Annotated in this window: 41 protein-coding genes, 2 tRNA genes, 1 pseudogene and 1 riboswitch (1 of these 45 running past the window's edge); of the genes and pseudogenes, 21 read left to right on the top strand and 23 right to left on the bottom strand. The window is 65.7% G+C overall.

Annotated features, from left to right (window positions below):
• Window positions 1-107: 107 nt before the first annotated feature.
• The 5 genes from Q8R75_RS03010 to Q8R75_RS03030 all read left to right on the top strand — a co-directional run bounded on the left by Q8R75_RS03010 (window position 108) and on the right by Q8R75_RS03030 (window position 6725).
• Window positions 108-181, top strand: a tRNA-Cys gene (locus tag Q8R75_RS03010).
• 39 nt (window positions 182-220) lie between these two features.
• Window positions 221-296, top strand: a tRNA-Gly gene (locus tag Q8R75_RS03015).
• A 555-nt stretch (window positions 297-851) separates the two neighbouring features.
• On the top strand, window positions 852-2525 hold the full coding sequence (locus tag Q8R75_RS03020) for an AMP-binding protein (protein ID WP_305614578.1): 1674 nt from the start codon (window positions 852-854) through the stop codon (window positions 2523-2525).
• A 355-nt stretch (window positions 2526-2880) separates the two neighbouring features.
• Entirely contained in the window at window positions 2881-3648 is a 768-nt protein-coding gene (locus Q8R75_RS03025) for an alkaline phytoceramidase (RefSeq protein WP_305614579.1), read from the top strand.
• A gap of 290 nt (window positions 3649-3938) precedes the next feature.
• Complete coding sequence (locus tag Q8R75_RS03030; protein WP_305614580.1) at window positions 3939-6725, top strand: AMP-binding protein; 2787 nt, start codon at window positions 3939-3941, stop codon at window positions 6723-6725.
• Window positions 6726-7028: 303 nt separating this feature from the next.
• On the opposite strand, the gene Q8R75_RS03035 is transcribed toward Q8R75_RS03030, so the two are convergent.
• Genes Q8R75_RS03035 through Q8R75_RS03045 form a run of 3 tightly spaced genes read right to left on the bottom strand, consistent with a single transcriptional unit; the run spans window position 7029 to window position 9539 of the window.
• Complete coding sequence (locus tag Q8R75_RS03035) at window positions 7029-8105, bottom strand: calcium/sodium antiporter (RefSeq protein WP_305614581.1); 1077 nt, start codon at window positions 8103-8105, stop codon at window positions 7029-7031.
• Window positions 8106-8133: 28 nt separating this feature from the next.
• Window positions 8134-8658, bottom strand: coding sequence for a DNA-deoxyinosine glycosylase (locus Q8R75_RS03040; RefSeq protein WP_305614582.1), 525 nt, complete (start codon window positions 8656-8658; stop codon window positions 8134-8136).
• Window positions 8658-9539 carry a tetratricopeptide repeat protein gene (locus Q8R75_RS03045; protein ID WP_305614583.1) on the bottom strand — a complete coding sequence of 294 codons (882 nt, stop codon included), beginning with the start codon at window positions 9537-9539 and terminating at the stop codon, window positions 8658-8660. The genes Q8R75_RS03040 and Q8R75_RS03045 overlap by 1 nt, the downstream gene beginning before the upstream one ends.
• Window positions 9540-10049: 510 nt before the next feature.
• On the opposite strand from Q8R75_RS03045, the gene purL reads away from it, so the two are divergent.
• Complete coding sequence (gene purL / locus Q8R75_RS03050) at window positions 10050-14048, top strand: phosphoribosylformylglycinamidine synthase (RefSeq protein WP_305626133.1); 3999 nt, start codon at window positions 10050-10052, stop codon at window positions 14046-14048.
• Window positions 14049-14284: 236 nt separating this feature from the next.
• Here purL and Q8R75_RS03055 read toward each other — a convergent pair whose 3' ends face one another.
• The 6 genes from Q8R75_RS03055 to Q8R75_RS03080 form a co-directional block, all read right to left on the bottom strand.
• Complete coding sequence (locus tag Q8R75_RS03055; RefSeq protein ID WP_305614420.1) at window positions 14285-15322, bottom strand: ADP-ribosylglycohydrolase family protein; 1038 nt, start codon at window positions 15320-15322, stop codon at window positions 14285-14287.
• Window positions 15319-16170 (bottom strand): phosphatase PAP2 family protein, encoded by an 852-nt coding sequence (locus tag Q8R75_RS03060; protein WP_305614421.1) that lies wholly within the window; start codon window positions 16168-16170, stop codon window positions 15319-15321. Before Q8R75_RS03060 ends, Q8R75_RS03055 begins: the two co-directional genes overlap by 4 nt.
• A 7-nt stretch (window positions 16171-16177) precedes the next feature.
• The gene (locus tag Q8R75_RS03065; protein ID WP_305626132.1) at window positions 16178-16987 is read right to left on the bottom strand and encodes a metallophosphoesterase; all 810 of its coding nucleotides are present in this window, start codon (window positions 16985-16987) and stop codon (window positions 16178-16180) included.
• Window positions 16984-17922 carry a diacylglycerol kinase family protein gene (locus tag Q8R75_RS03070; protein ID WP_305613800.1) on the bottom strand — a complete coding sequence of 313 codons (939 nt, stop codon included), beginning with the start codon at window positions 17920-17922 and terminating at the stop codon, window positions 16984-16986. The genes Q8R75_RS03065 and Q8R75_RS03070 overlap by 4 nt, the downstream gene beginning before the upstream one ends.
• Window positions 17923-18639: 717 nt before the next feature.
• Complete coding sequence (mfd, locus tag Q8R75_RS03075; RefSeq protein ID WP_305613799.1) at window positions 18640-22089, bottom strand: transcription-repair coupling factor; 3450 nt, start codon at window positions 22087-22089, stop codon at window positions 18640-18642.
• A gap of 106 nt (window positions 22090-22195) precedes the next feature.
• Window positions 22196-22549, bottom strand: coding sequence for a nucleotide pyrophosphohydrolase (locus Q8R75_RS03080; protein ID WP_305613798.1), 354 nt, complete (start codon window positions 22547-22549; stop codon window positions 22196-22198).
• 138 nt (window positions 22550-22687) lie between these two features.
• Here Q8R75_RS03080 and Q8R75_RS03085 point away from each other — a divergent pair, with 138 nt between their 5' ends.
• A complete protein-coding gene (locus Q8R75_RS03085; protein WP_305626131.1) occupies window positions 22688-24565 on the top strand; it encodes a potassium transporter Kup in 1878 nt (625 codons plus the stop codon).
• A gap of 140 nt (window positions 24566-24705) precedes the next feature.
• Window positions 24706-25230, top strand: a complete 525-nt coding sequence (locus Q8R75_RS03090) for a cytochrome b (protein WP_305613446.1) — start codon at window positions 24706-24708, stop codon at window positions 25228-25230.
• Here the strand turns inward: Q8R75_RS03090 and Q8R75_RS03095 are convergent, their stop codons facing one another.
• From Q8R75_RS03095 to mtnA, 4 genes are all read right to left on the bottom strand, one after another.
• Entirely contained in the window at window positions 25231-25815 is a 585-nt protein-coding gene (locus Q8R75_RS03095) for a rhodanese-like domain-containing protein (RefSeq protein WP_305613445.1), read from the bottom strand.
• A 47-nt stretch (window positions 25816-25862) separates the two neighbouring features.
• Complete coding sequence (locus Q8R75_RS03100) at window positions 25863-28478, bottom strand: response regulator (protein WP_305613444.1); 2616 nt, start codon at window positions 28476-28478, stop codon at window positions 25863-25865.
• Between the two features lie 115 nt (window positions 28479-28593).
• On the bottom strand, window positions 28594-29223 hold the full coding sequence (locus Q8R75_RS03105; protein WP_305613443.1) for a class II aldolase/adducin family protein: 630 nt from the start codon (window positions 29221-29223) through the stop codon (window positions 28594-28596).
• A gap of 175 nt (window positions 29224-29398) precedes the next feature.
• On the bottom strand, window positions 29399-30481 hold the full coding sequence (mtnA, locus tag Q8R75_RS03110; RefSeq protein WP_305613442.1) for an S-methyl-5-thioribose-1-phosphate isomerase: 1083 nt from the start codon (window positions 30479-30481) through the stop codon (window positions 29399-29401).
• Between the two features lie 62 nt (window positions 30482-30543).
• Between mtnA and Q8R75_RS03115 the strand changes: the two genes are divergently transcribed.
• The 3 genes from Q8R75_RS03115 to Q8R75_RS03125 all read left to right on the top strand — a co-directional run bounded on the left by Q8R75_RS03115 (window position 30544) and on the right by Q8R75_RS03125 (window position 32680).
• The gene (locus Q8R75_RS03115; protein WP_305626130.1) at window positions 30544-31701 is read left to right on the top strand and encodes a methionine aminotransferase; all 1158 of its coding nucleotides are present in this window, start codon (window positions 30544-30546) and stop codon (window positions 31699-31701) included.
• Window positions 31702-31710: 9 nt separating this feature from the next.
• Window positions 31711-31923 (top strand): RNA-binding S4 domain-containing protein, encoded by a 213-nt coding sequence (locus Q8R75_RS03120; RefSeq protein ID WP_305614704.1) that lies wholly within the window; start codon window positions 31711-31713, stop codon window positions 31921-31923.
• Window positions 31924-32146: 223 nt separating this feature from the next.
• The gene (locus Q8R75_RS03125; RefSeq protein ID WP_305614703.1) at window positions 32147-32680 is read left to right on the top strand and encodes a PEP-CTERM sorting domain-containing protein; all 534 of its coding nucleotides are present in this window, start codon (window positions 32147-32149) and stop codon (window positions 32678-32680) included.
• A 2-nt stretch (window positions 32681-32682) separates the two neighbouring features.
• Here Q8R75_RS03125 and Q8R75_RS03130 read toward each other — a convergent pair whose 3' ends face one another.
• From Q8R75_RS03130 to Q8R75_RS03140, 3 genes are all read right to left on the bottom strand, one after another.
• Complete coding sequence (locus tag Q8R75_RS03130; RefSeq protein ID WP_305614702.1) at window positions 32683-35829, bottom strand: efflux RND transporter permease subunit; 3147 nt, start codon at window positions 35827-35829, stop codon at window positions 32683-32685.
• A 222-nt stretch (window positions 35830-36051) separates the two neighbouring features.
• On the bottom strand, window positions 36052-37098 hold the full coding sequence (locus tag Q8R75_RS03135) for a hypothetical protein (protein ID WP_305613557.1): 1047 nt from the start codon (window positions 37096-37098) through the stop codon (window positions 36052-36054).
• On the bottom strand, window positions 37095-38414 hold the full coding sequence (locus tag Q8R75_RS03140) for a TolC family protein (RefSeq protein ID WP_305613558.1): 1320 nt from the start codon (window positions 38412-38414) through the stop codon (window positions 37095-37097). The genes Q8R75_RS03135 and Q8R75_RS03140 overlap by 4 nt, the downstream gene beginning before the upstream one ends.
• Window positions 38415-38591: 177 nt before the next feature.
• On the opposite strand from Q8R75_RS03140, the gene Q8R75_RS03145 reads away from it, so the two are divergent.
• Window positions 38592-39494 carry a quinoprotein relay system zinc metallohydrolase 2 gene (locus Q8R75_RS03145; RefSeq protein WP_305613559.1) on the top strand — a complete coding sequence of 301 codons (903 nt, stop codon included), beginning with the start codon at window positions 38592-38594 and terminating at the stop codon, window positions 39492-39494.
• Between the two features lie 10 nt (window positions 39495-39504).
• Window positions 39505-40386 (top strand): quinoprotein dehydrogenase-associated SoxYZ-like carrier, encoded by an 882-nt coding sequence (locus Q8R75_RS03150; RefSeq protein ID WP_305613560.1) that lies wholly within the window; start codon window positions 39505-39507, stop codon window positions 40384-40386.
• A gap of 42 nt (window positions 40387-40428) precedes the next feature.
• Here the strand turns inward: Q8R75_RS03150 and Q8R75_RS03155 are convergent, their stop codons facing one another.
• Window positions 40429-40782 carry a hypothetical protein gene (locus Q8R75_RS03155; protein WP_305613561.1) on the bottom strand — a complete coding sequence of 118 codons (354 nt, stop codon included), beginning with the start codon at window positions 40780-40782 and terminating at the stop codon, window positions 40429-40431.
• A gap of 141 nt (window positions 40783-40923) precedes the next feature.
• On the opposite strand from Q8R75_RS03155, the gene Q8R75_RS03160 reads away from it, so the two are divergent.
• The 6 genes from Q8R75_RS03160 to Q8R75_RS03185 all read left to right on the top strand — a co-directional run bounded on the left by Q8R75_RS03160 (window position 40924) and on the right by Q8R75_RS03185 (window position 50639).
• Entirely contained in the window at window positions 40924-41847 is a 924-nt protein-coding gene (locus Q8R75_RS03160) for an MBL fold metallo-hydrolase (protein WP_305613562.1), read from the top strand.
• A 74-nt stretch (window positions 41848-41921) separates the two neighbouring features.
• A complete protein-coding gene (locus Q8R75_RS03165; RefSeq protein ID WP_305626128.1) occupies window positions 41922-43610 on the top strand; it encodes an NAD(P)H-dependent oxidoreductase subunit E in 1689 nt (562 codons plus the stop codon).
• 16 nt (window positions 43611-43626) lie between these two features.
• Window positions 43627-46431, top strand: a complete 2805-nt coding sequence (gene fdhF, locus Q8R75_RS03170) for a formate dehydrogenase subunit alpha (protein WP_305626127.1) — start codon at window positions 43627-43629, stop codon at window positions 46429-46431.
• Between the two features lie 95 nt (window positions 46432-46526).
• A riboswitch (cobalamin riboswitch) is annotated at window positions 46527-46745 on the top strand.
• Between the two features lie 141 nt (window positions 46746-46886).
• Window positions 46887-47684 (top strand): PEP-CTERM sorting domain-containing protein, encoded by a 798-nt coding sequence (locus tag Q8R75_RS03175; RefSeq protein WP_305612020.1) that lies wholly within the window; start codon window positions 46887-46889, stop codon window positions 47682-47684.
• Window positions 47685-47717: 33 nt separating this feature from the next.
• Window positions 47718-48506: a DUF4465 domain-containing protein gene (locus Q8R75_RS03180; protein ID WP_305612022.1), complete on the top strand. Its 789-nt coding sequence runs from the start codon at window positions 47718-47720 to the stop codon at window positions 48504-48506.
• Between the two features lie 54 nt (window positions 48507-48560).
• The gene (locus tag Q8R75_RS03185) at window positions 48561-50639 is read left to right on the top strand and encodes a TonB-dependent receptor (RefSeq protein WP_305626126.1); all 2079 of its coding nucleotides are present in this window, start codon (window positions 48561-48563) and stop codon (window positions 50637-50639) included.
• A gap of 2 nt (window positions 50640-50641) precedes the next feature.
• On the opposite strand, the pseudogene Q8R75_RS03190 reads toward Q8R75_RS03185, so the two are convergent.
• From Q8R75_RS03190 to Q8R75_RS03205, 4 genes and pseudogenes are all read right to left on the bottom strand, one after another.
• A pseudogene (locus tag Q8R75_RS03190) lies at window positions 50642-51622 on the bottom strand (succinylglutamate desuccinylase/aspartoacylase family protein); the annotation flags it as partial.
• 16 nt (window positions 51623-51638) lie between these two features.
• Window positions 51639-53225: a YdiU family protein gene (locus Q8R75_RS03195; RefSeq protein WP_305614566.1), complete on the bottom strand. Its 1587-nt coding sequence runs from the start codon at window positions 53223-53225 to the stop codon at window positions 51639-51641.
• Window positions 53226-53293: 68 nt separating this feature from the next.
• The gene (locus Q8R75_RS03200) at window positions 53294-54259 is read right to left on the bottom strand and encodes a GTP-binding protein (RefSeq protein ID WP_305614565.1); all 966 of its coding nucleotides are present in this window, start codon (window positions 54257-54259) and stop codon (window positions 53294-53296) included.
• Window positions 54256-55200, bottom strand: a complete 945-nt coding sequence (locus Q8R75_RS03205; RefSeq protein ID WP_305614564.1) for a LysR family transcriptional regulator — start codon at window positions 55198-55200, stop codon at window positions 54256-54258. The genes Q8R75_RS03200 and Q8R75_RS03205 overlap by 4 nt, the downstream gene beginning before the upstream one ends.
• 158 nt (window positions 55201-55358) lie before the next feature.
• On the opposite strand from Q8R75_RS03205, the gene Q8R75_RS03210 reads away from it, so the two are divergent.
• Window positions 55359-56072: a pirin family protein gene (locus Q8R75_RS03210; protein ID WP_305614563.1), complete on the top strand. Its 714-nt coding sequence runs from the start codon at window positions 55359-55361 to the stop codon at window positions 56070-56072.
• Between the two features lie 14 nt (window positions 56073-56086).
• Window positions 56087-56656, top strand: a complete 570-nt coding sequence (locus Q8R75_RS03215; protein WP_305614562.1) for a flavodoxin family protein — start codon at window positions 56087-56089, stop codon at window positions 56654-56656.
• A gap of 41 nt (window positions 56657-56697) precedes the next feature.
• On the opposite strand, the gene Q8R75_RS03220 is transcribed toward Q8R75_RS03215, so the two are convergent.
• On the bottom strand, window positions 56698-57072 hold the full coding sequence (locus Q8R75_RS03220; protein WP_305614561.1) for a hypothetical protein: 375 nt from the start codon (window positions 57070-57072) through the stop codon (window positions 56698-56700).
• A gap of 91 nt (window positions 57073-57163) precedes the next feature.
• A protein-coding gene (locus Q8R75_RS03225) for a peptidylprolyl isomerase (RefSeq protein WP_305614560.1) crosses the window boundary here: on the bottom strand, window positions 57164-57671 show its 3' portion. Its footprint extends 311 nt past the window's final position; only the last 508 of its 819 coding nucleotides appear in the window; its start codon lies beyond the right edge, outside the window; it ends in the stop codon at window positions 57164-57166.

Below are 57671 nucleotides of genomic sequence, written 5' to 3' on the forward strand. Positions count from 1 at the left end.
AAGGTTGAGGTCGCGAGTTCGAGTCTAGTTACCCGATCCAAGATTAGAAAAAGGGGAAGATCGTCTTCCCCAATTTGATTGTAGCCCACCGAACGGGCTGCACCACCGGCGAGGTGGCAGAGTGGTCATGCAGCGGCCTGCAAAGCCGTGTACGCCGGTTCGATTCCGACCCTCGCCTCCAGTTGCACCTTCCGGGTGATCGGCTCCGATCACCCGCATCGCGGGAATAGCTCAGGTGGTAGAGCGCAACCTTGCCAAGGTTGAGGTCGCGAGTTCGAGTCTCGTTTCCCGCTCCAACACTCAAATGGCGGCCCTCAGGCGGTACCTCCCGGATCGCGATTTCCCGTACCCGCTGCCGGTTGTGCATGCCCGCTGAAGCCGGAACCACAGTTCGCGTGGCGGGCTGCCGGGGTCAGGTCGTACGCGGGCGGTCCGTCGCGGCCGGAACCAGTCCTTTGGTCAAACCCCGGGAATTCTCGCGCTGTCTGCCGATCGACCGTTTCGGCTAGCGGTAACGACGCCGCCCTGATCAGCAAGGCTTCTGCAGCGCCTCGTTCCGGTCAAGGCGCTGCCGCGCCGGTTCGCAAGTGCGAGGCCGCAGTCGCGCCTGGCGGGTGGGCGATGGCGAACGGAAGGCGGCCGGCCCGCATGAATCTGGACCAGCGGACGCGCTGCCCGGACGGCTGCTCACCACCCGATCCGCCGTGCTAGATTGGTGATGATCCCGGCCCGATCTGACCGGCAGGATCAGATGATGCGTCTGCGAGGCTGGCAAGGGGCCTTCGCGGACAGTGAGCGTAGACCCGGCGCCCGCATCTCGCCCCATGCAACATGACCAAGGGAGGCGCCGCATGAAACCTGTCTGGTTGGCCCGCTACCCCGCCGGCGTTCCAGCCGAGGTCGACGTCCGCCGCTACGCCTCGCTGGTCGATCTGTTCAAGCAAAGCTGCCGCAAGTTCCACGACCGGCCGGCCTTCACGAGCATGGGCACAACGCTGAGCTATGCCGAAACGGACAGGCTGGCGCGCGATTTTGCCGCGTATCTGCAAAGCCTCGGTCTCGAACCCGGGGCACGCGTAGCCATCATGCTGCCCAACCTGCTTCAATATCCGGTGGCACTGTTCGGCTGCCTGCGCGCCGGACTGGTCGTGGTCAATGTCAACCCTCTTTATACGGCGCGCGAACTCGCGCACCAGCTGGTCGATTCCGGGGCCGTCGCCATCGTGGTAATCGAGAACTTCGCCCATGTGTTGCAGGAGGTTGTCGCCGAGACAGCAGTACGCCACATCGTCACGACCCAGATCGGTGACCTGTTCGCGCCAGTGAAACGCTGCCTACTGAACCTTGCCGTCAAGCATGTCAGGCGTATGGTGCCGTTCTGGCGTCTGCCCGGGTCCGTGCCATTTCGCAGCGCGCTGAAACTCGGTGCCGGCGTTACGGAGCGTGCGCCAGTTGTCAGCGCCGAGGACATCGCCTTCCTGCAATACACGGGTGGCACCACCGGTGTGGCAAAGGGCGCCGTCCTCACCCATGGCAACCTGGTGGCCAATGTCGAGCAGACTTCGGCCTGGATCGGCATAACGCTCAGGGAAGGCGAGGAGGTCATCATCACGCCGTTGCCCCTCTATCACATCTTCGCACTCACCGCGAACTTGCTCACCTTTGTACGATGGGGCGCAAACAATGTGCTGATAGCCAACCCACGTGACCTTCCCGGCTTCATCAAGACGCTGTGCGAGACCCGCTTTACCGCCATTACCGGCGTCACCACGCTCTACCGCATGCTGCTTGACGCGCCGGGCTTTGTAAAAGTGAAGCAGGCCAATGGTGATGCGTTGAAGGTGGCCGTGGCGGGCGGCATGGCACTCCATCCCGTGGTGGCAGAGCGCTGGCAGAAGTTGATGGGTGTGCCGCTGATCGAGGGCTACGGGCTGACCGAAGCCTCGCCCATCGTTTGCGCCAACCCGATGAATATCGACGGCTACACCGGTTCGATCGGCCTGCCGCTGCCGTCTACCGAAGTGATGATGCGTGGCGAGGACGGCCGTGAGTCGACGCCCGGCGAGCCGGGCGAACTTTTCGTGCGCGGTCCGCAGGTCATGCGAGGCTACTGGAACATGCCGGAGGAGACTGCACGGGTTCGGGACGCCGATGGCTGGCTGGCCACTGGCGACGTGGTGACCCTCGACGACACGGGCTTTCTGCATTTTGTCGATCGCCGCAAGGAAATGATTGTGGTGTCTGGCTTCAAGGTTTGGCCCAGCGAAGTTGAGGAAGTGCTGCTCGGCTTGCCGGGTATCCGGGAAGCGTGCGTGACCAGTGTGCCCGACGAAAAAAGCGGCGAGTCGGTATGCGCCTGGGTGGTGAGCAGCGACACCACGCTCACCGAGCGGCGGATCATCGATGCATGCCACACGCAACTCACGCATTACAAGGTGCCACGCCGCATCGTTTTTCGCGATTCGTTGCCCAAGTCACCGATCGGCAAGATCCTGCGCCGCAAGCTGACGGAAAACGGCGTCTGAGACCGATGCAGTCGGCCATCGTCATCCCCGCCATGTCCCCCGCGGTTGCAGGATCGAGGCGTGAAGACCGTACCCGGCCGCGGCAGCGCGATGCTGCACTCGCGCTGCGGGAGGGTGCGGCAGGCCGCGGCGCCTTGCCGCCGGAGTTTTCAACACCTGCGCCTCGGTGCGATTCGGCGCTTCACGTCAGGCACGCGCGAACCTGCCTGGGCGGCCCCGGTCATGGCAGATCGTCGAAGGAGGACAGGGCGGCGATTGCCCGATGCACCATCGCCTGCCTGCGCGCCAATCGGGCTCCGTGCCACGTCGATCACCCCGCGCGGGCCGCAATGGTGGCGCCGACGGCGCACCTGTCGTGAATCGTCATACCGCGTTTGCCGCGTTGGCCGCCGTACTGACCGCGCTGGTCTTTCTGATGCCGCCCGTCGCTCAGCCGGTGAGTTACCACGATTTTGCCGATCGGCGCGGCTGCTTCGGAATGCCCAACTGCCTGGATACCGCCAGCAATGTCCTGTTCCTGCTTGCCGGCGCCTACGGGCTGCATGGCCTGCGCCGTCTGTCTGCCAGGGCAGGGCAGCGTGCCTTCATCGATTCGCGCGAGTCACGGGCCTATGCGGTGTTCTTCTTCGGCATTGTGCTGATCGGTTTCGCTTCGGCCTGGTACCACCTCGCACCGGACAACCAGCGGCTTGCCTGGGACCGGGCTGCGATGGCGCTGGCCTTCATGGCCTGGTTCGCCACCCAGCTTGCCGAGCGAGTGAGCGTGAGGGCCGGCCTGGCGCTGTTGCCCATACTGGTGGTCGCGGGGTTGTGCGGCGTCCTCTACTGGGCCTGGAGCGAGACGCAGGGCACCGGTGACCTGCGGCCCTGGCTGCTGGTGCAGCTCGCCCCGATGGTGCTCGTACCACTGCTGCTTCGGCTCCATCCAGCGCGTTACAGCCATCAGCGCGATGTATTCGCAGTCCTCGGCCTGTATGGACTCGCACTCCTGTTTGATCTGGGCGACCGCGCTGTGTTCGCGGTGACCGGCGGTGTGGTCGGTGGCCATACGCTGAAACATGTCGTTGCGGCCCTTGCTGCGTACTGGGTCGCGCGCCACTTGCGCCGGCGCAAGCCGGCGTGAGGAGGGGCTGTGCGCCAAGGTGCTCCGAACGATGGCCGGCTGCGCCCTTGCCGGCCGCATGACCCGGACAGTCATGGTGCCGCTCGCACGTCCGCTTGCCGGCCATTGCGGCGGTCGCCGACGTTGCGCCACTGCGCATGCTTCGGCGCCCGGCGAGTGGTCATGACGTTTTCCGCCTTCGCCCACCCGTTCGGCGAGAGCCACTTGACCCGGTCGGCCAGCAATGATGACCGGCGGCCACTGCGCGCGCGTTGCTTTGTGGTCGCACACGCATCTGCAAAGGACCCACCATGAATCTCGACCATCGGCTGCTGGCGATCCTGCGTGTCCTGGCGGTCGAGCTCAAGCCCGGCGCGGGCGACCTTTCGACTTTCGGCATTGATCATCGCCTGGAGCGCGATTTCGGTCTGGACAGTCTCGCGCGCGTGGAACTGCTGGCACGCATCGAGCGCGAGATGGGTGTACGGCTGGGCGAGGCGGCGCTTGCCGCCGAAACGCCACGCGACCTGCTACGTTTGATCGACGATGCGCCACAGACGAGCACGCCGGTTCCCGGTACCTTCGCCCCGGGCCCGGCTTCCGGCCACTTCATAGCGCCGCCGGCCGAACTCGCCACGCTGACCGCAGTGCTTGACTGGCATGTCCGCCACCAGGGAGAGCGCATCCATATCATTCTGCTCGGTGGGGATGGTCGGGAGGAGGCGATCAGCTACGCGCAGCTGGCCGCGGCTGCGCGCGATCTGTCGGCCGGCCTGCTGGCGCGCGGCGTGCTGCCGGGCAGCCGCATCGCCCTCATGCTGCCCACCGGGCTGGATTTTTTTGCCGCATTCTATGGCGTGCTTCAGGCCGGCTGTGTGCCGGTGCCGCTCTACCCGCCGGCCCGGCCCGCGCAACTGGAAGAGCACCTTCGCCGCATCGCCGGCATCCTCGCCAATGCGGGCGCCCGCTGGTTCATCGCCGATCCGCGCGCACGTGCCTTTGCCCACGCGCTTTCCGGCAAATGTCCGACGCTGGCCGGCATCGTCACCGTTGCCGAACTGAGCGTTCCGGTCGCGGTGGCGCCAATTCCCCCACTGCCTGTGCCCGCCTCGCTTGATCTCGCTTTCATCCAGTACACTTCCGGCAGTACCGGCGAACCGAAAGGCGTCGCGCTTACCCATGCCAACCTGCTCGCCAATATCCGCGCCATGCGCCAGGCGGCGCGGGCGACCTCCGCGGACGTCTTTGTGTCGTGGCTGCCGCTCTATCATGACATGGGGCTGATCGGTGCCGGCATGGGAAGCATGGTCGTTGGCTTTCCGCTGGTGCTGTTGTCGCCGCTTGCCTTTCTCGCCCGCCCAGCGTGCTGGCTGGAGGCCATTTCCCGGCATCGTGGCACGCTCTCGGCAGCGCCCAACTTTGCATACGAAATCTGTGCGAACAGGCTCGCGGACAGCGAACTCAACGGGCTCGATCTATCCTGCTGGCGCATGGCCTGCAACGGTGCCGAAGCCGTCAGCCCGGTCACGCTGGATCGATTTGCGGCACGCCTGGCGCCCTATGGCCTGACGCGCGAGGCACTGGCGCCTGTTTACGGTCTGGCGGAATGTTCGGTCGGACTGACCTTCCCGCCGCCCGGGCGCGGCCCGCGGATCGACCACGTGGCGCGCAGGGCACTGGCGGACGAGCGACTTGCGCTGCCGGTCGGCGACGATGGGGCTGACGAGCAGGCCGTACCCGGCTGCGGACACGCCTTGCCGGGGCACGAGATCCGCATCGTCGATCCCGCCGGCCGCGTCCTTGCCGAGCGGCGCGTCGGACGCATCCAGTTCCGCGGGCCGTCGGCGACAGCCGGATACTTCGAAAATCCCGCGGCGACGGCTACGCTGTTCGACGGCGACTGGCTCAACACAGGCGATCTGGGCTACCTCGCCGATGGCGAACTGTTCGTTACCGGTCGCGAGAAGGATCTCATCATCCGCGCCGGCCACAACATCCATCCGCAGGAACTGGAAGAGGCTGTCGGCCGCATCGCTGGCGTCCGCGCCGGCAATGTGGCGGTGTTTCCCGCGACGGACGCACACGCCGGCACCGAGCGGCTGGTGGTACTCGCCGAAGTACGCGCGGCGATCGATGCACATACGCGTATCCGCGCCGAAATCGAGCGACTTGCCATCGAACTTACCGGTCTGCCGGCCGACGAAGTCGTGCTCGCCCCGCCAGGTACCGTGTTGAAAACGTCCAGCGGCAAGCTGCGCCGCGCGGCCTGCCGTGCCGCCCATGAGCACGGCACGCTGCTGCGCGGTGTGCGTTCTCCACGACTGCAGGCGCTCGGGCTGTTGCTGGACGCCGCGAGCGCCCGCCTGCGTGCCCTGCTGCGGACGGTCGCTGGCAAACTGTGGTCAGCCTTTGCCTGGCTGGTGTTCGCGCTTCTGGCGCCGCCATTCTGGTTGCTGATCGCACTGGCGCCGACGCTGGCGCAGCGCCGCGCGGCCGCCCGCACCGGGGCACGCCTGGCACTGGCGGCCGGTGGCATCCTGCCGCGCGTGACCGGTCTGGAAAATCTGCCGGACAACGCCCCTGTGGTGGTGGTCGCCAATCACGCCAGCTATCTCGACGGTTTGGCGCTGACCGCCGCACTGCCTGCGCGCTTTGCCTATGTCGCCAAGCGGGAACTGCTCGACCATCCGCTGTCGGCGACGCCTCTGCGACGGCTCGACGCAGCTTTCGTCGAACGCATCGAGACCGCTCGCGGCGCGGAGGAGACCCGGACGCTGGAGGCGCGGGTCAGGGCCGGCGATTCAATCGTTTTCTTTGCCGAGGGCACTTTCCGCGAAGCTCCAGGGCTGTTGCCTTTCCGCATGGGCGCCTTCCTGGTGGCGGCGCGTACCGGTGTGCCGGTTGTTCCGGTCAGCCTCGGCGGAACCCGTGTCCTGCTGCCCGGATTGCGGCGCTGGCCGCGCTACAGCCCGCTGGTCGTGACGATCCACGCGCCGCTCGTTCCCGCGGGCGCCGACTGGCACGCAGCGCTGGCTCTGCGCGATGCCTCACGGGCCGCAATCCTCGCGCAACTGGGTGAACCGGATCGCGCGGCGTGAGGACGACCGGTTCCGGCGCAGCAGGAGCGCTCGCCCGACCCCTCTCGCGCAGGTCGCAGACTGCTTCCGCGGTCGGGATCCTGTGCAAGCGGGCTCGCCTCGGCATGAGGTCAGCGGTGCGATTGTTGATAGGCCCGCCAGAGATACCCGCGACAACCTGGTTTCGCCCGGGATGCCTCGCGCACGGGACGAACGGAGCGGTCGAATGCCGGCGGGTCATCCTGGTTAAACGCGGCCGTCCTTGCAGCGCAGAATCCGTTGCGGCACCCGTGCGCCAGCTTCGGCAAGTGGCCCGCGCGGGGGTCAGCCGGAGCGCTGGCGCATGTGGCGCACCACGATGACGGCCAGCGTTATCGCGGTAAGCGGCAGGGCGATGGTCTGCATCACGAAGGCGTAGTCGCCGAGCGCGTCGTGCTCCTTGGCGGCCATGATGAGGTAGAGCGTATACGCGATGTAGTAGGCGAAGAACAACGCGCCTTCCCAGCGGGCGATCAGGTTGCCGGTCATGAAGATGGGCAGGCAGGCGATGGCGACGGCGGTCATCACAGGGATGTCGAAAGCCAGCATTGAAGGCGGCAGCGTAAGCGCAGTCGGTGCCACCATCGAGGACACGCCGAGTGCGCCCAGGATGTTGAAGGTATTGCTGCCGACAACATTGCCCACCGCGATGTCGCGCTGTCCGCGCAGCGCCGCGGTGACCGACGCGGCGACCTCGGGCAGCGAGGTGCCGGCGGCGACAATGGTCAGTCCGATCACCGCTTCGCTCAAGCCGAGGTAACGCGCGAACACGATGGCTGCTTCGACCAGCAGGTTCGAGCCGAGTACCAGCATGCCCAGGCCAGCCACGATAAGCGCCAGCTGCACCGGTAGCGTCGCATCCCAGCCGGTACTTTTCTCTCCGACGCTGTCCGCGTATTCGTCATTGAGCGCCTTGGTCTGACGGCGGCTCTGCACGATGAGGAAGGTGGTGTAGATGATCATCAGCGCGACGAAGATCGCGCCGTCGGTCACCGATATGCCGCCATCAAGCGTGAGTGCGGCGAACAGCAGCGACACGCCGATCATGATCGGCACTTCTTGACGGATGAGCTGCTTGTCGACCAGCAGCGGTGTGATCATCGCCGACAGGCCGAGGATGAACAGCACGTTGAAGATGTTGCTGCCGACGACGTTGGCGACCGCCATGTCGGTCTTGCCGTTCCAGGCCGACTGCACCGATACCGCCAGTTCCGGCGAGCTGGTGCCGAATGCAACAATGGTGAGCCCGACCACCAGTGGCGAAATGCCGAACGACAACGCAAGTTTCGAGGCGCCGCGTACCAGCAACTCGGCCCCCGCGATCAGTGCAACAAGGCCGAGGCCGAACAGCAGGAAAGTCATGAAATCGTATCCATATTATCAAGCGCCGTCAGACAGCGACGACCTGTGAGGGTTGCAGGGAGGCCCGCCATACCTGCAGCTTGTCGGTCGCCGAAAGTCCGGCGTGGGCCGGGCTGGTCGACGGCAGTCGGAGCATGTCCAGCGGGCGGACGTACGGCATTACGTCGCGCCGGAAACAGGTTTCAGCCAGCGCGCCATTGAACAGCACGCGCTGGATGCCGGCGTGGCGCTGAAGAAACACAACGAAGTCGTTCGCCTGGGCCGAGCGCAGGTCGATCGCCGAATCCAGACTGCCGAGTCGTTCACAGCTTGCCAACACGTCCCACAGCGCGAGGCCGGCGCGCGTCAGCACGGCCAGTCGTTCCGCGTACGGCAGTGCGGGATGGGCACCGACGAGGGTGCCCATGATGGACCAGAACTGGTTTCGCGGATGGGCATAGTACTGGTTGGCGCCAAGCGACGCTGCTCCGGGCATCGAGCCCAGGATGAGCACGCGCGCCGTGGCCGGGTCGGCCACCGGGGCGAAGCAGCGGATGCGCGTGCCGTCCGGCATCACTTGTTCAGCACGGCCGCCAGTTCGCGGCGATAGTGGCGCACCAGCGGGTGGTCGCTGCCGAGCAGGTCGAACAGATCGATCAGCGTGCGCCGGCCCGCATCGTTGCCGAAATCGCGGTCGCGTCTGACCACTTCGAGCGCCTGTTTCATCGCGCCCTCCCAGTCTTCTTCCGCTGCGTGCAGTGCCGACCATTCGAGGCGTGCAGCCAGATCGTCCGGATTGCGCGCGATGCGCGCCGCGTAGTCGTGGTCGGCATCTCCCGGCTGGCGTCGGGCGACGGCGATGCGCGCGTACAGCGTGCCGATGCGCGCGCGGTCGTTCATGTCTTCCGGCAGCGCGTCGAGGGCGGCCTGGGCTTCGTCGAGCCTGGCCTGCGCAATCAGCGCCTCGACCCGGCCGAGCATGGCCGGTTCGAACAGCGGATCGAGGCCGAGTGCGGCCTCGTTCAGCGCCAGCGCGGCGTCGGCATCACCGCGCAGCAGCGCAGCGCGCGCCTCGTCACAGGTCGGTTCCGCTGGCGACGGCAGCAGGGCGTCGACGAATTCGCGCAGTTCGCGATCCGGCAGCACGCCGGTGAATTCATCCACCATCACGCCGCCGACGAAGGCCTTCACGTTCGGAATGCCACGGACGCCGAAGCGGCGCGCCAGTTCCGGGTTGTCGTCCGAATTGATCCTGGCCAGCCGGACCCGGCCGGCATAGCTGGCGGCCAGCTCTTCGAGCCGTGGCGTCAGCGCCTGGCAGGGCTGACACCAGGGGGCCCAGAAATCGACGAGTACCGGCATGCGCTGCGACGTGTCGATCACATCGCGCTGGAAGTTGGTCAGTGTCACTTCGATGACGTCGCCGCCGGTCGCGTCGGGGGCGTCGGGATGCATGTTCATTCCTCATGTAAGTCGTCGATCCGGGCTGCAGTCTGCGCCCGCACCTCCGGATGCAGTGGAGCATACAAACATCAAGCCCGGGCGGGGGACAGATGTTGCACCGGCGCCCTGAGAGAACGGCGGTCGCCCCGCGATCTGCACCGGCCCGCTGTTGGAGCGGCGTCCTCGCCGCGATGAGTGCCGCGATGGTCCCTGATCAGAGTGCAAGTGTGGGAGCGGCGTCCCCGCCGCGATCAGTGCCGCGATGGTCGCTGATCAGAGTGCGCATCGCGGCGAGGACGCCGCTCCCACAGGAACAGCTCCCACGCGTTTCGCCCCAACCCTGCGCCCGGAGTAGCGGCGGCCAGCGGGCCGTCCGCAAGGGCATGCTGAATGCGCCCCGAGCGAACTGCGAACAAAACGCCATCTCAACGATCCGACTGCGGTGATCGGTGCCCCCTATATATAATTGCGCATTCGGATCCGCGTGGCGGAGTTCGGCGTCCTTTCCTCCAGTTTCCCCTCATGACCCTCATTCTGAAGCTCCGCGGTACCCCTGCCTTTTCCGAAGCGCGTCTGGCGCGTCTGGCCGACGATTGTCGTGCGACGGTCGGCAAGGTGCGCGACGTGCGCGCGACGCAGCACTTTTTCGTCGAATGCGGCGCGTCACCCGGCGCCGACGAACTGGCGCGACTGCACGCGCTGCTGGCGGCCGAACCGGCGGTCACGCCGGCTGCGGTTGCGCTGCTGGTGACGCCACGGCTGGGCACCATTTCGCCCTGGTCGTCGAAGGCAACCGACATCGCGCGCAATTGCGGGCTGACCAGCGTGCTGCGCATCGAGCGCGGTGTGCTGTACGAAATCGAGCTGTCACGCGGCCTGCTGGGCGCGGCGTCGCTCGACGCGACCGAGCGCGCGGCGCTGTCGGCGAAGCTGCACGACCGCATGACCGAATCGGTGCTGGGCAGTCTTGACGACGCCGATGCGCTGTTCAGCCATGTGCCGCCGCGTCCGCTGGTCAGCGTGTCGCTCGGAAGCGGTGGCAAGGAGCAGGGCCGCGCCGCGCTGGTGCACGCCAACAGCGCGCTCGGCCTCGCGCTGTCCGACGACGAGATCGACTATCTTTTCGCGGCGTATTCGAAGCTTGGCCGCGATCCTACCGACGTCGAACTGATGATGTTCGCGCAGGCCAATTCGGAGCACTGCCGGCACAAGATATTCAACGCGAGCTGGAACATCGACTACGCGACGCAGGAACTGAGCCTGTTCGGCATGATCCGCGAAACCCATCGCGCGACCCCTCAGCACACCGTGGTGGCGTATTCGGATAATGCGGCGGTGATCGAAGGCGCGACGACTGCGCCGGTCGACCGTTTCTACCCGGACCGCGAGGGCCGCTGGAGCTGGCACGCCGAGCCGATGCACTTCGTGGCCAAGGTCGAGACGCACAATCACCCGACCGCGATTTCGCCATTCGCCGGCGCCGCGACCGGCGCCGGCGGCGAAATCCGCGACGAGGGTGCGACCGGCCGGGGTGCAAAGCCCAAGGCGGGTCTGGCCGGATTTTCCGTGTCCAACCTCAACATTCCGGGCTTCGAGCAGCCGTGGGAGCGGGTCGACGGCGAACTGTACGGCAAGCCCGAGCGCATCGCCTCCGCGCTGCAGATCATGATCGACGGCCCGCTCGGTGCGGCCGCATTCAACAACGAATTCGGCCGTCCGAACCTTGCCGGCTACTTCCGCACTTTCGAACTGCCCTTCATGGGCGAAATGCGGGGTTATCACAAGCCGATCATGATCGCCGGCGGCATCGGCAACATCAGCGCGCGCGACGCGCTGAAGATCGTGTTCCCGGCCGGCACGAAACTGGTCGTGCTGGGCGGCCCGGCCATGCTGATCGGACTGGGTGGCGGCGCGGCATCGAGCATGACTACCGGCACCAACACCGCCGACCTCGACTTTGCGTCGGTGCAACGCGGCAACCCGGAAATCGAGCGGCGCGCGCAGGAAGTGATCGACCGCTGCTGGCAGATGCAGGACGACAACCCCATTCTCGCAGTGCACGACGTCGGCGCCGGCGGCCTGTCGAACGCGCTGCCCGAGCTGGCGCATGGTGCCGGCCACGGCGCGTGGTTCGATCTGCGCGCCATCCTGAGCGAAGAGTCGGGCATGAGTCCGGCCGAGTTGTGGTGCAACGAATCGCAGGAGCGCTACGTGCTGGCGATTGCGCCCGAGCGGGTCGAAGACTTTCGCGCGCTGTGCGAGCGCGAGCGCTGCCCGTATGCCGTGCTTGGCGAGGCAACGCCGGATGGCCAGCTGACGGTCGAAGATCCGCACTTCGGTACCAGGCCGGTCGACATGTCGATGGACGTGCTGCTCGGCAAGCCGCCGAAGATGCACCGCACCGTGCAGCGCCGCCCGGCCTTCGCGCCGCCGATGGACGTCGCCGCCTATGACCTGAAGGACACGGCCTACCGCGTGCTCAGCATGCCCTCGGTCGCCAGCAAATCTTTCCTGATCACCATCGGTGACCGCTCGGTCGGCGGCCTGACTGCGCGCGACCAGTTCGTCGGCCCCTGGCAGATGCCGGTGGCCGATGTGGCCGTGACCAGCGCCGGGTTCAGCGGCTACCAGGGCGAAGCATTCGCGATGGGCGAACGCACGCCGGTGGCGCTGCTGAGCGGCCCGGCATCCGGCCGCATGGCGATCGGCGAGGCAATCACCAATCTTGTCGCCGCAGACGTGCGCAGCTTCGATCGCATCAAGCTGTCGGCCAACTGGATGGCCGCCGCCGGGCACAAGGGCGAAGACGCCGCGCTGTTCGACACGGTGAAGGCCGTGGCGATGGATTTCTGCCCCGGACTCGGCCTGTCGATTCCGGTCGGCAAGGACAGCCTGTCGATGAAGACGCGCTGGACCTCGGGTGAGGGGGATGAGGCGAAGCAGAAGGAAGTGGTGTCACCGCTGTCGCTGGTCATCACGGCGTTCGCGCCGGTCGGCGACGTACGCAAGACAGTCACGCCGCAGTTGCTGATCGACCCCGAAGTCGACACCGAACTGTTGCTGCTCGATCTCGGCCAGATGAAGAACCGCCTTGGCGGCTCGGCGTTTGCACAGGCATACGGCGTGGTGGGCGAACATGCACCGGACGCCGACGCGGTGCTGCTGGGCCGCTTCCTGCCGGCGATCAACCGCCTGCGCGACGAAGGCTATCTGCTGGCGTATCACGACCGCTCGGACGGCGGCCTGTTCGCCACCCTGTGCGAAATGGCCTTTGCATCTCGGGTCGGTCTGTCGATCAACCTCGATACGCTTGCTTACGACCCGCTGCTGGTCGACGTCGATTCGCTGGCCAAGAAGCCGGACGCGGTGCGCGGCCGCTTCAACGACCGCACCTTCTCGGCGCTGTTCGCCGAAGAACTCGGCGCAGTGATCCAGATCCGCGTCGCCGAGCGTTCGAAGGTGATGGATGTGCTGCGCGAAGGCGGGCTTTCCGGCGTCACGCACGGCATCGGCAGCCCGAATGACCGCGACGAAATCCGTCTGTGGCACAACGCCAAGGTCATCTTCAGCGAAGCGCGCAGCGATCTGTTGAAGGCCTGGAGCGAAGTCAGCCACCGCATCGCCGCGCTGCGCGATGATGCGAGCTGCGCCGAAGAGGCGTTCGCGCTGCTCGACGACACGGATGACACCGGCCTGTTCGCGGCCCTCACCTTCGAGCCGCAGGAAGATGTTGCGGCGCCCTTCGTGAGCAGCGGCAGGCGGCCGAAGATCGCCATCCTGCGCGAGCAGGGCGTGAACGGCCAGGTCGAGATGGCCGCCGCCTTCGACCGCGCCGGCTTCGAAGCGCACGACGTGCACATGTCCGACCTGATGGCCGGGCGCGTGAAACTGGCCGACTTCAAGGGTCTGGCGGCCTGCGGCGGCTTTTCTTACGGCGACGTGCTGGGCGCCGGCGCCGGCTGGGCCAAGTCCATCCTGTTCAATGCACAGCTGCGCGACGCCTTCGCCGAATATTTCAACCGCGAAGACACGTTTGCACTGGGCGTGTGCAACGGCTGCCAGATGATGAGCCAGTTGCGCGACATCATTCCGGGCGCGGCACACTGGCCGCGCTTCGAGCGCAACCGCTCGGAGCAGTTCGAAGCGCGCTTCACGATGGTCGAACTGGTCGAGTCGCCGTCGATTTTCTTCCGCGGCATGTCCGGGTCGAAACTGCCCATCGTGGTGTCGCACGGCGAAGGGCGCGCAGTGTTCGACGACCTGCAGGCGCAGTCGCTTGCCCGGGTCGCGATGCGCTACATCGATCACGATGGCAAGGTCGCCGCGCGCTATCCGCGCAATCCGAACGGCTCGCCCGACGGCATCACGTCGGTCACCACGGATGACGGCCGAGCAACCATCCTGATGCCGCACCCCGAGCGCGTATTCCGCAGCGTGCAAATGAGCTGGCACCCGGAACACTGGGGCGAAGACAGCCCGTGGATGCGCATGTTCAGGAATGCGCGGGTGTGGGTGGGGTGATCTGACGGTGGCTTGTGCTGCAAAGCGGCTGCAGGGGTGATCCCTGTTCGGTGACGGAGCGGCCCCTTTCCTCTGAGGGTACGGACCCTGTGGGAGCAGCGGCCCCGCCGCGATAGGCACTCTGCACGATGGCCATTGCTGCACGATCGCGGCGAGGCCGCCGCTCCCACAAGGCCACCGTTCCCGCAGGGCCGGCATGCCAGGCATCGACGCGTGCGACGCGGCCGGGTTTGTCGTCAGCCGCCCTTCAGCGCCAGCGCAGACAGTTTTCCGAGCAGGTCCTGCAGGCGGTCATGCTCATGCAGCCCGTTGATCCACGCCTGCGGCACCGCATGCATGCCGCCCTGCGCACCCAGCAACGCACCGAGCACGACGCCGCGGTGGCAATTGTCGCCGCCGAGCCGTGCGTTCGAGATCAATCCGGTGCGTAGGTCGGGGCCATACTTCACGGCCAGGAACAGCGTCGCCGGCAGTGAATCTTCCAGATAACAGGCAGGGCTGAACTGAGCGCCGACGACTTCTTCGTCCGGGCGCGTGCGCACCCACGAGCGGTAGGGCCAGGTCAGCGCGGTGTGCGCGGCGCCGCCTGCTCGCTCGATGGCGTCATCGATCGGCACGCCCTGCAGCAGGAAGTACATCAGGTCGGCGAACACTTTCGCCGCCTCGGCTGCGACCGGGCCCTTGTGCGTCAGATCGATGTGCGACGCCACCGCTTCGTGCATCGCGTGGCGGTCGGTCGCGTGAAACAGGATGAGCGGTGTCAGTGTGGCCAGGCCGCCGATGTGGATGTCTTCGATGCCGCAATGGTCCAGTTCGCGGCCTTCGGCATAGTGCCTGAAGAAGGCGCGGTGGTATTCCTCGACGTAGGTATCGCCGTGCGTGCCGGGCGTCAGCATGAAGTCCAGGTAGCGGCGCGCGAAATCGTCGCGGTCGTACTGGCCGCACTCGACCAGTGACTCGGCGAGCAGTGCTGCGAGCCGGATGTTCAGCGTGTTTTCGCCGGCGTGCAGGAACTGGTGGTAATGGATGCCGCGCGGCCCGCCCCAGAAGCGCGCCTGGTCATGCAGGATGTCGTCGGTCGCGTCGGTGTGCTGGTACGTGCTGCGCCACAGGATGCTGTCCGGATGCGGATTGTGCGGCGCCATGTAGTGGTCGATCTCGCCATAATCGACTGCGATGCGGCTGCGCGTGTAATACCAGTGCACCGGCATGGCCAGTGCGTCGCCGATGAAGCTGGCCCACCAGGCCGCTTCGAGGCGCGAGTGATCGATCATGATTGCTGCTCCTTGTGGACCGCAGTGCCTTCAGGCATTTCGCTGGCCGGATGGTTGCATGTGCGAGTCGAACGTCGACGAAACAGCGCGGCGATGGTGATGCACAGCGCGAGCCACGCGGAGCCGGATGCGAATCCGGCCATCACATCGCTCGCGTAATGCACGTGCAGCACGATGCGGCTCAGTGCGGTCACGAGCGCGATCGCGACAGCGCTCAGCAGTACTGGCAGATGCCAGCGAGCCGGCAGCAACTGCATCAATATCCAAGCGGCCATGCCGTAAGCCACCAGCGTGCCTGAGCTGTGGCCGCTCGGGAAGCTCCAGCTGGTTTCCCAGCTCTGGCCATGTTCGTGCAGCGGGCGCACGCGTTCGAACATCGCCTTCAGTGAATGATTCAGCAGCGAATTTCCGCCGATGGCGGCCACCAGGGCAGCGGCGAGCAGACGCTCCCTGCCCGCCAGCAGCGCTGCTGCACCCGCGATGCACAGCGCAGTCAGCACGACGGTGTCGCCAAAGTGCGTGAGGCGCGCGAACACACCCAGCGTACCGGCAGACTGATGCGCTGCCATGGCAGCGGCCAGCGCATGGTCGAGGCGCACCAGTCGGCCGTCGGCAGACACCGCGCTGGCGATGGCGGAAAATAGTAGCAGCGCGCACAGCAGGCAGATGGCGCCGGTGGTTGCGATCTGTACGCGGGTGCGGGCGCCCGCCGGCCACAGTCGCCGGGCGGTGGTGTGGCCTGCGGTGGCCAGTGCGAAGGCGACACCGAGCGTGCCCAGACAGAGCGGTACCGCATGCTGCGCGATGAAGTCGGCCAGCAGCTGCGGGTGGGCAAGAAGGGCGTTCATTGATGGCTCAGTGATGCGCATCCAGCGCCAGCGCACTCAGTGCGCCCGGCTCGAAGCGATCGCTTTCCGCGCAGTAGTCCCAGCGCTCGACAACGGCGGCGCGCGCGCCATGCAGCGTGATGGCGCGGATCAGATTGATCGAGTTGCCGGCCTCCGGTCGCGTGCGCTCCGACACCGCCGTGCCGGCCTGCACGGCCCACGCGGTGCGCAGGCCGTCGCCGTCGAGCCGGCGCACGAAGGGCAGGTGGATGTGGCCGCCCAGAATGAGGTCGGCGCCCGCGGCCCGCCAGCGGATGACCGCCTCGTGATGACCATGCACACGGTTGTGCTTTTCGCCGGGTCGGCTCACCGCCACCGGGTGATGCAGCATGACAATGCGCAGTGCGTCGGCCGGTGCGCCATCGAGCGAGCGCGCAACCGCTTCGATCTGATCGGCCGACAGTTCGCCATCGACATGGCGGTAGGCGCGGGTCGAATCGACGCTGACGATGCGCACGCCTTCGGCATCGAACACCGCATCGTGCGCAGCGCCGAAGGCGCGCCGGTAGCTGCGGTAGGGCACCAGCAGACGCTCGAAGACGTTGAACAGTGCGATGTCGTGATTGCCGGGCAGGGTGACCTGCGCCGCAATGCCCAGGCTGTCGACGAAGGTGCGCGCAGCGGCGAACTGGCTGGCGCGCGCGCGCTGCGTGATGTCGCCCGACAGCAGCAGCACGCCGGGCCGCTGCGCCTGCGCCAGCCGACGCAGGGCGTCGCACACCGCCGGCCGTTCGACGCCGAAATGGGTGTCGGAAATCTGCATCAGCAGTGCACTCATGCCGTCGGGCCCTGCGGCACGATGAGATTCAGCGCGTCCGGCAGCGCCTCGAAATGCAGTGGCGTATTCATCCAGGCAACTTCGCCGTCGGTGGCCACCTTGATGTGCCGGCGCCGGCGCGAACTCAGGTTGATCGATCGGAAACTGAAATTGACCACGCGGTCTGCGTCGCCCAGTCGACCCAGCGCGCCGCGCACCAGCAGCCACAGCATGGCCAGCTTGCCGGTCGGGCGCAGCGTGATGCCGGCCAGCCTGCCGCGTGCGAGCTCAGCCGCTTCGGGCAGGCCAAGTTGTTCCAGCTGCAGGCGGTTGTTGCCGACAAACAGTGTCACCGTCCGGATCGTGCGCCGCTCGCCGCCGTGTTCAATGTCCAGCGTCAGTCGGCGATGTTCGCGCAGCAGCGTCAGCAGACCAGCCCAGAAAGCGACGAGGCGGCTGCGGCCAAGCTGTCGTTTCCACTCCTCGCGGTTTTCCAGCAGCGCCGGATACAGGCCAAGACTGGCGTTCACCAGGAACACCCGGTCATTCACCCGGCCCACCTGCACCGGCCGCACCTCGCCGTCGAGCAGCAGGCGTACGGCGGCTTCGGTGTCGGCTGGAATGCCGTGTTCGCGGCTGAAGTAGTTGAACGTGCCCTGCGGCAGCACGCCGAAGGTCAGCCCGCTGCCCAGCATCGCCTGGGCGACGGCATTGATCGTGCCATCGCCGCCCGCCGCAACGACGATGCCCTGTTCGGCGCCCGCCCGTTCCACGGCGTCGCGCGCCAGTTCGGGCAGCGTCTGTCCTGATTCGACCATCAGGATGTGGTGCGTACGACCGGCGGCAGTCAGCACCGCAGCGATGGTGGCGCAGGTCTGCGCGGCATCGCTGCTGCCGGAGGCGGCGTTGAGTACGATGAAAAGCGGCGCGGCCTGCGACGAAAGCGGGGGGGGCATCGGATGTACCGGGTGCGGGTTGGAACCCGGGAATCTCACATGATAGGCAAGCCGATGAGCTTAATCAGCCGGACGATGCTGACAATTGCCGCCTGGCTGCTGCGCAAACCTGCAGCGCGCACAGGGCAAGGTCGAGCCGGCGTCGGTCATGGGCACAATTGTCGGTGAGACGGCTGGCCGACGGCGTGGCGCCACAGGCGGTAGCGATGGCCGCGCTTCCTTCAAGCATGCTTCGATCAGGCCGCGCCCTGCGCGTGCCGTCAGCCTGGTCGTTCCCGGACTTGAAAATGCAGGCGCAGGCCAGGGTCATGTTCCATTAAGTGCAAGCGCCGGACCAGGACAACGCAGACCAGACCTTGCCGTGATCAGCGCTTTCCATTCGGACGTGGCGAGCGATCGACGTGTGGTTGTTGGGCATCGCCTGCGGCTCACCCCAACCTACCTGTGCTGACCATGGGGATTGGGTGGTTCAGCACGCCGTAGGTTGGGGCGAGCCGCAGGCGATGCCCAACACAGTCCGCGGCCCTCGCGCAGTCAGGTAAATCAGCACGTCGTAGGTTGGGCTGAGCCGCAGGCGATGCCCAACGCCGTCCTTCGGCCGGCGCTGGTGCGTGATCGACGGGGGCTCGTTGGGCATCGCCGTTGGCTCAGCCCAACCTGCAAGGTCCTGGCGGCTGTGCGATCGGGTGAATCAGTCGAAACGCCTGGACGATGGCCTCAGCCCGAAAGCTTCTTCATCAACTCGCGCACGCCCGCCACGCGGGCGTCCAGATCGACGCTGGAGCGCTTCCACGACAGCCGGTCCTGACCGGCTAGCTTGAAGTTCCGGTCCTTCTGCACCAGCTGGATGATGCGGATCGGCTCGATCGGCGGGTTGGGCACGAAGGTGACCAGGATCATCGTGTCGTGCGCGTCGATCTTGGTGATGCCGAGCGGTTTGGCGGCGATGCGCAGCCGGTGCGTTTCGAGCAGGGCGCGCGTCTGGTCGGGCATCTGGCCGAAGCGGTCGACCAGCTCTTCGCGCAGTGCCGACACGTCGTCGGCCGTTTCGCAGTTGGCCAGGCGTTTGTACAGCGTCAGGCGTTCGTGCACGTCCGGACAGTAGGCGGTCGGCAGCAGCGCCGGCGTGTGAAGATTGATTTCGGACACGATCTCGAGCGGCTGCGTGAGGTCGGCGTCCTTGCCCTGCTGCAGCGACTTGACCGCGCTTTTCAGCATGTCGGTATACAGATTGAAGCCGATTTCCTGCATTTCGCCGGATTGCGATTCGCCCAGCACCTCGCCGGCGCCGCGGATTTCCAGATCGTGCATCGCCAGATAGAAGCCGGAACCCAGCTCTTCCATCATCGTGATGGCTTCGAGCCGGCGCCGGCCTTGTTCGGTCGGCTTGGCGTGCGCGTCGGTCAGCATGTAGGCGTAGGCCTGGTGATGGCTGCGCCCGACCCGGCCGCGCAACTGGTGCAGTTGGGCCAGACCGAAGCGGTCGGCGCGGTTGATGATGATGGTGTTGGCATTCGGGTTGTCGATGCCGGTTTCGATGATGGTCGTACACAGCAGCAGGTTATGCCGGCGCTGCGTGAATTCGCGCATCACGCGCTCCAGCTCTCGCTCCGGCAACTGGCCGTGACCGATGACGATGCGCGCCTCGGGCAGCAGGTCGGCGAGTCTTGAACCCATCTCTTCGATGGTGTCGACCTCGTTGTGCAGGAAATACACCTGGCCGCCGCGCTTGAATTCGCGCAACACCGCTTCGCGGATGAGCCCGCGCGACCACGGGCTGACGAAGGTCTTGATGGCGAGCCGCTTCTGCGGCGCGGTGGCGATGACGGAGAAGTCGCGGATGCCTTCGAGCGACATGGCCAGCGTGCGCGGGATCGGCGTCGCGGTCAGCGTGAGCACGTCGACCTCGGCGCGCAGCGACTTCAGCGCCTCCTTCTGGCGCACGCCGAAGCGGTGCTCTTCGTCGATGATGACCAGTCCGAGGCGGGCGAAGCTCACGTCCTTCTGCAACAGGCGGTGCGTGCCGATGAGCACATCGATCTTGCCTTCGGCCGCTTCTTTAAGCGCCTGCGTCTGTTCCTTGGCACTCTTGAAACGCGAAATTTCGGCAATGCGCGCCGGCCATTCGTGCGCCACCTGGGCGAAGCGGTCGCTGAAGGTCTGGTAGTGCTGTTCGGCCAGCAGCGTGGTCGGCGCCAGCACGGCCACCTGCTTGCCGTCGGCCACCGCGACAAAGGCGGCGCGCAGCGCGACTTCGGTCTTGCCGAAACCGACGTCGCCGCACACCAGGCGGTCCATCGGCCGGCCGGACGTCATGTCGCCGACCACCGCGGTGATCGCACCCATCTGGTCCGGCGTTTCCTCGAAGCCGAAACCTTCGGCGAAGGCGTCCATGTCGTGCTGCTTGAAACCGAAGATGTGGCCCTTGCGCGCCGAGCGCTGCGCATACAGCGCCAGCAATTCGGCGGCCGTGTCGCGCACTTGCGCGGCGGCGCGTTTCTTGGCCTTGTCCCACTGGCCGGAACCAAGCTTGTGCAGATGCACCTGGTCGCCGGGCGCACCGCTGTAGCGGCTGATCTGGTGCAACTGCGACACCGGCACGTACAGCTTGTCGCCGTCGGCGTATTCCAGATGCAGGAATTCGGTTTCGCCTTCGCCCAGATCCATGTGGGTCAGGCCGATGTAGCGACCGATGCCGTGTTGAAGATGCACCACCGGATCGCCGATCTTCAGTTCGGTCAGGTCGCGCAGGAAGTTTTCCGCCGTGACCTTGCGCCCGTCGCGCTTGCCGCGCGAACGCGCCTGCGTCGGATACAGCTCGGTTTCGGTCACCAGCGCGATCAAGGGCGAAGACAGCGCGAAGCCCTCGACCAGCGGACCGATGGCGACGGTCAGGGCGGCGTCTGCCGCGATGGCGGCGTCGAAGCCGTCGACCGGCGCGCTCGCCAGCCCGTATTCGGCGAAGTAGTCGATCAGCGTTTCGCGGCGCCCGGCTGACTCGGCGATCACCACGACGCGCTGTGCCGCGACCTGCGCGCGCAGCCGGTGCAGCGGGTCGGCCGCCTTGCGTTCGATGCCGAGCTCCGGCAATGCCGACGCACCCGCCGATTCGTCCGGTGCGCCGCGCCCCAGTCGCACGATGGCGCGGTTGGCCAGCGATACGTGGAACTGTTCTTCCGACAGGAACAGCTCGGCCGGCGGCAGGATGGGGCGCGCGCGTTCGCCCTTCATCAGGTCGAAGCGGCTTTTCGTGTCGCGCCAGAAATCGGCGATGGCGTCGTTCACCTCGGCATCGAGCGCCACCAGCGCGTTGGCCGGCAGGTAGTCGAACAGCGTGTCGGTGTGTTCGAAGAACAGCGGAATGTAGTACTCGATGCCGGCGGTCGGTACGCCGTTCGACACATCCTTGTAGATGACGGACTTCGACGGATCGCCTTCGAAAGCTTCGCGGAAGCGCGATCGGAAGGCGGTGCGCGCCTTGTCGTCCATCGGGAATTCGCGCGCCGGCAGCAGGCGGATTTCCTTGGTCGGGAACACGGTGCGCTGGGTGTCCACGTCGAAGGTGCGGATGCTTTCCACTTCGTCGTCAAACAGGTCGATGCGGTAGGGCAGGGCGGCGCCCATCGGATACAGGTCGACCAGGCCGCCGCGCACGCTGTATTCACCCGGGGCCACCACCTGGGTCACCGGGCCGTAGCCCGCCACCGTCAGTTGCAGGCGCAGGCGCTCGACGTCGAGCTTTTCGCCCTGCTTGACGAAGAAGGTGTGCGCGGCGAGGTATTCGCGCGGAGCCAGCCGGTACAGCGCGGTCGAGGCGGGTACGACCAGCACGTCCAGTTCGCCGCGCATCAATGCGTACAGCGTCTCCAGCCGCTCCGATACCAGATCGTTGTGCGGCGAAAACTGGTCGTAGGGCAGGGTTTCCCAGTCGGGCAACTGGAAGCTGCGCAAGGACGGCGCGAACCAGCGCAGTTCGTCGAGCAGACGCTGCGCGTCCATCGGCCGAGCCGCGACGACGACCAGCGGTGCGCTGGCACCGCGTGCCAGTCCGGCGAGCGCGAGCGCCTGGGCGCCGCCGGGCAACGGCGGCCAGTCGACGCGGCTGGACGGGCGTGGGCGGGGCAGCGGACGCAGAAGTGAGTCCAGCAGCGAGGGCGATGAAGTCATGGGCGGGTAGAGCGCCGCGGTACGTCGAGGTTCGCGCACCGCGAAAAATCAAATAGCCAGCGGTCGGCGAAGGCCGGGATTATCGCGGAAACGGTTGCCGGCTGCCTCACTCGTATTCGTCGTATTTGCGCGCGTCGCCGCGCACCCGCTCGGCGGGGTACTTGTCGCGGTTGATCTGCATCTTTTCGGCGACGGCGGCGGGCAGGTCGATGTCCAGCGTATCCGCCAGCCGAACCAGATACACCAGTGTATCGGCCAGTTCGTGGCCGACTGCCCGCTTCTTCGTGTCCGCCAGCTCATGGCCGGTGGCCAGCCACTGGAAGTGCTCCATCACTTCGGCAGCTTCGATGCTCATGGCCATCGCAAGGTTTTTCGGGGTGTGGAACTGCGCCCAATCGCGTTCATCGACGAACTGACGGATCAGGTTGCGCAGTGACAGCAGGTCAGCGGTGTCGTCCATGGTGTGCGGGGCGATGGTGAGTCGGATTCTGGAAGTCGGGGTGATTGTTGCAAATGTGTCGCAGGATGTGCGCTCGATCGCTTGATCTTGCAAATGTTGCGGCGCAATATCGGCGACCTGTCATTCCACGACGCAGAAATGACTCGACAAACAGACGGCGCGAAGGCGCTCGGACCGCTGATGCTGGCGGCGCTGGGCGTGGTGTTCGGCGATATCGGCACCAGTCCGCTGTACGCCTTCAAGGAAGCCTTCACCGGTAGCCACGGCCTGCCGCTGTCGGAAGCGAACGTGCTGGCTGCACTGTCGGCACTGTTCTGGTCCGTCACGCTGATCATTTCGTTCAAGTACGTGTTCATCGTGCTGCGTTTCGACAACGACGGCGAAGGCGGCGCGCTCGCGCTGGCGTCGCTCGCGCAGCGGGCCGCCCGTGCAGGCGTGCGCCGGCGGGTGGCAGCAGTGACGGCTGCCGGCGTGTTCGCCGCGGCAATGTTCTACGGCGACGCGGTCATCACGCCCGCCATTTCCGTGCTGTCGGCGGTCGAGGGGCTGGCCGTCGTGGCGCCGACGCTCGAGCACTGGATCGAGCCGATCACCATCGTCATCATCATCGTGCTGTTTTCGGTGCAGCGAAAGGGGACTGCGCTGGTCGGCCGCTTTTTCGGACCGATCACCATCGTGTGGTTCGCGGTGCTCGCCCTGCTCGGGATCAACAGCATCGTGCAGACGCCCGACGTGTTGCGCGCACTCGACCCGACCTACGCCATCGTGTTCGCGATCGATAATCCCGCGCAGGCTTTCCTGCTGCTCGGTGCCGTGTTTCTGGCGCTGACCGGCGGCGAGGCGCTGTACGCCGACATGGGGCATTTCGGCAAGCGACCGGTGCGGCTGGCCTGGTATTTCATCGTGTCGCCCGCGCTGCTGATCAATTACTTCGGTCAGGGCGCGCTGGTGCTGCGCGCCTCCGAAACGGTCAGCAACCCCTTCTTCAATCTGGCGCCCGAGGCACTGCGCCTGCCGCTGGTTCTGCTGGCGACGATGGCGACGGTCATCGCGTCGCAGGCGGTCATTTCCGGCGCCTTCTCGATCACCGCACAGGCCTCGCGGCTCGGTTATCTGCCGCGCTTGCGCCAGCTGCACACTTCCGACACGGAACGCGGGCAGATCTACATTCCGGCCGTAAACTGGATGATGCTGATCGGCGTGGTCGTGCTGGTGCTCGAATTCGACACCTCCAGCGATCTGGCGGCGGCCTACGGCATCGCCGTATCGGGTGACATGATCATCACGACGCTGCTGATGATCTTCATCACCAGCATGTCGCAGCGGCGCCTGAAGATGGCGCTGCTGGCCGTGCTGGGGGTGTTCTTCGTCATCGAACTGCTGTTCTTCGCGTCCAACCTGACCAAGTTCCTCGATGGCGGCTGGCTGCCGATGCTGCTGGGCGCCGCGCTGTTCACCATGCTGACCACCTGGAAGCGCGGCAGCGAGTTGTTGGCGCGCGAGCGCCGGCGTATCAACATCCCGATGGAGGATTTCCTCGCCAGCCCGATTCCCGAGGTGCCGCGCGTAGCGGGGACTGCGATCTATCTGACCTCGGATCCGGAAACCGTTCCCAGTGCGCTGTTCCATAACCTCAAGCATTTCAAGGTGTTGCACGAGTCCGTGCTGTTCCTGCACGTACGGATCGAAGAAGTGCCGCGGGTGGCGGCAGAACAGCGGATGACCGTACAACGGCTGGCCGACAACACCTGGGCGATCGAAGTGCGCTACGGCTTCCGCGAGGAGCCTGACATACCCGAAGCGCTGCAGGCGCTGCCTCCCGAGGTGCTGGAGCTCGAGGCGATGGATACGACCTATTTCGTCGCGCGCTCGACCGTCGTCGAAGGCGTCGGCGACCTGTCGACGTGGCGCCGCGCGTTGTTTGGCTGGATGCTCAGGCAGTCTGAGGGGCCGGCAAATTACTTCCATCTGCCGCCGAACCGGGTGGTCGAACTGGGCACGCAGATCAGCCTCTGAAGCGTGCATCGCGTTCGGTTGTGCGCGTGCCGGTGTCGTACGGGAACTGCCGGGCTGCGACAATGACAGACCAGGGCCGGCGCCCGGCCATCGAACCCCGGGTCGGCAAAGTCTGCGACGCCACCCCAAAAAGGAAAACCATGCGCTACACCCGCACCGCAATGTCCCTGCACTGGCTGATTGCACTGATGCTGTTCGGCATGTTCGGGCTCGGCCTGTACATGACAGAACTAGCGCTGTCGCCGACAAAACTCAAGCTGTACTCGTATCACAAGTGGGCCGGCGTCACGCTGTTCCTGTTCGTACTGCTGCGTCTGGGCTGGCGCGTCACGCACACGCCGCCCGCTCTGCCGAGCAGTACTCCGGCATGGCAGGCCAGGGCTGCCGCCGCCGGACATCATCTGCTTTATGTGCTGATGATTGCCGCGCCGCTGTCAGGCTGGCTGATGAGTTCGGCCAAGGGGTTCCAGACAGTGTGGTTCGGCGTGCTGCCGCTGCCCGATCTGCTGGACAAGAACGAGACTCTGGGTGGCGCGCTGCTGCTGGTGCACCGCTTCCTGAACTATTTCTTCATGGCGGTCGTGATCGGGCACATCCTGGCCGCGATCAAGCACCACTTCATCGATCGCGACGGTCTGCTGTCGCGCATGCTGCCCGGCCGCTGATCAGCGCGTGCCTGCGGGCAGCCAGACCTGCGAGCTGTCCAGTGCATAGGTCCACGGCAGGCCCGCATTCTTCCAGCCGTTGACGGTGCGCTTGCCGCGATCCGCACCCGCCGACGCGGTGTCGCCCTCGAACCCGTCGATCACCGTCCACACGCGGGTAAAACCAGCCGCTGCCAGCGCATTGACGGCGCGCGTCGTGCGGTCACCGGAACGACAGATCAACACCACATCGGCCGTCCTGTCGAGGCCCTTGGCCTTGAGGCGCTCCTCGACGGCACTGACGAAGGATGGATTCTTGTGCAATGTGAAGCGGCGCGACCGGGTGTCGAAGTGGTCGAAATCGACCAGCATGAAAGGAATGTTGGCATCCATGCCTGCCGGTGCGCCGACATAGCTCACCTCGGCCTGGGTGCGCACATCGAGAAACAGGACGTTCGCGGCACGTTCGCTGACCATCCGGTGCGCTTCCGCGGCCGTCAGATAGCGATCGAGCGTCGTGCGCTTGTCGGCGGGCACTTCGGATACATCGATCGCTGACGCGCTGCCGCACAGGAAGAACAGCAGGGGGATCAGTGATTTGTTCATGGCGCGCTCCCGGAGTGTCGCGCCGCACGCAGGCGGCGACGCGTCGTTCAGGCGACGCTGAGGCGGGGCCTGCCACGCATACGACTGCGCAGCGGGCGGTCGAGTTCGGCCAGCTTGGTGGCGAGTGCCTCCATCAGCGCGTCGCGCGACACCGATTTGGCGACGAAGCAGCTGGCACCGGCATCAAGCGCGGCGCGCTGCCAGTTGGGATCTTCGATGCCGGACAGCATGACGATGATCAATCGCTCCGGGGCGTAGTGCTCGCGCAGTGCCCGACACGTCGCAATGCCATCCATGCCCTGCATCAGGCCGTCGAGCAGCACCACGTGCGGGCACTGCTGGCCGACCATCAAAAGCGCTTCCTCGCCGCTTTCCGCTTCGCGCACGTCGGTGCAGCCGGCGTTTTCCAGCGACCGGCGCATCAGGAAGCGTTCCGCTTCATCGTCATCGACGACCAGGATGTCCACCGCACCGGGCAGCGATCCGCCGCCCGACTCACCGTCGGCGCTGCATTCGGCGACCCGGCGAACCGATTCGAGCTGCATGCGGCTGGCGATCGGCACCAGCGCGGTCGCCAGTGCCCAGTCCTTTTCGACTGCCGCTGCCTCGAGCCTGCGCATCGTGTCGTGGAGGTCGAAGGCCTGGGCGTGCACCGCGAGCGATTTCAGCGTGTGCGCGGCACGGCGCAGGGTGTGGTCATCGTGGCTGCGCAGGGCTTCCTGCATGGCCACCACGTTGCGTTGCGATTCCTTTTCGTACAGCGCGGCGAAACGGGCGCGGTCGTGCTGGCTGATGGCATCGACCGAAATCGTGCCGGTTCCGGATACCGCGTTGTCGGGCAGCCACTTGCGCACGATGGCGTACAGATCGTCTTCGCGGAAAGGCTTGGCGAGATAGTCGTCCATGCCGGCGGCGATACAGTTTTCACGGTCGCCGTCGTTGGCACCCGCGGTCAGCGCGATCAGCGGTGTCGCGGGCAGGCCGACCAGTCGTTCGCGGTCGCGAATGCGTTCGCAGGCTTCGAAGCCATCCATGCCCGGCATCTGGCAATCCATCAGCACAAGGTCGAAGCGAGCGTGCTCGAGCTCCTGCAGTGCCTGCCGGCCGTCGCGCGCCAGCGTCCAGCGCAGGCCGAAGGCTTCGAGCATGTTGGACGCGACTTCGGCATTGACCGTACTGTCTTCCACCAGCAGCACGGTACCGGACAGGCGGGGCAGATTGGGCAGGGACAGGCTGTGCTGGGCTTCTTCCATGCCGGTGCTCACGACCTTGCACGGCAACGACAGCGTGAAGGTCGATCCGATACCCGCTGCACTGCGCAAGGTCACGGCGCCGCCGAGCATTTCAGCCAGCTGCCGGGAGATGGCGAGGCCCAGACCGGTACCGCCGAAGCGGCGGGACGCCGTGTTGTCGGCCTGCGCGAAGGCATCGAAGATGCGCGCCTGGTCCGGTTCGGTAATGCCGATGCCGGTGTCGCGTACGGCCATCACCATGCGCACCGCACCGGTGGTCGGGCGGTGATGCAGCATCAGGTCATCGTCCATCGAGTGAACACGCAGCGTGACGAACACGCCGCCGTGATCGGTGAATTTGATGGCGTTGCCGATCAGATTGACCGCGATCTGACGCAGCCGGCCCGGATCACCCTCGACCCGGCCGGGCACCGCGTCATCGACGTCGAGCGCCAGCGCAAGACCCTTTTCGCGGGCCTGTGCGCCGAGCAGTTCGGTCACTTCGCGCAGCGTGCGACGCGGGTCGAATTCGCTGCGTACCAGATCGAAGCGGCCGGCCTCGATCTTCGACAGATCGAGAATGTCGTTCAGCAGGTCGAGCAGGTTTTCGCCCGAGCGATACAGCGTTTCAAGATAGCGCCGCTGTTCGCCATTCAGTTCGCTGCGCAGCAGCAGTTGCGCCATGCCCAGCACGCCGTTCATCGGCGTGCGGATTTCGTGACTCATGTTGGCCAGGAACTGGCTCTTCGCCTGATTGGCCTGCTCGGCGGCTTCCTTGGCTTCTTCGTTTTCCTTCGCTACATGCGCGTGATGAAGGCGCAGGCGAATGAATTCTGCAGTGTTCTTCTGGAAGCGCTTGGCGTTGACGACCGCAATCAGCAGGAACAGCAGGATGAAGCCGCCGAGCACTTCGCGTTCCGGTTCGGGCGAAAGCAGGTAGAAGAAGGCGGTCGGCAGCAATGCCGGCAGTGCCATCAGCACATAGGCCTTCCACATGCCGGTGAGCGAAAACAGCCCGACTGCCGCCACGGCCACCAGACACAGCGGCACCACCATTTCGTAAGGGTGTCCGGGCGGCGGCATCAGGGCGACACCGAGCGCACCCCAGCCGCAGCCGGCGACGAACACGCCCAGCATGAACAGCCACTTCCAGATCAGCGTTTCGTTGACGCCCGGCGCGACATGCCGCCACGCCATGATGAGCCCGAAGCGGCCGACGTTGATCAGCACCATGGCGACCAGCCAGGTGGTCAGTGCATTGATGTCGACGACCTTGTGCAGCACGCCCCAGATCAGGCCGGCCAGCACAATCGCCATCACCAGCGTGAACGGTGTCAGCCGGTAGGCGAGCGCAACCAGTTCCGCCTCGACCTGGCGTTCTGCGTTCTCGCTGTGCGGCGTGGCGCCGTGTGAAAGGAGGCTGGTGGGCATTGACGGACTCGGCATCAGGGGCGAATCGCCGCCGGATTGCACCGCCGGAGGCTGACAGGGTTCACGGCTCCGAAGCGCCGTTCTTGAACCGGTGCGCGCCGCTCGGGCTTCACGTTCATTGGCCGTAATCCGCGAACTTGCCGAGCACCCGCGCCATCTCGTCGTCGTCGAGCAGTTTCGGCCTGCCGACCTGCAGCGTGCGCCAGTACTGTTCGCACAGCGTTTCGAGTTCCATTGCGAGCGCGACGGCGTGGTGCAGGCTGCGTCCGAAAACGAGCATGCCGTGGTTTGCCATCAGGCATGCGCAGCGGCCGGGCAGGGCGTCGAGTACCGCGTCGGACAAGGCCTGCTCGCCGAAGGTCGCATAGCGCGCGCAGCGCACGGTGCTGCCGCCGAAGCGGGCGATCATGTAGTGAAAGGGCGGAATGTATTCGCCGATGCAGGCGAGCGCCGTGGCGAACGGCGAGTGCGCATGCACGATGGCATCCGCGTCGGCGCGGGCGGCGTAGATGTCCCGGTGGATGCGCCATTCCGAAGAAGGCTTGCGGCAGCCGCTGCTGCGGCCATCACTGAACACTTCCACGATGTCGTCAGCGGTGCATTCCGCAGGTTCGAGCCCGCTCGGGGTGATCAGGAATGCGGGACCGCGGCGCGCGCTGACGTTGCCAGCCGCACCGCGGTTAAGTCCGCAAACTTCCAACCGGCGCGCTGCCTCAAGCACATCGCTGCCGCTGACCTCGTTCATCAGGGTGTGCCCCTGTATTGTGGATTACCGGTGGATTATCCTGACCGGAGCCCAGAATACAAGCGGGTTTACATTAAAAATTGACGATGGATCAGGTGTTTCGCGATGCAACATCGCTGATAGTCTTTACAGTCAATAGTTTCACGCTTCTAGAATTCACTTGAAGTTCTGTGGATCATTCTGCACGGGTGCCTGCGAAATGGACTCCCTCAGGCACGCCCTCAGGCATTCCCCCAGCCGGATAAACGATGCCGCGTTCGGTGATGAGCGCCGTCACAAGGTGCGCCGGCGTGATGTCGAATGCCGGATTGGCGACCGGACTGTCCGGGCCGAGCTGGCGGACGCGGCCGGCCGCACCGCGCACCACGCGCAGTTCGTCGCCGTCGCGTGCCTCGATCGGAATCGACGCTCCACCAGCGCAGCCCTCATCCACCGTCGACCAGGGCGCGGCGACCCAGAACGGCAGCCCGCTGTCGCGTGCCGCCAGTGCCTTCAGATAGCTGCCGACCTTGTTGGCAACGTCGCCGTTGGCGGCGACGCGGTCGGCGCCGATGATGACTGCGTCGACTTGCCCCTCACGCATCAGCTGGCCAGCGGCGTTGTCGGCGATGACCGTATGCGGCACGCCGGCGCCGGCCAGTTCCCATGCGGTCAGCAGGCCCTGGTTGCGCGGCCGGGTTTCCGAGACCCACACGTGCAGGTCGATCCCCGCGGCGTGTGCGAGATAGATGCCGGCCAGCGCCGTGCCCCAGCCTGTCGTCGCCAGCCAGCCCGCGTTGCAGTGGGTCATCAGGTTCAGGCGGCCCGACTGTGGCTTGATCCGTGGCGTGATCGCCTGCATCAGTTCGAGCGTCAGTTCGCCAATGCGCCGGTTGGCGGCGCGGTCTTCATCGCAGATCGCGAGCGCCTCGCGCCAGGCTGCAGCGGCGCGCGCGGCCGGTGGCAGCGGCCGCACAAGCGTGGCGACGCGATGCAGCGCCCACGCAAGATTGACCGCGGTCGGGCGGGTTGCGCCGAGGGCACGCACCGCCTCGTCGAGCGCGGCATCGTCGGCTGCGTCGCGCAGCGCCATTGCCAGGCCGAAAGCACCGATGGCACCGATCAGCGGTGCGCCGCGGACCTGCATCGTCGCGATGGCGCGGGCCGCCTGCGCGCCGGTTTCAAGGGCCACCTCCTGCTCGGCAAATGGCAGCAGGGTCTGGTCGAGGATGAACAGACGGTCGCCATCGAGGCGCAGCGGGCTGGGTGTGTCGTACATGTCGGATGGGGATGGGCGGGGCTTCAAGCATAATCGGTTGATCCACGACACAGACATCCGCCATGCAGGATTTCCCCGGTCATCTGACGTCGAAACTGCCCGACGTCGGCACGACGATATTCACCATCATTTCACGCGAGGCGCAGGCCTGCGGTGCGATCAACCTCGCCCAGGGGTTTCCCGACTTCAGCGCCGATCCGCCGCTGTTCGACGCGGTGGCGGCGCACATGCGGGCCGGGCGCAACCAGTATTCGCCGATGACCGGCCAGCCGGCGCTGCGCGAGGCAGTGGCCCGGAAGATGCGCGCGGTGTATGGCGCGGACTACGACGCCGAAGAAGAAATCACGATCACTGCCGGTGCGACCCAGGCGGTCTATACGGCGATCACCGCTTTCGCCGGGCCGGGCGACGAAGTCATCGTATTCGAGCCGGCGTTCGACAGCTACCTGCCGGGCATCCGGCTCGCGGGCGCCACACCGGTGTTCGTGCGCCTCGAAGCGCCGCATTTCCTGCCGGACTGGGACGCGGTGGCGCGCTGCATCACGCCGCGTACCCGGCTCATCATCACCAACACACCGCACAACCCGACCGGGGCCGCATGGTCGATCGATGACCAGCGCCAGCTGGCGCGGTTGTGCGACGGCCTTGGCATCGTGGTCATTTCCGACGAGGTGTACGAACACATCGTGTTCGACGGACGCGAACACGCCAGTGCCGCGCGGCTTCCCGAACTTGCGGCGCGTACCGTGCTGGTGTCGAGTTTCGGCAAGACCTTCCACGTGACCGGCTGGAAGGTCGGCTTCGTGTGCGCCCCTCCTGCACTGAGTGCCGAGTTCCGCCGCGTGCACCAGTTCAACGTGTTCGCAGTGAATACACCCTGCCAGCTCGGGCTGGCCGACTACATGGCCGAGCCCTCGCGCTACCTTGAACTGGGCCGTTTCTACCAGACCAAGCGCGACGCGTTCCGCGCCGGTCTGGCCGGCTCGCGCTTCGAACTGCCGGGCTGCGCCGGCACTTATTTTCAGCTCGCGTCGTATCGCGCCATCAGCGACGAACCGGATCAGTCCTTCGTGCGTCGCCTGATGCGCGAAGCGGGTGTGGCGGCGATTCCGGTGTCGGCCTTCCACCACGACGGCCACGATGCGCGGCTGATCCGCTTCTGCTTCGCCAAGACCGGAGCCGTCATTGCGCAGGCGGTCGAACGTCTGCGTTCTTACTGAAGGATGTCCATGCAAACCGTTGATTTTACGCTGACCGGCGAATACGTAGCGCTGTGCGATCTTTTGAAGCTTGCAGGCCTCGCCAGCAGTGGCGGAGAAGGGAAGGTGCGGGTGGCTCGGGGAGACGTGCAGGTGGACGGGCAGACCGAAACCCGCAAGACCGCCAAGATCCGCAGCGGCCAGAAGGTCGTGTGTGACGGTGTATGCATCGCCGTCCGGTGAAGGTGAGCCGGCGCACCTGGATTGTGTCGACGCTTTTTACATTCGCACCAGCCCGGGTGACGTTGACCCGGGAGGCGAGCGGAAGGCGTCTGCGAGGTCACTGATTTGATGCGACTTTGTTATTTTTTTCCGCTATTGGCTCGTTCTCTGCTTGCATTCAGATCGATATTCCTTCCCTCTGATTTGCCGCGGCTGTGTTGCGGATCGTAATGCGAGGCACCCAATGAAATTTCCCAGCCTGCTTGGCCTGGCGACGCTCGGCGTCGCGCTTTCCTTTCCTGCGGCAGCCGGCCTCAACGGCGATATCGTTACCACTGCGCTGCACGCGGAAACGGCTGATTACGGCCGGTTCTCCGCCGTCGTCGGCGCTGGCGTAGAGGGCAGTCTGGTCGGTGGCAGGTTGCCGTTCGACTATTCCGACTCAGGGTTCTCCTTGAGTTCGCCGGGCAACTTCTGCGGCATCCGCAGTTGCGGGGACGCGCGGGAACAGATGACCCTGAAGCTGTCCGGCCTCGAATTCGGCCCGTCCGTCGTGCTGAAGGATATTGTGCTGGTCACGATCCTGAGCAATGTCACCGTGACAGTCGGACCGACATTTGCTGAGTTTTCCTGGACCGATCAGTCGATTTCCCCGGGCGCCTTTCTGAGCGCTCAATTCGTCACCGGCGTCGTGCCCGAGCCGGAAGCGCTTACGTTGATGCTTGCCGGCCTGGGCCTGATCGGGATTGCCGCATCGCGTCGTTCGCAGCGCGCCTGAATTCAGCCGTCCTGGGGGGCTTTGGCGAAGCGGCCGTAGTGCAGCAACAGCGTCGGCAGTACCAGCAGATTCAGTATCGTCGAGGTCGTCAGGCCGCCGACGATGATGGCGGCCATCGGTCCTTCGATCTCCCGACCGGGTTCGCCCGAGCCGAGTACCAGCGGCATCAGGCCGAGGCCGGTCACCAGCGCCGTCATCAGGATGGACGGCAGACGCTGCGAGGCGCCCAGGATGGCGGTGTCGAGGTTCCACGGATGCCCCTCGCGCTCCACCAGGTGCTGGAAGTGCGACACCAGCATGATCGAGTTGCGCAGCGTGATGCCGAACAGCGTGACGAAGCCGACCACCGAACCGAGTGACAGCCAGCCGCCGCCGGCCAGCGCAGCCAGCACGCCGCCGATCAGCGCAAACGGCAGGTTCACGAAGGTGATCACCAGGTTGCGCGAGCTCGAAAATGCCAGCATCAACAGGATGGCAATGGCCGCCGCGGCCAGCGCCGAATGCGTGACCAGCTCACGTCGCGCCTGTGCCTGTGCTTCGGCAGCACCGGTCACCGTGTAGTAACTGCCTGCGTTGAGTTTCACGTCGTCGCGCAAGGTACGCTCGACGGCCTCGCTGAACGCGCCCAGATCGTGGCCGCTGGCCAGATTTGCGGTGATGGTCTGCACCCGCTTGCCACCCGAGTGCAGGATTTTGTAGCGACCATTCTCGACGCTGATGTCGGCTACGTCGCGCAGTTCGACCAGCCGGCCGTCAGGCGTGCGCAGCGGCAGCCGCCCGATTTCATTCGGCGAGCGGCGGTGGTCCGGATCCAGCGTCACAACCAGCGGAGTCGCCAGCGTACCGCGATACACCTCGCTCACCTTGCGCCCGGCAAAGGCGGTGCTGGTCGCCGACAGCACGTCTTCGGGCGTCAGTCGCCACACTGCGAGCTTGTCCAGGCGCGGCCGGACGATGATTTCCGGCGTGCCGGGCGGCGCCAGCACCTGCACATCGGTCGCGCCCTTCACCTTCGCCAGCGCTCGCGCAACGGCGCTGGCGTCGGCATCCAGCCGGTCGAGATTGGTGCCGAACACCTGCACCACCAGCGTCGCCGGAAAACCCGATTCGGTCTCGCCGATGCGTTCGGTCAGGAAGGTGTTGACGGAGAACGCCAGGCCGGGGAATCCGACCGATTCAGCGGCTTCTTCGTCCGAGCGATCGTCGTCGCCGTCATCGCCGGTCACCGTGCGCCGGATGTCGGCGAGGATGCGTTCCTGTGTCGCACCGTCGAGCGGACCGATTTCGATCTCGACCTCGCTGTAGTGCGGGCCGAAGGGGTCGAACCCGTTCTGCGCCCGCCCGACCCACTGCGCCACCGACTTCACGCCGTCGATCTGCAGGATCTTTTCGGTCACCCGCTGGCCGACGCGCAGCACCTCGCCCGGCGCGGTGCCCGGAATGGTCGACAGATGCACGATGTAGTGACCTTCGCGCAGTGGAGGAATGAATTCGCCGCCGAACAGCGGCAGTACGCCCAGCCCGCCGGCCAGCGCCAGCATGACGCCGGCGATCAGCCCGTGCGGCCGGCGTTCGATGGCGCGCAGCGTCCGCTCATAGCGCGGGCGCAGCCAGCGCACCAGCGGCGGATCCTCATCAGGCAGTTCGCGGTTGCCGAGCATCAGGAAGCTCATCGCGGGTGTGACCGTCAGCGCCACCACCAGCGACGCGAGGATGGCCAGGATGTAGGCCAGACCGAGCGGCGCGAACAGCTTGCCGGCGACGCCGGACAGGGTGAGCAGCGGCACGAACACCAGCGCCACGATGAAGGTGGCGTACACCACCGAGCTGCGCACCTCCATCGACGCATCGAGCACCACCTTCCAGGCGGCCACCGGAGAACCGAGGTGACGGTTTTCGCGCAGCCGTCGATAGATGTTTTCGCAGTCGATGATGGCGTCGTCCACCACCTCGCCGAGGGCGATCGCCAGCCCGCCCAGCACCATGATGTTCAGGCTGGCGCCCGCTTCCAGCATGACCAGTACCGCCGCCAGCAGCGACAGCGGAATGGCGACGGCTGAAATGAACGCGGTGCGCAGGTTGTACAGGAACACGAACAGCACGATCACCACCAGCGTGGCGCCGATCATCACGTCGGCCCGTACATTACCCAGCGCCGTCTGGATGAAATTGGCGGGCCGGAACAGCGCCGGGTGCAGCGTGACCTGTTCGCGCTCGAACAGCGGTGCCAGCTCGGCCAGCGATTTTTCCAGTTCGAGCGTGACGCCGAGCGTGTCGGCGCCGAGCTGTCCCTGCACCATCATGAATACGCCGGGCGTGCCGTTGATCTGCGCCGCGCTGATCGCCGGGCCTGGTGCTTCGCGCACACGGCCGACGTCGCCGAGCGCGAGCGAGCGCCCATCAGGAAGTGTGACGGTCAGCTGTTCCAGACTGCGCGCGGACGAAGGCGTGGCGTCGATCGCGATCAGCAGGCGCTGGTTGTCGTTCTCGACGAAACCTGCGCCGGCGACCGAAGCGGCGCCGCGCGCCGCCAGTTCGACGTCGGCAAAGGTCACCCCCAGCGTACGCAGCCGTGCCGGGTCGAGCTGGATCTGCCACTGCTTCACTTCGCCACCGAACACATTCACGTCCGCCACACCCGGCACCGCCAGCAGATGCGGCCGCACCACCGAATCGACCAGGTAGCGCATGTCCATCTGCGAGCGCTGTGCCGACGTGATGCCGATGCCGAGCAGGGTGCTGGCCGACGAGGTCAGTGGCGTGATGACCGGCGTTACACCGGCTGGCAACAGCGATCCCAGCGTGCCGAGCCGTTCCGACACCAGCTGACGATTGCGGAACAGGTCGGACTTTTCTTCGAAGATGACCGTGATGACCGACAGGCCGGGAATCGACTGCGAGCGCAGTTCCTTGATGCCGCGCGTGCCGGATACTGCCGATTCGATCGGCGTCGTGACCCGCGTTTCCACCAGGTCGGCCGGCAGGCCTGGGGCTTCGGTCTGGATCACGACCTGCGCCGGTGCGAATTCGGGAAACACGTCGAGGCGGGCGTCGAACATGCGGCTGATTGCGTAGAGCACGAGCACCAGCGACAGTGCCAGCACGATGCCTGGCCGGCGCACGGAAAAGCGGACGATGGCTTCGATCATCGGGAGCGGCCCATGGGACAGGCTGCCTCCGTTAGGGGGGGCAGGGTGGCTTGGGGGCGGTTTTGGGCATCGCTGCGCTCACCCCAACCTGCGGGAAGGTGGTGACACGGAGCTGAGGGAAGCAGGCGTGCTGCGGACGTGCGGTGTCGCGGTGCTGTCGTAGGTTGGGGTGAGCCAGCGAACCCCAACATGCGGCCGCGGCCCGGCAGCGAAAGCGCCCGATCAGTCATCGTTTTCGTCCGCCAGCGTGTGCTTGAGCTCTTCCGACAACAGCAGCTGCGCGCCGCGCGTCACCACGCGGGCGTCATCCTCCAGCTTCGGTGCGAGCCAGCCATCAGGCCGCTGCGAGTCGGCGGGCAGCGCCTGGCGGGTGAATTCCTCCGGTTCGTCATCGTCGCGCACATACACCCAGGGCAGGCCGGCGTACCAGACGACGGCGCTGTTGGGCACCAGCGACAGCATGGTTTCGCCGGTCACGCCGCGTGCCGCGAGGCGGGTACCGGTCGGCAGTACGCGCTCGGACTTGTACAGCCAGGTCTCTCCGGCCGCCTGGGCGAGGCTGCGCGGTGCAGGGCCGATGCGGCGCGCCTCGATGGCGTCGTTGCCATCCGGCAGGCGCAGCAGCATCAGCGGCGGCGCCTCACCGGAACCGCGCAGCGCGACGGCGACCAGCGAATTGCGCCGGTCGGCCAGCCGCTCCAGTTCATCGGGCGCCTCGCCCGTCGCCGATCCGGCCAGCGGGCCCCAGCCGTGAACCAGCCGCGCATGCAGGCCGTCGGCACGGGCGCGCGCAGCGGCCAGCGCGGCACGATCCTGTTCGACCTGGCTGCGCGCCGTCTGCAGCGTGCGCTCCGATACATTGCGGTCATCGCTGAACAGCGCCTGAACGCGATCACGCTCGGTTTCGGCGCGGGCAAGCTGAGCCGCAAGCCGTGCGATGTCGGCGCGCGCTTCATGCAGCAGGCCACGCAGCGCGAACAGTGGCTCCAGGTCAAGCACGGCCGCCTGCGCCTCGTGTTCGGTGCCGGCCCGCACCGCGAGCGGTTGGCCAAGTTCGATGCCGCTCGCCGTCTGGGCGGCGGCAGTCAGGCGCACGCTGGTCAGGCCGTCGGGATTCCGCTCGACCAGTGATGGCACTTCGATATCGTCGTCCGGTTGTTCGCCGTACAGCTTCCACTCGTCGCGGGCGTAATAGACCACTGCCCAAACCAGTGCGATCAGCAGCAGGCCCATCGCAAACAGCAGTTGCTGGGGAGTGATGCGGTTCATGGTGTGGTCTCCGTGGGGCTCGTCATTGCAGACAGCGGGCGCTGCACCGCATCTTCGAGTGCCAGGCGCGATGCGAGGGTTCGCTGGCGGGCATACAGCACCCGGATGTCGGCTTCGATCACGCGCACGCGGGCCAGCAGGCGATCCAGCCGATCGGCATCGCCGCGTGCGTAGCGTTGTTCGGTGCGCGTGGCTTGCAGACGGGCTTCGTCGTGCTCGGCTTCGGCGCCGTCGATGTCCAGTTCGGCCGCCCTGACGCGGGAGCGCGCGTGGTCGAGCGCCACCAGCGCCTGCGACTGCAGCGCGAGGAAATCCTGCGCAGCCATGTCGCGCCGCGCGACCGCTTCGGCGATCGGTCCGGCCTGACGTTGCGCCGCAAACAGCGGCAATGCAGCACCCAGACTCCAGACGGTGGCGCCCTGGTCCCACAGCAGACCGGGCCTGATGCGGATCTCCGGGTACTGCGCGCGCAGTTCAACCGTCAGCGCCGCTTCGGCTGCGTCGTGCAGTGCCAGCGCACGGCGCAGATCGATGCGGTCGAGCGTGGCGTTCGCCCGCAGCGCCCCCATCGCCGGCACCGCGGCCGGCGTGTCAAAGGCGGTGAAATCGATGCGCAGTGCGTCGAGTGCAGACAGCGGCAAGGCGAGCGCCTGCGCAAGATCGCCGCGCGCGCGGATCTGCCGCTGTTCGGCCAATACATAGCGCGATTCGGCCTGTGCCGCGGCGGTGCGGGTCTGCGTCAGTTCGAGCGCATCGGCAGCGCCCAGGTCGTAGCGCTTCTGCATCACCGCCTGGGCTTCCAGCGTGTTGACGACCAGACGATCGAGCAGCGCGAGCTCGGCATTGGCCGACCACAGTTCGATCAGTGCGCGCTGGGCGCTGCTGCGGACGACCCATGCAGCATCGGCCTCGTCGAGCAGTGCCGCGTCGGCCAGCAGGCGGGCGCGCTCGATGCGGGCTTCACGTACCGATTCGCCGGTCAGCGCGAGGTCCAGTGCGAGGCCGACACTCCACGCCGACTGCCCGGGGTCGCGTTCGTTGGTGCGTTCGGTCTCCGGTGCCAGAACGGTGCGCGGCGTGAGGCCAGCGGTCTGCAACTGGGCGCGGGCCAGGGAAGCACGAGCGCGCGCCTGCGCTGCGGCAGGGTGCTGCAGCAGCGCCGCCAGCACAAGCTGCTCGGGTGCCCAGCGTTCCGGCGGCCAGGTCGATACATTCATGCTGCGCTGCTCAAGAAATGCGCGCGTGGCTTCATCGGCCAGCGAACGGCCAAGGAAGGCCGTCTGCAGTGCCTGCGGATCGAGCGGTGCGGGCGGCACCTGTTGCACCGCACATGCGCTGAGGACGATACAGGGAAGCAGCAAGTAGAACGGAGGGGTGAGGCACCGCATCCTGATTTGTTATTCTGGGCAGCTGATCAACACCGAATGCTAACGATGCACGCTGTTGTGCGCAAACGAAGCCCCGGCTGGCGACTCTCATGCATCCACATTTTGATGGGTATGGTGCTGACGATCGCAGCGGCTGGCGTACAGGCGCTGGAGGCGCTTGAGGTCCGGCAGGCGGCGCCCGGTGTCTTCCTGTTCCACGGCGATATCGCCGAGCAGGATGCGCGGAATCTGGGTGCGATATCCAACCTCGGCTTCATCGTCGGCAGCCGCTGCGTGGCGGTTATCGATACCGGCGGCTCGCCAGCTGTTGGCGCTGCGCTGCGCGCCAGCATCCGCAGCAAGACCGACCTGCCCGTGTGCTACGTGATCAACACCCACGTACATCCGGACCACATTCTGGGCAATCAGGCGTTCATTGACGACAAGCCGGTGTTCGTCGGCCATGCCCGGCTGCCTGCCGCGCTGGCGGCGCGCAGCAGCCATTATCTGGCAGCAGCCGAACGTCTGATGGGGGAAGCCGGCAAAGGGCTCCAGCCGGTGCCGCCCTCGCGCACCGTGGCGGACGTGGACGAACTCGATCTGGGCGGGCGGACGCTGAAGCTGCGGGCCTGGCCAACTGCGCATACGGACAACGATCTCACCGTACTGGACGAGGCAACCGGCACGCTGTTTGCCGGCGATCTGCTGTTCGTCGAACACCTGCCGGTGGTGGACGGCAAGATACTTGGCTGGATCAAGGTGGGTGCCGCCCTGGCGGCGATGGACGTGCAGCGCGTAGTGCCAGGTCATGGCGACGCCGGCAGTGCGTGGCGCGAAGCTTTTGCGAAGCAGGGGAACTACCTGCAGGGGCTGGTCGATCAAACCCGTGCAGCGTTGAAAGCCGGAAAGACACTTTCGCAGGCGGTGGGCGAAGTCGCACCGGGTGAGGCAACAGGCTGGGCGCTGGTCGATCTGTTCCACCGGCGCAACGTGACGTCCGCGTTTGCCGAACTCGAATGGGAAGAATGATGGATGGCGCATGTCAGCATTACTGTCAGCAAGCGGTCTGCTGCAGAATGACCACGAGGAGAAGACGATGAAATTCAACAACGGATTGCCGGCGGCACTGGCGGCCTGCATGATCCTGCTGCTGCCGGGGGCGCAGGCGGCTGACGACGGCTCGGATACGCCGATCTGGGGCAAGGTGCGCACGCTGCTGGTCGGCGACCGCCCGGTGATCGAGGATGCGACCGGTTCCGTACTGGAGATCGAAGCGCCGGTGCGTGCCGAAGACGCGGCCGTGGTTCCGGTCTCCGTGCGCACTAAACAGCTGCCGGGTGGTGTCTACGTCAGCAAGGTGCATCTGGTGATCGACGAGAACCCGTCACCGATAGGTGGCACCTTCACCTTCACGCCGCTTGCCGGCCGGGCCGACATCGAAACCCGGGTGCGCATCGAGGCCTACAGCTGGGTACGCGCCATCGCTGAAACGAGCGACGGAAAGGTTTATGTCGCGCGTCGCTTCGTGAAGGCCTCGGGCGGCTGTTCGGCGCCTGCCGGCAAGGACATGGAGGAGGCGCTGGCGCGGCTGGGCAAGATGAAATTCAAGGTCGAAGAGGCCGCAGCAGGCCAGCCCAGCGTTGCGCAATTGATGATAAGCCACCCAAACAGCTCCGGGCTGGCAATGGACCAGATGACCCGGCTGTTCGTACCGCCGCATTTCGTGCGCCGCGTCGAGGTCACCTTCGGCGGAGAACCGGTCATGACCGCGGAGGTCGATTTTTCGATCAGCGAAAATCCGAACTTCAGGTTCTACGTGCTGCCGGCGAAGGAGGGCGTACTGAAGGCGGTGGTGGTCGATTCCAAGGACCTGCGCTTCGAAACTTCAGTGGCGATCAAGCCGGGGTTGCGAGGGTCTTGAGCAGTGCGGCGCAAGCCGCACTGTTGTGTCGCGTGCTTTCAATTACTTGATGAAGCAGCGCTTCTTTGATTCTGCAACGACGTCCAGGTACTTCTTGACCGCGCCTTTTGTTTCATCGGTGCCGCGGAACACGCCGCCGCGTTCGCCACTCATCGACTGGGTGCGGCTGAAGCTCGACAGCTCGACGTACTCGTCATGCGTCAGCTTGGTCGCGATTTCGTCGATCAGGCATGAACACTTGTAGATGTACTCGTGGTTGGTGCCGTAAGCCTGAAGGCATTCGAGCGCAAATTCGACACGCGAACTGGTCGGGTATTCGTTGGCCGCCGTAGCGGGGCCACCCATCAGCAGCGCGCCGAGCGCAGCGATCGTCACGTGGAAGCGATGAAATTTCAAACCGGATCTCCTCATTTGTTATTGATGAACCGCAGGGACTCGCTGGCTGGCATCGACAAAAAGGCTAGCACATCAACGCAGACCGCCGTTTTGCCGCCCGAGTTGCACAGGATTGTTTCCCGATGGCTTTGCGCCGTCATCGTGATTTTCGCGGGAAGTCTGTTCAGCGCAGCGCCCGCGCTCGCGCAGCAACTGCCTGAGCTGCGCCTGACGCCGCTGGCCGAAGGCGTCTACGTGCTGCGTCCGACCTCGTCCGAAGTGAGTCCGGAAAACGCCGGTTTCGTGACCCACATCGGCGTGCTGGTCGATGTACGCGGTCTTGTCGTTGTGGGCACCGGCACCAGCCAGCGCTTTGCGCAGCACCTGCTCGCCTTCGTCGAACGCGAACTGGGCAAACCTGTGATCGCGGCGGTCAATCTTTATGGTGGTGGCGACCATGTGCTGGGCAACCGCGCGTTTGTGTCACGGGGTGTGCCGGTTACAGCGCATATTGAAACAGACCGCTTCATCCGGGCCAGTTGCCATACGTGTGTCGAGCGCCTGACGGCGGCACTGGGCGAAAATATGATGTCAGGTACCGAACCCACCCCCGCAAGCGTGACCTTCGAACATTCAGGCCGGCTGACCGGCGTCTCCCGCAGGCTGACATTGCTGCACTACGGACACACCTTCCAGCCCGGCGCAACCGCGCTGCTGGACGAGGCAAGCGGAACGCTGTTCGCGGGCGAGCTGGCGGCGACGCACTATCTGCCCGATCTGTACAACGCGAGTGAAACCGGCTGGGTCGCCGCCCTTGATGCGCTGATCGCACTGGGCGCGCGACAGGTGGTGCCCGCGCATGGCGCGCCGGGCGGACGTGAAGTTCTCGAAGCGCCGCGCCGTTATTTGCAGCAACTGGTCGAGCGCGTGGATGCGCTGTTCGCAGGCGGCGCAACGCTCGAAGAAGCGCTGGATCAGGTCGAACTGGCGGAATTCCGCGATTGGTATGGCTACGCCCTGTGGCACCGCCGCAACGTGCATTTCGCCTATCTGCACCGGGAGGCCCGTGCCTTCGGCCCGCAGTGAAGTCAGGCGTGGATCAGGACACGGCCCGCAGCCGTGCCCCACACAACAAGATTGATCGATGAGGATGAGCCTACATGTCGGAACCGTTTTCCATACCGCTTGAGCAGATGCGTCGCATGGTCAAGCCCACGCCCAAGGGGCGCCCGCTTGATCCGGTTGCCGTCGAAGAAGTGCAGGCGCTGCTCGGTCGCATGCCGCGCCGTCCGGATCTGCTGATCGAATGCCTGCACCTGTTGCAGGACACCTACCGCGCGGTGCACGCGCGCCATCTCGCCGCACTGGCGGCCGAACTGAAGATGTCGCAGGCCGAGGTATACGAGGTGGCGACGTTCTATCACCACTTCGACGTGCTGCGCGAAGGCGAGGGCGCGCCGGCCGAACTGACCGTGCGCGTGTGCGACACGCTGTCCTGCAAGATGGCCGGAGCGGACGATCTGCTGAAGAAGCTGCCGGGCATCCTGGGCACCAGGGTGCGCGTCATTCCGGCACCCTGTGTCGGCCGCTGCGAACAGGCACCGGTCGTCGTAGTCGGTCAGAACGCGCTGGGCGGCGCCACCGAAGCGGACGTGAAGGCCGCCGTGAAGGCGAATGAATCGACGCATCCGCTGCCCCGTTACGTCGGCTACAAGGCTTACCTCAAAGCCGGTGGCTACCAGTTGTTCCGCGATCTGGTCGAAGGTCGTCGCGATGTCGAGTCGGTCATTCAGGCGATGGAACATTCCGGCCTGCGCGGTCTGGGCGGCGCCGGATTCCCGGCCGGCCGCAAATGGCGCATCGTGCGTGCCGAGGCGGCGCCGCGTCTGATGGCAATCAATATCGACGAGGGCGAACCCGGCACCTTCAAGGACCGCTGGTACCTCGAACGCGATCCGCACCGCTTCCTCGAAGGCATGCTGATCGCCGCCTACTGTGTCGGCATCGGCGAGGTGTATGTCTATCTGCGCGACGAGTACGCGCATGTGCGCGACATCCTGCAGAAGGAACTGAAGAAGCTGTTGGCCGCTCCGCCCTGTGCGCTGCCGCCAATCCACCTGCGCCGCGGCGCGGGCGCCTACATCTGCGGTGAAGAGTCGGCGATGATCGAATCGATCGAAGGCAAGCGCGGCATGCCGCGCCTGCGCCCGCCGTATGTCGCCCAGGTCGGCCTGTTCGGTCATCCGACGCTGGAACACAATATGGAAACCGTGTTCTGGATCCGCGACATCGTGGAGAAGGGCGCGGACTGGTTCGCCGGTCAGGGGCGCAACGGTCGCAAGGGGCTGCGTTCGTTCTCGGTGTCGGGTCGCGTGAAGAAGCCGGGCGTGCATCTGGCACCGGCCGGCATTTCGGTGCGCGAACTGATCGATGAATACTGTGGCGGCATGCAAGCCGGCCATGCCTTCTACGGCTATCTGCCCGGGGGCGCGTCCGGCGGCATCCTGCCAGCCAGTCTGGGCGACATCCCGCTCGACTTCGACACCCTGCAGCCCTACGGCTGCTTCATCGGCTCGGCAGCGGTGATCATCCTGTCCGACCATGACCGCGCGACCGATGCGGCGCGCAACATGATGCATTTCTTCGAACACGAGTCGTGCGGGCAGTGCACGCCCTGCCGCGTCGGCACGGCCAAGATGAACACGCTGATGGAAGCCCCGGTGTGGGACACCGATCTGGTCGAAGAGCTGTCACAGACCATGGTGGACGCGTCGATCTGCGGCCTCGGGCAGGCGGCACCGAATCCGGTGCGCTGCGTCATCAAGTATTTCCCTGACGAAATCAAGTGAAGGGACGGCAATCCAAATGAATGCACCCATTGATGCTTCGGTGATCGCGCAATCGATCGAATTCACGCTCGACGGCCAGTCGATGACGGCCCGTGTCGGCGAAACCATCCTGCAGGCGGCGGCCCGTCAGGGCGTGGACATTCCGCACCTCTGCTACAAGGACGGCTACCGTCCGGACGGCAACTGCCGCGCCTGCGTGGTCGAGATAGACGGCGAACGCGTGCTTGCGCCAAGCTGCTGCCGCGCACCGACGCCCGGCATGAACGTGAAGGCCGAGTCGGAGCGCGCCGTGAAGGCGCAGAAGATGGTGGTTGAGCTGCTGCTGTCGGACATGCCGGACCAGACCTACACACCCGATTCCGAACTGGCGCACTGGGCAGAGAAGCTCGGCGTGACCGGCTCGCGCTTCGAAGGCCGCGATCAGCCGGCATGCGACCAGTCGCATCCGGCGATGAGCGTGAACCTCGACGCCTGCATCCAGTGCAACCGGTGCGTGCGCGCCTGTCGCGAAGAGCAGGGCAATGACGTGATCGGCTATGCCTTCCGCGGTTCGGCGTCGAAGATCGTGTTCGATCAGGACGACCCGATGGGCGCGTCGACCTGCGTGGCGTGCGGCGAATGCGTGCAGGCCTGCCCGACCGGCGCGCTGATGCCGGCCGGTGGCGTCGGCATGGTGAAGATGGACAAGACCGTCGATTCCGTCTGTCCGTACTGCGGCGTTGGCTGCCAGCTGACTTATCACGTCAAGGACGACCGCGTACTGATGGTGAGCGGCCGCGACGGTCCGGCCAACGAAGAGCGCCTGTGCGTCAAGGGCCGCTTCGGTTTCGACTACGCGCGTCACCCGCAGCGTCTCACGAAGCCGCTGATCCGCCGTGCCGATGCACCGAAGCACAAGAATTTCGTCGTCGATCCGGGCAATCCGCTGTCGGCCTTCCGCGAAGCCAGCTGGGAAGAAGCGATCGAGTACGCAACCAGCCGGCTGCGCACCATCCGCGACACCAAGGGGCCGAACGCTCTGGCCGGTTTCGGTTCAGCCAAGGGCTCGAACGAAGAGGCCTACCTGTTCCAGAAGCTGATCCGCACCGGCTTTGGTACCAACAACGTCGATCACTGCACACGCCTGTGCCATGCCTCGTCGGTTGCGGCGCTGCTGGAAGCGGTCGGTTCGGGCGCAGTGTCGAACCCGGTACGCGATGTGCTGCACTCGGACGTGATCTTCCTGATCGGCGCCAATCCGCTGGTCAATCACCCGGTGGGCGCGACCTGGATCAAGAACGCGGTCAGGCAGGGTGCGCGCCTCATCGTGTGCGATCCGCGCCGCAACGACCTGCAGCGCTACGCCACGCACTTCCTGCAGTTCAAGCCGGACACCGACGTGGCCATGCTGAACGCGATGATGCACGTCATCATCGAAGAAGGTCTGGTCGACGAGGCGTTCGTGCGCGACCGCACTTCGGGTTTCGATGCGCTGAAGAAGAACGTCGCCGATTTCAGTCCGGAGCGCATGGCCAAGATCTGCGGCATTCCGGCCGAAACGCTGCGCGAGGTGGCACGCATGTTCGCGACCTCGAAGGCGTCGATGATCCTGTGGGGCATGGGCGTGTCGCAGCATGTTCATGGCACCGACAATGCACGCTGCCTGATTTCGATGGTCATGATGACCGGCCAGATCGGTCGACGCGGCACCGGCCTGCATCCGCTGCGCGGCCAGAACAATGTGCAGGGTGCCTCCGACGCCGGCCTGATACCGATGGTGTTCCCGGACTACCAGGCGGTCGGCAACAAGACCATCCGCGACAAGTTCGAAGAACTGTGGGGCAGCCGTCTCGATGCCAACCCCGGTCTGACCGTGGTTGAAATCATGGACGCCATCCATGCCGGCAAGCTCAATGGCTGCTACATCATGGGCGAAAATCCGGCCATGTCCGATCCGGATGTCGAGCACGCCCGCGATGCGCTGGCCAAGCTCGATTGCCTGGTCGTGCAGGACATCTTCCTGACCGAAACCGCCTACTTCGCGGATGTCGTGCTGCCAGCGTCGGCCTTCCCGGAGAAGACCGGCACCTTCACCAATACCGACCGTCAGGTGCAACTGGGTCGTCAGGCGATCAATCCGCCGGGCGATGCGCGACAGGACCTGTGGATCATCCAGCAGATGGCCAACGGCATGGGGCTGGACTGGCATTACGACGGCGCGAAGGACGTGTTCAACGAAATGCGCAAGGCGATGCATTCGATCGCCGGCATCACGTGGGAGCGGCTGGAAGCCGAGCACTCGGTTACCTATCCGTGCGAAAACGAGGGCGACCCGGGCGACGAGGTGGTGTTCATCGAGCGCTTCCCGACCCAGTCCGGTCGCGCCAAGCTGGTGCCGGCCAAACTGATCAGCGCCAACGAGAAGCCGGACGCCGACTTCCCGATGGTGCTGATCACCGGCCGCCAGCTTGAACACTGGCATACCGGTTCAATGACGCGCCGGGCGTCGGTACTCGACAACATCGAGCCGATCGCCACGGTCACGATCAACCCGGCCGACATGGCGAAGCTGAAGCTGCGGCCGGGCGAGGTCGTCACGGTCGAATCACGCCGCGGCAAGATCGCGCTGTACGCGCGTGTCGATGGCAACGTGCCGGTCGGCGCCGTGTTCATCCCGTTTGCGTATTACGAAGCAGCCGCCAATATGCTGACCAATCCGGCGCTGGACCCGTTCGGCAAGATTCCGGAGTTCAAGTATTGCGCGGTGCGGTTGAAAAAGGGCGGAATGCCGACCCGACTGTCGTCCTACGGCGGCGGTCAGGCGAAGATGGTAACTGCTTGATACATCGTGCGATAAAGAAAGACCGGGGCCGAGTGCCCCGGTTTTTTTTGATCCTGCACCGGGTATTGTCATTGACGACAGGCGAGGCTGACGGATACCCTGCGCGTGCTTCAGGTGCCCTGACCAGCGTTCGCTGCGATGGGTGAAACGGGAAGTCCGGTGAGTGCCTGCAATCAGGTCGCAATCCCGGCGCTGCCCCCGCAACGGTAAGCGAGTTGTAGCGATCCATTCAGCCACTGTGCATGACGCATGGGAAGGCGGGTCGCGCATTTCCCTCGCGAGCCCGGAGACCGGCCTGACGCATTTGACCGATGGCTGCGGTGGGCGGCGGAGGTGCGCATTTCCTTTGCCCGGTCGCTTTTCCGCGCAGGTCGTGCGTCGCTTCCCCTTTGCTTCAGACCATCGGATTTCCGCAATTCGCCGGCGGGTGCTGCCGGCGCTGCAAGGAGGTCTGCATGCGTACCATTCTTCTCACATCCCTTATCGGACTGGCGTTTGCCGGGTCTGCCCAGGCCGGCCCATTTGCGCCGGCCGCCGGTCAGGCCGGCTCGACCGCCATCAGCAAGGACAGCCCGGCTTTCGTCCAGTGGGCGACCGGCTATCTCGACTATCTGCCCGGTCCCAACGTCGACGCCACGTGGCAGACGCCGCAAAAGGGTCTGGGCGTGGCCCAGGGCGGCGCGACCGACATCGTCGTGCTTGGCGACGGCGGCAGCATCACACTCACCTTCGACGGCTACATCACGAACGGCGCAGGCGCCGATTTTGCAGTATTCGAAAACGGCTTCATGGACACCTTCCTTGAACTGGCGTTCGTCGAGGTGTCGTCCAACGGTACCGATTTCTTCCGCTTTCCGAACTTCTCGTTCACGGCCAGCCCGGTCGGCGGCTTCGGCCTGATTGACCCGACCAATATCGACGGTCTGGCCGGCAAGTACCGCGCCGGTTTCGGCACGCCGTTCGATCTCGAGGTGCTGAGCGGCGTCGCCGGACTGGACGTGAACAAGGTGCAGTACGTGCGCCTGATCGACGTGGTCGGCAATGGTTCGACCTTCGACAGCTTCCCGGCCGAATACGGCGGGCCGCACCCCATCTACGACCCGTACCCGACCACCGGCAGCAGCGGCTTCGACCTCGACGCAGTCGGCGTCATCCACTACGCGGCACTGCCGGCCGTGCCCGAGCCGTCGCAGTGGGCGATGTACTGCGCCGCACTCGGCCTGCTCGGTCTGGTCGCCCGCCGCCGCGGCTGATTCTGCCTCCGCTCACCACGAAAGATTTCCGACATGAAAAAAACACTCATCACGCTCGCGCTGGGCGCACTGGCCGCCAGCCATGCCGCTTATGCCGCAACCACCGTAGCCACTTTCGACGACCTGCCGCTGGCGCCCGAAAGCCACTTCTTCCCGCAAGTGACGACCACCTTCACCAGCGGAGCGGCCACGTTCAATCACACTTTCACAAACTTCGGCGGCGGCTGCTGCCATGTTGACTGGGTGTATTCCAACCGCACCGACACGACGACCGGCAACTACACCAATCAGCACAGCGCGATCACCGGCGGCGGTGCCGACGGATCGGGTCATTACGCGATCGCCAACTTCGGCGCGCCGACTGTCAGCTTTGCGTCGGCCGTCAGCGTGCAGGGTGCGTACTTCACCAACACGACGTTCACCGGCCTTACCCTGCTCACCGGCGACTTCTTCTCGAAAAAGTTCGGCGGCGCCAGCGGCAATGACCCCGACTATTTGAAGCTGACCATCCTCGGCAAGGACGCCGGCGGTGCGACGACCGGCAGCGTCGACTTCATGCTGGCCGACTACCGGTTCGACGACAACACGCAGGACTACGTGGTGACCGACTGGCGCTGGGTCGATCTGACGGCACTGGGCAGCGTCAGCAGCCTGCAGTTCGCGCTGGCGTCGAGCGACAGCGGTGAATTCGGCATCAACACGCCGGCCTATTTCGCGCTCGACAATCTGACTGTCACCGCCGTGCCGGAACCCGAACAGGCCGCGTTGCTGCTGGCCGGTCTTGCGCTGGTCGGCGCAATCGCGCGTCGCCGTCGCGGCTGATCCATTCCGGGGGTCACCCGCACGCCTTCAGCGGCGTGCGGGTGAGGTGTATTGATGCATTACTTCTGCCTGTTACTGTTGTTGCCCGTGTTGCCGGGCCTGGCGTTTGCACAAGCCTCGGCGCAGCGCCTGCACGAACTGGACGAAGTCGTCGTCAGTGCGCCGTCGGCGGCCGACACCTTGCGTATGGTGCCTCACAGCGTCTCCATCATCACCACCGAAGACATCGAGCGTTCGCCGTCACGCACCGTGGCCGAGGTGCTGGGTCGTGAAGCCAACCTCAATATCCAGAGCTATTTCGGCCGCGACAAGGGCGCCACCGTCGACATGCGCGGCTTCGGCGCCACGGCGGTCAGCAATGTGCTGGTGCTGGTCGACGGGGTCAGGCTGAACGCATCGGATCTTTCCGGCGCCGATCTGTCGTCGGTCGCGCTGTCGCAGGTCGAACGCATCGAAGTGCTGCGCGGCGGAGGGGCGGTGCGCTACGGTGACGGCGCGGTCGGCGGCATCATCCATGTGCTGACAAGGCGTCCGCGCAGCGGGCCGCTGAAAGGTGAATTCGAGGCGCGCACCTCTTCGTATGACACGCAGGAACTGCGCTTCAGCGCGTCCGGCGGTTCCGGGCCGCTGTCCGGCCGCATCGATGTCGGTCGGCTCGACGGCGACGGCTACCGTGACAACGACGAACAGCGCCGGCGCGATACGGCGGCCGAGCTGCGCATCACGCCTGATGGCCCGCTGTCCTTCATGGACGTGCTGCTTCGCGTGTCGCGCCACACCGATGAATACAAGTTGCCTGGTCCGGTGTCGCGCGAACGCTTCCTGTCCGGCAGCGCTGCGCTGCGTCGCTCGAGCACCGCGTCCCCGCTTGACGGCGGCAGTACCGACGACCGCAAGTTCGGCACGCTGTGGCGCTTCGATGTGGGCGATTTCGGCCTGATCGAGTTCCAGACCGATCACCGCACGCGCGACAACCCGTATCTGATCGGTATCAATCCGGCACTGCCGCTGAGCGATCAGCAATACACGATCGAATCAACGCGGCGAGACGTGCAGCTGCGCTACGACCTCGAGTACAGCGTCTTCGGCCGCGTCCATTCGTTCGGCGCCGGCTTCGTCACACAGTCGTCCGACTACCTGCGTCGTGACGCCGGCCGCACCGTGATCGACCAGTCCAGGCTGCGTACCGGCGACCTGAACGGTCAGGCCTGGTATGCCGAGACGGTGTTCCGCGCGACCGATGCGCTGCGCCTGAACGCTGGCTGGCGCAGCGATGACACGAAAAGCCGTACCGAAGCAGCCACCTACCGGCGCACCTGCCAGTTCCAGAACGTGTTCATTCCGGGCCTGGGCCTCATCCCGGTGGAAATTCCGGGCAGTTGCGTCACTGGCCTCGAAGCTGACAGCCGTTACGTGTCGAGCACGAAAAGCCATGCCGCGGAGCTGGGCGTGAGCTGGCAGCCGGTGAAAGCGCTGGTGGCGTTTGCCAGCGTATCGCGCAACTTCCGCAACCCGAACATCGACGAACTGGCGCTCGCGTCGTCCGATCTGCGCGCGCAGCGCGGACGCACGATCGAAGCCGGCATGCGCCTGCAGCCCGATGACAGGCTGTCACTCGGGCTGACGCTGTTCCGACTGCGCAATCAGGATGAAATCTACTTCGACAGCACCGGCGTGCCGAGCGTGAACCGCAACTACGACCTGCCGACCCAGCGCACCGGCGTTGAGCTGGAAACGCGCTGGCAGCCGTCGACCGCGTGGCTGTTCGCTGCCAATGCCGGCTATGTGCAGCCGCGTTTCAAAGGTACCGACGCCGACATTCCGCTGGTGCCGCGCTGGACGGCGAATGCGCGCGCCGAATGGCTGCAGACGCCGTCGCTGCGCTGGATCGTTGCAGCACGTCATGCCGGCCGACGCTTCGACGGCAACGACCTCGACAATCGCAGCTTCGCCGAACTGCCGTCCTACACGGTGTTCGATCTTGCGCTGCGCCTCGATCTGGGCGGTGGTGCGCAACTGGCGGCTGGCATCAACAATGTGTTCGACAAGGTGTACTCGACCATTGCCTTTTCGGAAACTTACTATCCGATGTCCGAGCGCAATGGCTACGCCAGCCTGCGCTGGCGCTTCTGAGGTCAGTTCCGGTGCGGCACCCGCGTGCTGCGCTGCGCGAAATAGAACCACTCGTTGCCCGGTGACGAGGTCGGATTCGGAAACACGATGTAGCCGTCCTGCGGCGCCGTGACCGCCGTGCCGTCGTGGCGGCGGCCGATCAATTCGCCGGCCCTGACCGGGTCGAAGCTGCACCAGGGGCGCGCGAACTGATCGTCGGGGTGCAACCGGTCCACCACTTCGGTCAGACGCAGCAGCTCGAAATCTTCGCGTGCTGGCGTCGAGGGTTGTTCCACCAGTCCGAGATGCGCCAGCGTATTGCGGATGGCGCGCCAGGCGAATTCAGGCGCGGCCGGATCGTCGTGCTGGCCGCATTCCAGCGTCACTGCATAGCCGCCCATGCGGCGCATGTATTCGGTGGTGCCGATGCCGTAGTCCGGATCGGTCGACAACAGGTGGGCGCGTTCGGTCGGCGCGGTGCGGGCCAGTCGCTTGCGCACGCCGGTCGCGTAGGTGTCGAGCCAGCCCTCGACCAGACGGCGCGCACCGAGCCGCAGCGCCAGTGCCTCTTCAGCAGCCGCGTGCGAGAAGGCTTCCAGCGTGCCATCGTTGTCCTGCGGCCCCAGCATGGCGAACGGTTCGCCGCCGGTGTGGAAGGAATGCAAGTCGAGCAGCACGTCGTGCGCGGCGAGCAGCGGGCACAGCACGTTGGCGATGCGGTCCTCATAGTCCAGCGGCTCGGCAACCGGACGCAGGTTGCGGTTCAGATTGCGGTCGCCGGCGCGCCGCTTCAGCGTCCAGGCGAGCGGATTGGTGATCGGCACGAAGGTGACGGTGCCGCGCACGATGACCAGATCGCCGCGCGCCAGTTCGTCGAGCACGCGCTCGATGCCGCGCGTGCCGCCGATTTCGTTGCCGTGTACGGCGCCGAGCACGATCAGGCGCGGCCCGGCTTCGAGACCGTGGAAGGTGTGTGAGGTAAGGCTGTGCGTGGACGGATTCATCGGGAGGAGAAGTAGCTCAGGAACTGCAGGACAGGGCGGAACAGCCGGCTTTGTTGCGCGCCCATTCGGGACGACGACCGGCCAGCTCGTCGAATTCGGGTTGTTCGTCGTACGGGCGCTGCATCATCTTCAGCAGCCGCTCGATCATCGCGGTGTCACCTGCGCCCGCATCGTCGATGGCGCGCTGCGCCAGCCAGTTGCGCACGATGTATTTCGGGTTGGTCGCGTTCATGCGCGCGATGCGTGCCGCGTCCGCTTCGCCGCCATCCGTGACACGCTGCGCCCAGCGCTGCAACCATGCGAGCAGCGTGCGACCGTGTTCTGCCGAAGGCCCGTCACCGCTGTAGAAGGCTTCATGCAATGGCGCCAGTGCCGCCGCATCGCCCGCGAGGGCCGCAGCAACCGGCACCGCGGCCAGTCTGCGGAAGAAAATCGTGAAGTCGCATTCTTCCGCCTGCAGCAGCTGGAACAGTTCGCTGCGCATGGCCTGTTCGGCCTCGTCAGCGGCCGCCGGCAAGCCCAGCTTGTCGGCCAGCATGAGCGTCCAGCGCTCGGAGAAGGTCTGTTCGTAGCCCTCCAGTGCGGCATCGATCGCGGCCTGATCGTCGATCAGCGGCGACAGCGCGGCGGCGAGCCGGGTCAGGTTCCAGTAGCCGATCTGCGGCTGACGGCCGTAGCAGTAGCGTCGGCCCTGTGCATCGGTGGTGTTCGGCGTCCACATCATGTCGACGCCCTCGAGCCAGCCATAGGGGCCGTAATCGATCGTCAGGCCGAGGATGGACATGTTGTCGGTGTTCATGACGCCATGCACGAAACCCACGCGCATCCACTCGACCATCAGCACTGCGGTGCGGCGGCAGATTTCGGCGAACCAGTCGGCGTAACCGGTGATGTCCGGGAAGTGGTGCGTCATCACCCAGTCGGCGAGCTGGCGCTGCAGGGCCAGCTCTTCATGCGAGGCGAGGATTTCGAAGTGGCCGAAGCGCACGAAGCAGGGGGCGACGCGGCACACGATGGCGCCGGGCTCGTATTCGGGATGCCCGTCGTAGAACATGTCGCGCACCACGCGGTCGCCTGTCGTGACGAGGCTCAGTGCGCGCGTGGTTGGAATGCCGAGGTGGAACATGGCCTCGCTGCACAGGAATTCGCGCAGCGACGAGCGCAGCACGGCACGTCCATCAGCACGCCGCGAGTAGGGCGTCGGGCCGGCGCCCTTGAGCTGCAGTTCCTGCCGCTGACCCGCGGTATCGATCATTTCGCCCAGCGTGATGGCGCGGCCGTCGCCGAGCTGGCCGGCCCAGTTGCCGAACTGGTGGCCACCGTAGCGCGCCGCATACGGCTGCATGCCGGGCAGGATGCGGTTGCCGGCAAGCGCCTCGACCGCTGCATCGACGCGCGCCGGTCGGCGCAACCCGAGCTGGGCGCCCAGCACGTCCGACCAGGCCAGCAGTTCGGGTGCCGCGACCGGCGTCGGCGAGGTCAGCGTGTAGGACGCATCGATGACCGGGCGCGAGCGCATGTCGGCCGAAGGGTCGGCGGGCAGACTGCGCACGAACAGGTTGTCGAACTCGATTTCATCGAGCCGTCGGGCGGCAATGGGCATGGACGTTGAACTCAGGCGAGGCAGGGCGTACGCAGACTCTATTGTGAGCGATGTGTGTGGCTGCGGGTTCAATCGCGCCCGAGCAGCGCCACATATTCGCGCAGCGCGTCGGCGTCGATGTCGCGCGTGATGAACACGACGATCGATCCACGGCCCGCGTCCGGCCATTCAGCCAGCGGCGTCGGCGGATGAAGCGTGTGCTGCATGCCATGTATCGCCACCGGCCCGTTGTGCCCCTCGACATCGAACAGCGCCTTCATGCGCAGCAGGCCTGGGCCTGCGATGCCCGGCCAGCCGGCGAGCCAGGCGTCCAGTCGCTCAGCGGCAATCGGCCGCTCGAAGGCATAGCTGTCCGCGCGAATGGCGTGCGGTGCGTCCGTCATCACGGGATGAAAGCGCGCTGACCGGGGCGGTGGCGCATCAAGCAGCGCCATCAGCCCGGCGTCATCGGCCGTCGCCTGAAGGTCGGTATGTGGCGCAAAGGGATTGATGCGTTCGAGCTTGGTACGCAGCACACCGAGCGCGTGGGCGTCGGACAAATCCGACTTGCTGATCAGCAGGCGGTCGGCGGCGGCGATCTGGCGTACGGCTTCATCCTGTGTCGCCAGCGTGCCCGCGGCGTGCAGCGCGTCCACAACGGTCAGCGTGCAGTGCAGACGGTAGCGGGCGGCGATGCGGGCGTCCTGCGTCAGCGTGCGCAGGATGGGCGCCGGGTCGGCGAGACCGGTCGTTTCTATGACGATGCGTTCGAACTGCCGGCGCCCGACGCGCGCGAAGCGCCAGTGCGCGTCGCGCAGCGTCTGCGCCAGATCACCACGCAGGCTGCAGCAGACGCATCCGCCCGGCAGTTCGACCACCGGCTGTTCCGCCGAGTGGGTCACCAGCAGATGGTCGAGCGAGGCGTCGCCGTACTCGTTGATGATGACCAGCGTGTCGGCCATTCCGGGTGAGGCGAGCAGGCGGTTCAGCAGCGTGGTCTTTCCGCTGCCCAAAAAACCGGTCAGCAGGATGATCGGAAGCGGGCGGTCGCTCATGCGGGCACGCCGTCGAGCAGCGCGGCGCGGGTGCGCGGACTCGCCAGTTGCTGCAGCCACCAGTCGAGCGCGCGACCGCGCGGGCCGGTGCGCCAGGCGATCGAGAAGCGGGCGACCTTCGTGTCGCCGGTGTCCTTCGCCACCAGTCGCCCGGCCGCGATGTGGGCGCGCACGCGGCTTTCCGGCAGGAAGCCGCAACCCAGACCGCGCAGCTGTGCGTCGATCTTCATGTCGAGCGTCGGCACGGTGAGTACGTCCTGTCCCGGCTGCAGATTGCGCGATACGGGCGACAGTTTCAGCGCGCTGTCGGCGATGGCGACGGCGCGATGCATGCGGATGACTGCCGGTGTCAGCACGGACGCGATGCGTGCCAGCGGATGCTGCGGTGCCACGACGAACACGAATGGAACGTCGCCCAGCGGCTCGATCTGCACGCCGCTGACCCGGCTGTCGTCGGCATCGACGCCGATCGCCAGGTCGGCCGAACCGGTCAGCAAGGCCTCCCAGGTGCCGGACAGCACCTCCTGGCGCAGCCGGATGCGCGTGGGTGGCGGCAGTCGGGCGGTGTCGCGCTGGCCGTAGAAAGCGTCCACCAGATCGAGCAGCGTATGCGGACAGAACAGTGCGTTGGCGGCGATCGCGAGCTGGCCTTCCCAGCCGCTGGCGACCCGCTTCACGCGGCTGGCGACGGCATCCATCTCGATCAGCAGGCGACGCCCTTCCGACAGCAGTTCGCGACCGGCCGGCGTCAGAACGGCGCTGCGGCTGGCGCGATCGAACAGCAGCACGTCGAGTGCGTCTTCCAGCTGACGCACGCTGTAGCTGAGCGCCGACGGCACCTTGCCGAGCACGCGCGCCGCGGCGGCAAAGCTGCCGGCTTCGTCGATGGTGGCGATCAGGCGGATCGCTTCAGGGTTCAGCGGGTGGTCGTGGTCGCTCATGGGGTGTTCAGGGGGTGAGGTGGCCGGGCGGCAGGCCCTGCGTTCGCGCGTGACTGGAGATCAAATATTTTGAATGATGATATCAGCGCCATGCGGACACGCCAGTGTTCCAGATCAGCACAATTCAGTCATCGACAAACAAATCAAGGAGATGGGCCATGATCAGTCTGCGCAAATCTTCAGAACGCGGTTTTGACGACCACGGCTGGGGGCAATCGCATTTCAGCTTTTCGTTCGCTGACTACCACGACCCGGAGCACATGGGATTCGGCGTGCTGCGCGCGCTGATGGAAGACACGATCGCACCCGGAGGCGGATTCGGCACCCACCCGCATCGCGACATGGAAATCGTCACCGTCGTGCTGGCCGGCGAACTGACCCATCGCGATTCGATGGGCCATACCGGGGTGCTGCGCGCCGGTGATGTGCAGCGCATGAGCGCCGGCCACGGCGTGCTGCACAGCGAATGGAACCACGGTCGTGACGACTCCGTGCGCATGCTGCAGATCTGGCTGCTGCCGCAAGCGCGTGGCATCGCGCCGGGTTACGCACAGGCGCACTTTCCGGCCGCTGCACAGCGCGGGCGCCTGCAGACGCTGGTCCATCCACCGGCGCGCGATGGCGCACTTGGCATCCATGCGGATGTGGCGCTGCTTGCCATGCGGCTCGAAGCGGGCGACACGCCGGTCAGCCACCCGTTGGCCCGCGGCCGCAAGGCCTATGTGCATCTGGTGGATGGCGCGCTGAGCGTCAACGGGCAGCGGCTGCTGGGCGGCGACGCGCTGAAGCTGGACGATGAAACCGAAGTGATCTTTGAACACGGGCAGGGCGCCCATGCGCTGCTGTTCGACCTTGGCAATCCCGCATCTTGATGAAGGAGTCCGGCATGACACAGGTAGCGATCGTTTATCACAGTGGCTATGGCCACACCCGCCGCATGGCCCGAGCCGTCGCCGACGGCGCCGCGCTGGCGGCCGAAGTCCATGCCATCGAAGTCGACGCAGAAGGCAATGTGCCTGACGCGGCATGGGACACGCTGGCGACCGCCGATGCCATCGTGTTCGGCAGCCCGACCTACATGGGCACTGTGTCGTGGCAGTTCAAGAAATTCGCCGATGCGAGTTCGAAGCCGTGGTTCGGTCAGAAATGGAAGGACAAGCTGGCAGCCGGCTTCACGAATTCCGCCTCGATGAACGGCGACAAGCATTCGACGCTGCACTATCTGATGACGCTGGCGATGCAGCACAGCATGCTCTGGGTCGGTACCGGCCTGATGCCGAGCAACAGCAAGGCAGCCACGCGCAACGACATCAACTATGTGGCGTCCTTCGCCGGCGCGATGGCGTCGACGCCGTCCGATGCGTCGGTCGACGAAATGCTTGATGGGGACCTGCAGACTGCACGGCTGTTCGGTCAGCGGGTGGCGGAGCAGGCGGCGCGGCTGGCTGCTCACTGAGAGGCGGGGTGGCGGGTGTCACGTACAACCCGCCGTGCTGCTCAGGACAGTTCCGGAAAACGCTCCAGCCAGCCCCAGGCGATGAACAACACGATGGACACCACACCGGTCCACGTACCGGTGACGAAACAGCAGGCGGCCGGAATGACCAGACCGGCGGCATCGTCAAAGAAATGACCGAAAGTGAAGAAGAATGCCGTAAAAACCAGCCACTTCAGGATGAAGCCCGGCAGATGGCGGCGCATCAAACGGTTGTGGCGGTAGCTTTGCACACGCTCCAGCCAGCTGCCACGCGTGCAGTCGCGGAAATACAGGAAAGGCCAGACGAAGCGCCACCAGACGCGCCAGAACGGCTCGGCTGGCGAGGTCAACAAGTCAGCCGGCTCGACGCCGGCTTCGGGTGCATCGCGAGACATTTCGCGTCCTCCTTCTTCATCTCATCCGTCCGCTCTAACGGCTCGATGACACGCAGGTTGAGGTAGGCGCACCCGGGACCGGACGCAGAACTTATTTGACCGAAGCCTTCTGGCGAAGTTCGTTCACGTGAGCGGCGATGGTCTGCTGTTCGAGGCGCTGGGCGATCTGCGCCTTGGCTTCTTCGAACGGCGGCACCTTCAGGTCGCGCACGTCTTCCAGCTTGATCACGTGGTAGCCAAAGTCAGTGCGGATCGGCTGCGGCGTGAACTTGCCCTTTTCGAGCTTGGTCAGTGCGTCCGAGAACGGCTTCACGTACTGCGCCGGCGCGCTCCAGCCGAGGTCGCCACCGCGGTCCTTCGAGCCCGGATCTTCCGAGTCCTTGGCCAGATCTTCAAACTTTTCGCCGACCTGCAGCTTGCCGATGATTTCCTTCGCCTTGTCCTCGGTCTTCACCAGGATGTGGCGCGCCTTGTATTCCTTGTCGCCCAGACCGGCTTTCACCTTGTCGTACTCGGCCTTGACGGTCGCTTCGCTGACCGGGTTGGCGCGCACGTACTCCTGCAGATAAGCCTGGATCAGCACGGCCTGGCGGGCCAGA

The organism is Methyloversatilis sp., from assembly GCF_030696805.1.
Classification (GTDB): domain Bacteria; phylum Pseudomonadota; class Gammaproteobacteria; order Burkholderiales; family Rhodocyclaceae; genus Methyloversatilis.

Bases quoted from the DNA above. Each gene is read 5' to 3' on its own strand.
- Q8R75_RS03185 (WP_305626126.1), top strand. From the start codon at position 48,561: ATGCATTACTTCTGCCTGTTACTGTTGTTGCCCGTGTTGCCGGGCCTG.
- Q8R75_RS03070 (WP_305613800.1), bottom strand. From the start codon at position 17,922: ATGCCCCCCCCGCTTTCGTCGCAGGCCGCGCCGCTTTTCATCGTACTC.
- Q8R75_RS03165 (WP_305626128.1), top strand. From the start codon at position 41,922: ATGTCGGAACCGTTTTCCATACCGCTTGAGCAGATGCGTCGCATGGTC.
- Q8R75_RS03020 (WP_305614578.1), top strand. From the start codon at position 852: ATGAAACCTGTCTGGTTGGCCCGCTACCCCGCCGGCGTTCCAGCCGAG.
- Q8R75_RS03090 (WP_305613446.1), top strand. From the start codon at position 24,706: ATGCGCTACACCCGCACCGCAATGTCCCTGCACTGGCTGATTGCACTG.
- Q8R75_RS03080 (WP_305613798.1), bottom strand. From the start codon at position 22,549: ATGGACGACACCGCTGACCTGCTGTCACTGCGCAACCTGATCCGTCAG.
- Q8R75_RS03145 (WP_305613559.1), top strand. From the start codon at position 38,592: ATGGGTATGGTGCTGACGATCGCAGCGGCTGGCGTACAGGCGCTGGAG.
- purL (WP_305626133.1), top strand. From the start codon at position 10,050: ATGACCCTCATTCTGAAGCTCCGCGGTACCCCTGCCTTTTCCGAAGCG.
- Q8R75_RS03210 (WP_305614563.1), top strand. From the start codon at position 55,359: ATGATCAGTCTGCGCAAATCTTCAGAACGCGGTTTTGACGACCACGGC.
- Q8R75_RS03115 (WP_305626130.1), top strand. From the start codon at position 30,544: ATGCAGGATTTCCCCGGTCATCTGACGTCGAAACTGCCCGACGTCGGC.
- mtnA (WP_305613442.1), bottom strand. From the start codon at position 30,481: ATGTACGACACACCCAGCCCGCTGCGCCTCGATGGCGACCGTCTGTTC.
- Q8R75_RS03220 (WP_305614561.1), bottom strand. From the start codon at position 57,072: ATGTCTCGCGATGCACCCGAAGCCGGCGTCGAGCCGGCTGACTTGTTG.
- Q8R75_RS03040 (WP_305614582.1), bottom strand. From the start codon at position 8,658: ATGCCGGACGGCACGCGCATCCGCTGCTTCGCCCCGGTGGCCGACCCG.
- Q8R75_RS03150 (WP_305613560.1), top strand. From the start codon at position 39,505: ATGTCAGCATTACTGTCAGCAAGCGGTCTGCTGCAGAATGACCACGAG.
- Q8R75_RS03135 (WP_305613557.1), bottom strand. From the start codon at position 37,098: ATGAACCGCATCACTCCCCAGCAACTGCTGTTTGCGATGGGCCTGCTG.
- Q8R75_RS03120 (WP_305614704.1), top strand. From the start codon at position 31,711: ATGCAAACCGTTGATTTTACGCTGACCGGCGAATACGTAGCGCTGTGC.
- Q8R75_RS03030 (WP_305614580.1), top strand. From the start codon at position 3,939: ATGAATCTCGACCATCGGCTGCTGGCGATCCTGCGTGTCCTGGCGGTC.
- Q8R75_RS03175 (WP_305612020.1), top strand. From the start codon at position 46,887: ATGCGTACCATTCTTCTCACATCCCTTATCGGACTGGCGTTTGCCGGG.
- mfd (WP_305613799.1), bottom strand. From the start codon at position 22,089: ATGACTTCATCGCCCTCGCTGCTGGACTCACTTCTGCGTCCGCTGCCC.
- Q8R75_RS03035 (WP_305614581.1), bottom strand. From the start codon at position 8,105: ATGACTTTCCTGCTGTTCGGCCTCGGCCTTGTTGCACTGATCGCGGGG.
- Q8R75_RS03065 (WP_305626132.1), bottom strand. From the start codon at position 16,987: ATGAGTGCACTGCTGATGCAGATTTCCGACACCCATTTCGGCGTCGAA.
- fdhF (WP_305626127.1), top strand. From the start codon at position 43,627: ATGAATGCACCCATTGATGCTTCGGTGATCGCGCAATCGATCGAATTC.
- Q8R75_RS03060 (WP_305614421.1), bottom strand. From the start codon at position 16,170: ATGAACGCCCTTCTTGCCCACCCGCAGCTGCTGGCCGACTTCATCGCG.
- Q8R75_RS03085 (WP_305626131.1), top strand. From the start codon at position 22,688: ATGACTCGACAAACAGACGGCGCGAAGGCGCTCGGACCGCTGATGCTG.
- Q8R75_RS03045 (WP_305614583.1), bottom strand. From the start codon at position 9,539: ATGCATCCCGACGCCCCCGACGCGACCGGCGGCGACGTCATCGAAGTG.
- Q8R75_RS03205 (WP_305614564.1), bottom strand. From the start codon at position 55,200: ATGAGCGACCACGACCACCCGCTGAACCCTGAAGCGATCCGCCTGATC.
- Q8R75_RS03095 (WP_305613445.1), bottom strand. From the start codon at position 25,815: ATGAACAAATCACTGATCCCCCTGCTGTTCTTCCTGTGCGGCAGCGCG.
- Q8R75_RS03125 (WP_305614703.1), top strand. From the start codon at position 32,147: ATGAAATTTCCCAGCCTGCTTGGCCTGGCGACGCTCGGCGTCGCGCTT.
- Q8R75_RS03100 (WP_305613444.1), bottom strand. From the start codon at position 28,478: ATGCCCACCAGCCTCCTTTCACACGGCGCCACGCCGCACAGCGAGAAC.
- Q8R75_RS03200 (WP_305614565.1), bottom strand. From the start codon at position 54,259: ATGAGCGACCGCCCGCTTCCGATCATCCTGCTGACCGGTTTTTTGGGC.
- Q8R75_RS03195 (WP_305614566.1), bottom strand. From the start codon at position 53,225: ATGCCCATTGCCGCCCGACGGCTCGATGAAATCGAGTTCGACAACCTG.
- Q8R75_RS03055 (WP_305614420.1), bottom strand. From the start codon at position 15,322: ATGATCGATCACTCGCGCCTCGAAGCGGCCTGGTGGGCCAGCTTCATC.
- Q8R75_RS03130 (WP_305614702.1), bottom strand. From the start codon at position 35,829: ATGATCGAAGCCATCGTCCGCTTTTCCGTGCGCCGGCCAGGCATCGTG.
- Q8R75_RS03105 (WP_305613443.1), bottom strand. From the start codon at position 29,223: ATGAACGAGGTCAGCGGCAGCGATGTGCTTGAGGCAGCGCGCCGGTTG.
- Q8R75_RS03215 (WP_305614562.1), top strand. From the start codon at position 56,087: ATGACACAGGTAGCGATCGTTTATCACAGTGGCTATGGCCACACCCGC.
- Q8R75_RS03180 (WP_305612022.1), top strand. From the start codon at position 47,718: ATGAAAAAAACACTCATCACGCTCGCGCTGGGCGCACTGGCCGCCAGC.